This window comes from Streptomyces sp. NPDC059092 (assembly GCF_042756365.1).
Lineage (GTDB): Bacteria > Actinomycetota > Actinomycetes > Streptomycetales > Streptomycetaceae > Streptomyces.
Genome location: NZ_JBHZEJ010000003.1, coordinates 67,572 through 124,873, shown reverse-complemented (window position 1 = coordinate 124,873; position 57,302 = coordinate 67,572). Strand labels below are relative to the sequence as shown.

The window sequence follows — 57,302 nt, the reverse complement described above, 5'->3', positions numbered from 1 at the left end:
CCCGCGGCGGCCGTGGGCCTCTGCCAGTGGTGCCGGTCGATCACGTGGTGGAACAGCGAGGCGAGGCCGTCCCTGGCGCTCTCCTCACCGCCCGCGTCCGCCAGTTCGCGCAGGGCGCGGTCGAGGTGGTCGCGGGCGGCCCGCTCCGCCTCCTCGCGTCCTCCCGCCTGGTCGATCAGGTCGGCGAGCAGGGGCAGTTCGGCCTCCGTGTGCTCCTTCACGGTGTCCAGCCGCGCGGCCAGCCGCTGGCCGGCGGGGGTCCCCGACCGGAGGGCGGCTATCACCGGATACGTGCGCTTGTGCCGTCGCAGGTCGCCGTACGGCGGTTTGCCGCTGTCGGCGCTGTCGCCCCAGATGGACTCGATGTCGTCGGCGATCTGCCAGGCCACCCCCAGGTTCCAGGCCGCCGCCCGCAGCGCACGTACCCCCGCGACGGGTGCGCCGGCCAGCGAGGCACCCACTTCGACGCAACCGCAGAACAGCCCGGTGGTCTTGGCGCAGGCCGTCAGGTAGTCCTCCGTGCTGACCCGGTCCACGGGGAAGTGGTCGAGCGAGAGGTCGGCGGCCTGGCCGTGGATGATGGCGTCCACCGCCTTCGCCAGGGCTTCGGAGGCCCGGCGGGCCGAGGCGCCGCCGTCCGCCGCGGCGAGGACGCACATCGCCTGGCTCAGCAGCGCGTCGCCCGTCAGGACGGCGGGCCCGGAGCCGAAGGCCACCCAGGCCGTGGGGCGGCCTCGCCGGAGCTCGTCGGCGTCCATCAAGTCGTCGTGCAGCAGAGAGAAGTTGTGCACCAGCTCCACCGCGACCGCACCGCGTACGGCGGTCGCCGTACCGGCTCCGAAGGTCCGTGCGGTGAGCAGTGCCAGCGTGCCGCGCATCATCTTGCCCGCGTGGAGATCGGTGGGCGTGCCGTCGTGCTCGCGCCAGCCCAGGTGGTAGGCGCCGATACGGGCCAGTTGGGGGTGAAGTCCCTCCACCACCTCACGTAGCGCGGGCAGAGTGACGTCGCGGCACTCGGCCAGCGCCTCCTTGACGAAGTCCGCGGCCGTGCCGCCGGGAACTTTTCCCTCGTTCATGGGGACCTTTCCCTTGTTGGTGGGCGTTGTCTCCCACTGCGGTGCTTTTCAGGACCGGTCATGTGCCGCTCGGCTGTGCGCATTCCTCGCGGGCGAGGTCATGGGCAACGTGCCGAAAGGAGCGGCACCGCCGTCGGGGAGCCGACTTCGGCGTTTCTTCGTCGCTGTTTCGCCGACGCCGTTTCTTCAACGACTCCAGTGGAGCAGCCGGCGCCCGCCGGACCAAGTCCTGACGGGTGACATCAATGTCCGACGGGTCTCCCCCTTGTGCCTTTGTGAGTTGGCCGGTCACGTTTCCGGACTCTCCGGCGCCGCGGACGGAACGGAACCTTCCGATGGGTCGGAGAAAGTATGTTTCTCTTTACCGTCGCGGGTAGAAGATTTGACAGTGTGCGATCAAGTTGGTCCCGGCTCGCACCGCGGCCCCGTACCGCCCGGCGTCCCCGATCCGGTCCGCGTCACGGCTGCCCCGCCTTCTCCCGGCGCGGCCTCGTCGCCGACGCGACCGCTTTTCCCCACCGTCCGGCTTCCAGGAGATTCCATGGCACGCAATGAGCCCAATCACGATTTGAAACGACTGTTATCGGAGGCGGGGCTGTCCGGCGAAGCACTCGCCCGGTCCGTCAACTCGGCCGCAGCCGAGACCAGCAGAGTGCTCCGGTACACCCGCAAGTCGGTCGCGAGCTGGCTCGCGGGTTCGCGGCCACCGGCGCCGGTTCCGGCCCTGGTGGCCGAGATACTCACTCGGCGCACCGGCCGGCACGTCACGGTCCAGGAAACGGGGCTGGCGCTCGTCCCCGACCAGCCGATGGACGCGTTGCGGGCGACCGGAGGCAGCGCCCGGGCGGCTCTGGCGATGCTGACCGCGGCCGACACCGGGGCCACCACCCGCGGCGCGTTCCGTGCCCTCCCCTTCCGCCTGACGAACGTCCCTCCGGTCTGGACGGACGCCGAGCCGGAACCGGCGGCGGGCGACCGGCAGGTGGGCGCGGGCGAACTGGACGCCGTGGCGTACGCCATCGCGTACTACGCGGAGACCATCAACACCTTCGGGGGCGCGCACGGGCGTACCGCGCTGGCCGCCTATCTCGCCACCGACGGTGCCGCCTTCCTGGCCGCCCGGGCCGACCCGGGGACCCGGACGCGGATCCTCGGGCGCATGTCGCAGCTGACCCATCTGCTGGCGCGCATGTGCGCGGACTGCGGCCAGGCCGGCGCCGCCCAGCAGTACTTCAACGTCGCGGCCCAGCTGGCGGTCGAGGCACGGGACCGCACCTTGTACGCCGTCACCCTGCGGGCCATGAGCGCACAGCTCAGCCAGTTGGGCCACCAGGGAACGGATCTCGCCGCGCGGGCGCTGTCGGCCGCCCCGGAGGACTCGCCACCGTCCATCAGGGCCTTCCTGATGAGCCATCTCGCCGTGGTCCACGCGGCGGCCGGTCTGGTCCGTCCGTCACTGTCGGCGCTCTCCGACGCGATGGCGCTCCACGGCGGGCAGGGTCCGGACCCGTCCACCCCCTTCAGCGGCTATCCCGTGGCGGCCCTGCACTACCAGCGTGGCCATGTGCACCAGACCCTCGGCGACTACGGCAAGTCCGCCCTGGCGCTCGCCGCCTCGCTGCGGCACCGGCCCGCCCAGGCCCGCCGTGCCCAGGCGCTGACGCTCGCCCGGCTCAGCGAGGTCCTCCTCCTGGACGGCCTGGTGGACCAGGCCTGTGCGAGCACGGACCGTCTGCTCGATACCTGCGGGCGCATCCGGTGTCCCCGCACCGCCGACCAACTCCTCGAACTGCGCAGGCGACTGCTGCCGCACGCGAGGCGACCGCAGGTCCGTTCGGCGGTCAGCCGCCTGGACGGCTACGCGGCCCACCACGCCCCGTCGACGCACCTCGTCGTATAGGGACCGGCCGACGACCCCGACCGGCGCGAAGGCGGTCGGCATGTCCGCGCGACGGTGCACAAGCGCACATGCGTCGGTCACGCGCGACGCACGGCAGCCGAGGATCTCTGTCGGACACGGCCGCGCGGGAGTGCACTGGGAGGTGAGATCAGCCGGCCGGCCCCCACGCCCCGCGGCGCGGGCGGGCCCGGCGCGAACCGTTCAGTCGAGAGGGCGAGAGGGATGCGGATGAATCCGACCGAGGTGCCCACTGCCGGCGGACTGCCGATCCTTGGTTCCATGAGGGACCTGGGACGGGATCCCCTGGGGACCTACGAGCGTGCGCGGAAGGAGCACGGCGACGTCGTGCGGATCGTGTCGGGGCCACCCGGCCTGCGTACGGAGATCTACTTCGTCTTCTCCGCCGAGGGCGCCCAGCAGGTCCTCGCCTCGCAGGCCGCCAACTTCCGTAAGGACGACGCCTTCTCGATGGAGATGCGGGAAACCTTCGGCAACGGGCTGCTGAGCAGCCTGGACGAGGACCACCTGCGCCAGCGCCGGCTGCTCTCCCCGCTCTTCACCAAACGGAAGGTGGCGGAGTACGCCCGTGCCGTGTGCGACGAGGTCGACGCGCTGTGCGGGGAGTGGGAGGCGAGCGGCGGGACGCGGGCCGACCTCAACGAGGACATGAGCCGGCTCACCGTACGGATGATCACTCGCATCCTCTTCGGTTCTGACGCGGAGGAAGCGGCCTCGGTGGTGCGCCGCTGCATGCCCGTACTCGGTACGTACACGCTCAAACGTGGCCTCATGCCGGTCAATCTCCCCCGGTCGCTCCCCACCACCGCGAATCGGCGGGCGGCGGCGGCCCAGGCGGAGCTGTACGCCCTGTGCGACCGCTTCATCGAGCGGCGCCGGGGGAGCGGCGAGGCCCCCGGGCCGGACGGGGCGGACGACCTGCTGACGCTGCTGATCAACGCGCGGAGCGACGAGGACTCCCCGCTCACCGATCGCGAACTGCGCGACCAGGCACTGGTCTTCCTGCTGGCCGGTTCCGACACCACGGCCACGTCACTGACGTTCGCCATGCATCTGCTGGCACGGCACCAGGACGTTCAGGACAGCACGCGCGCGGAGGTGCTGGCCGCGCTGGGCGACCGGAGGCCCACCCCCGAGGACCTGGACGCGATACCCGCCCTGGAACGGGTGGTGAAGGAGGCCATGCGCCTCTACCCGGCGGCTCCCGTGCTGATCCGGCGTGCGGCGGAGGCCGCGGTCATCGGGGGGCACGCCATCCCGGCGGGCTCCTACGTCTATGTGTGTCCCTGGGTGACACACCGCCACCCCGCCTACTGGCCGGACCCCGAGCGGTACGATCCCGATCGCTTCCTGCCCGAGCGGGAGAGCGGCCGGTCCCGTTACGCGTGGTTCCCGCTCGGCGGTGGTCCGCGGTCCTGCATCGGCAACCACTTCGCGATGCTCCAGATGAAGCTGGCCGTGGCGATGCTGCTGCAGCGCTACCGCTTCACCGGAGCGGAGGAGGCGGTGCCGCTGGAGGTGGGCGTCACCATACGTGCGGCGCGGACCGTCGGCTGCCGGCTGACGCCGGTGACTCCCCTGCCCGCCGCGGACACGTATTCCACCGCCCACTGACGGGCCGGCCTTTCACCGGCCTCACCGACGTCTGTCATCCGGCTCGGCGATCTTCACCGCCCCGAGGCTGACTTCAGACCGTCGTCTTCTGCGGGGAGGGAGATTCCTGCTCCTCTTCCTCACTCTCCTCTTTCGGAGCGTTCGGAGTCCAGGGAAGCCAGGTGTAGGGGTCGTCCGTGGCGACCGGTGGCGTATTCCCCTGCGAGAGAACGGTATTCCTTGATTCAAGCGACGGTCCCGATCGAATTTCCGGCCGAGAACCGCATATGCGGAGAGCGGATGATCGGGAATCATGAGGACGGCGCATTATGTCTCTCCTCTTACGTAAGGGTGGGGTACGTAACGGGCGACACAGGAATCCGACGGCGGACCATTCGATGGGGTGACCCTTCTCAGCAGCGTACATCGCTCATCTCTCCCGTGGTCGGCCTCGCGAAAGCGGGCACGGAAAACACGCGAAACGGAGCGCGGGGAAGTATGCCGCCAATCGGAAGTTCGCCGCCACCCGGCGACGAACAGGCCTTCCCAGCAGGTATTCCGTGGTCCTGAACGGAAAAATCCTCGCAGGGAGGAACGCGGGAAGTGCCCTTTTCCCGGGCGGCAATCGGGCACGCGCGGGCGCCGGGCGGCCCCGCTGCTCCGGGCCGGCGACCGCCGGCGGGTAACCTGCGTCGCATGTACGAGGAGCGGGCGTCGCGGCTCGACGGCGCGATCGTCTGGACCCGGACGGTGACGGTGCCGCGGTCACGGCCGTCCATGGCGGACCTCGGGCCCGGTCCCGGGGCCGCCCCCTACCCCGTACTCCCCGACGGCTGCATGGACCTGCTGTGGATCGACGGCAGGCTGCTGGTCGCGGGGCCCGACACCCGCGCGTACGTCCCCGAGGGCATCGAAGGACCGCACTGCGCCGGGGTGCGCTTCGCGCCCGGGACCGCGCCCGCGCTCCTCGGCGTACCGGCGCGTGAACTGCGCGACCGGCGGGTCGAGTTGGCCGACCTCTGGTCACCGGCGAAGGCACGGGCCCTCACGGAACGTGTGGCCCGTGGCGTGTCCGCGACCGACCCGGCCACCGCGCTGGAGGCGGCGGCGCTCCGGTGCGCCGCCGGGACCGGTCCGCCCGACCCCCTGCTGCGGGCCGTCGTCGCCGGGCTGAACGCGGGGCGTACGGTCGCCGCGACCGCCGACGCCGTCGGCCTCGGCGCCCGGCAGCTGCACCGCCGCTCCGTGGACGCCTTCGGCTACGGCCCGAAGACGCTCGCCCGGGTGCTGCGGCTCCAGCGCGCGCTGGAGCTGGTACGGCGCGGTGTGCCGTACGCCGACGCCGCGCTCGCCGCGGGCTGCGCGGACCAGGCGCATCTCGCCAGGGAGACCCGCGCGCTCGCCGGGCTCAGCCTCCGCGCCTACGAACGCGCCTACGCGGCGTCGGACGTACGGCGAGCCGGGCGCGATCCCGCCGGCGGAGAGGGGACGGACGGAACGGACACGGCGGGCCGCGCATCCTCTGCGCGGCCCGCCGGTCACCGGTGGGGCGAGCACGGGTGTGGGGTCCCCGTGCGGGTCATGCGGTCGTGCGATCGTGCGTAAGGGCCTGCCGGAAGTCCTAGAAGACGCTGACGCCGTACGCGTTCAGGGCCTCCACGACCGGCTGGAAGAACGTGGTGCCGCCGGAGGTGCAGTTGCCGCTGCCGCCCGAGGTCAGGCCCAGCGCCGTGGTGCCGGAGAAGAGCGAGCCGCCGCTGTCGCCGGGCTCGGCGCAGACGTTGGTCTGGATCATGCCGTAGACGATGTCGCCACCGCCGTAGTTGACGGTCGCGTTGAGCGCGGTGACCGTACCGGAGCGCACCCCGGTGGTGGAGCCGCTGCGCCGCACGCTCTGGCCGACCGTGGGGTTCGCCGCGCTGGTGATGTCCTGGTACGAGCCGTTGTACAGGTAGACCCGGCCGTCGGCCGCCGCCGTGTTGGAGTGGCGGATGAGGCCGTAGTCGTTGGTCGGGAAGCTCGTCCCGGTCCGGGTGCCCAGCGAGGCGGTGCCGGCGGAGTTGGTGTACCAGGTGCTGCCGATGTTGGTGCAGTGTCCGGCGGTCAGCGCGTAGTACGTCGAGCCGCTGCGGACGTTGAAGCCGAGGGAGCAGCGGCCGCCGCCGGCGTAGATGGCCTCGCCGCCCGCGATCAGCTTGCTGAACTTGCCCTCGGTGTGCTTGATCGTGACCCCCGCGGCGTTGTCCGCCACGGAGTTCTTGATCTCGGCGATCTCCGCGTCGGAGACCCTGCTGTCGACGGTGACGACGACCTTGCCGGACGCCTTGTCCGTGTACCAGGACGTACCGGCGATGTCGGCCGCGCCGATGGCGGTGCTGGCGGCGGCGAGCTGCGCCGCGGAAGGAGCGGGGGCCGGCGCCGGGGCGGCGACGGCACTCGGGGCCGCAAGCGCGACCGCGGTCACCAGGCCGGAGGCGACGGCGAGGAGCCGGGCTCGTCTGGACACCGCGCTGAGGGGGGAAAGGCGCTTGATGGTCACAACATCCTCCATTGAGTGGGGGAGCTTCGCGGCGCGTCGGGTAAGCGGGCCGCTGGCGTACGACCGTTCACCGCCATTCGGTTTTGGCCGTGAACCTGTCAATCGCACGATGTGAATCCTTGGGTTCGTTTGCTCATCAGGCAAGACCGACTTCTGGACCGGCGGCGCGCGCCCGCCCGGGCGGTCCGGGACCCGGTCGCGGAGCCCCTCGCCGCAGGGCCGGAGCGGCCTGTCCCGCCGCCCCGCCGGGCTTCCGCGAATGAGCTCCTGCAAAGCCCGGGGCGCGGGGTGTCATGACTGGTGACTGACCGTCAGCACCCCTGCTGAGCGGGGCACTCTTCCGTCGACGTCATTTGGCCACGCTGTAGGCCGTCACAAACACACATGGTTCACCGTGGGTGTCGCAGAGGTGACGCAACGGTTCACGGTCGCCCCGGAGTTGCGGCCGAATGGCTGGAATCTCTGCGCGTAGAACGTCCGTTTGGCGGCAGCGTACGGCGAAATGCTCTCGTGATGATCATGGCCGGATCTTTTCGATCCGATGCGGGGGCGGGGACGGAAGCGAGCCGGGCCGCGCTCGGATTCGGCCGGAGGTACGCTCTTGTGCTCCTCGACGATCTGTGCAGCGGGCGGGGTGGAAGGAGTGGGGCTACAGGGTGCTGTACACGGCGTCCAGCAGCGCCGCCTTGCGTGGATCGTCCGCGATGTGCGGGCCCATCAGGTTCATGACGTACCCCACGCCGAGGGACGCCTCCGGGTCGGCGAGCCCGAAGGAACCGCCGAAGCCGTCATGGCCGAACGCCCGCGGATTGGGGCCGTACATGGCGTGCGGGCCGCTGAGCCAGAGCCCGAGGCCGGCCTCCGTGTCATGGCCGAAGCCCGGACCCAGCACCAGGTCCCGGCAGCTTCCCTGACCCTCACGGATCAGTTCGGCGGTCCCGGCGGAGAACACGCGCCGCCCGTCGAGCCGGCCGCCTCCGGCGAAGATCCCGTACAGCGCGGCGACCCCGCGCGCCGTCGCGTGCCCGTTCGCGGCGGGGATCTCGGCCGCCCGCCACGCCGGTGTGTTGGCGTCGGCGCCGCTCATCCCGGGGTTGCCCAGCGCCGCCAGCGCGACCGGCGTGAACTGGGCGTACTGCGCGGCCAGTTCAGGCGTGACCTCGACGGGCGGCTGGATCACCTCGGCGGCGCGGTGTGCCTCCGTCTCCGGCAGCCCGATGGAGAAGTCGAGACCGAGCGGGCCCGTCACCTCCTGGCGCAGGAACGCGCCGGGGCGCAGCCCCGTGATCCGCCTGACCACCTCGCCGACGAGGAATCCGTAGGTCATCGCGTGATAGCCGGACCGGGTGCCCGGCTCCCACCAGGGCTCCGTCGCGGCGAGCCGGGAGGTGGTCAACTCCCAGTCGTAGACCTGCCCCAGGGAGTGCGGCTCGCGCAGCCCGGCCAGCCCTGCCCGGTGGGTGAGCAGCTGCCGCACGGTCACGGACTCCTTGCCGGCCGCCGCGAACTCCGGCCAGTACGCGGCGACCGGCGCGTCCAGGTCGAGGAGCCCGCGGTCGAGCAGCAGATGCGCGCAGAGCGCCGTCGCGCCCTTGGTGGTCGACCACACGTTGACCAGAGTGTCCCGCTCCCACGCTCTGGTGCGCGCGCCGTCGGCCCAGCCGCCCCACAGGTCGACCACGGTCCGCCCCTCGACCCGTACGCTCACGGCGGCGCCCAGTTCGTGCCCGTCATGGAAGTTCCGCTCGAACGCGGCGCGTACGGCGGCGAACCGGTCGTCGCAGTGACCCTGGACGCGCGCTATGAGCTCCGTCATGATGCCCTCCGTCGCCCCGGGCGGGCCCGATGGCCCGCTGTGACCCGGTTGCCCGGAAACGTACCGGCGGGGCAGGGCCGCCGGGAAGACGCCCGCGGACGGGCTTCAGGCGCCGACGCGCTCCCGCACCGCCGCCACGAGGCGCGCACCGGAGGGGAGTTGCCCCCCCGCATCTTGTCGGGCGCGTCGGCGGGCGCGTTGTCCGTCGCGTGGGTGGTGCGGTCACGTGGCTGTCCGAAGGCGCCGGGCACCGGGGCGCGACCCCGGGGGCGCGGACGGTTCGTGGCTATCGGTTGTCTCCGGGGTCCGAGTCCGCGCCCCCGTCCCGCCGCCGGTGCCGGGCCACGGCGTCGTTGTTGGCGCACCGTACGGAGCAGTAGGCGCGCCTGCCGTTGCGAGACGTGTCGACGAAGACCAGGCCGCACCGCGTGCGGGCGCAGCGGCCCAGCCGGGTGTGGCCGGCGAAGCAGATCACATGCGCGAGGGCGGCGGCCGTGACGGCGCGGATGTGGGCGACCGGGCCCAGGGCGGGGTCGGCGTAGTGGAGGTGGGGGGCGTGGCCGTCGTGGACGGTGATGTACGGCTTGCTGGCGGCCTCGGCCAGCAAGCCGTTGACGGTCTCGCGGCGCGGCTCCGGATCCCCCGGCCCGAAACAGGCCGCCAGCCGGTGGCTCCACGCCTCGACCTCGGCCGCCTCCCCGGCGGTCAGGGAGCGCCGGGCGGTGCCGCGCGCGGCGAGCAGCGGCTCCAGGGTCCCGGGTGTGAACGGGGTGCCGGTGGTCGTGGCGTTGACCAGGTCCACGGCGAGCAGGGCGGCCTCGCCGCCGTAGTGGGTGAACTGCATCACCCCACCCTAGCGAATGTAATGGTTGAACGTATCTAGGTCATGACAGCAGCCTGGGTGCATGCGAATACGCTGCGGTGAGGGCGGATGCCCCGACGGGAACCGGTGCGCGGACCGGCACGCGGATCCGGGTGACGAGACGGGCGAGGACCGGTGCGCGGTGTGCGGCCGGTCGGGCGCGGCGGACGAAGCGCGCTGGTCCCTGCTCTCGCGCCATACGACCTCGCAGGGGTTGGTGGAGTACTGCGCCTGCCGCTGCGGCGGCGTGGTGGTCCTGGTCGACGGCGGGTTCGCGAAGGTCCTTCCGCCGCGCGCCCCTGGCCGTACGGGTGACCGCGACCGTTGACCCGGCGCCGGGCGGGTATCCGGACAGACGGGGAGACCCGTTCGCCCCGGAGACCTACCCGAAGGAGGAGAGCGCCGTGAGCGAACTCCAGATCCTCGTCACCGTGGCCGTCCTCCTGGTCGCCCTCACCCTGGGCGTCGCGATCGTCCTGGCGGTCCGGCTCGTCCGGGCCCGGGGCACGCTGCGGAGGGCGGGCCTGCCGCAGTCGAAGAAGTGGCTGTTCTGGGCGGCCCTCGGCTATCTGGTCCTGCCCGTCGACCTGCTGCCCGACCCCGTGTACATCGACGACATCGGGGTGCTCCTGATGGCGCTGCGCTCGCTGCACGCGGACCGCCCGGAGCGGGAGAAGCTCCCGTAGCACTGGGCCGGTGCCGGTGCCGGTGCCGGTGTCAGTGCCGGGCCGGTACCGGGCCGGTGCGGTCAACGGATGATCGCACCGCACCACTAGAGTTTCAGACCGGTTCGATCCCGGCACGAGAGGTACCAGTGACTCAGCACGCGACCCCGGACGGCAGCGCTGACAGCGGTGACAGTGGCGGCGGCCACGGCACGGACGACGGCGGCCTCGGCGCGGGCGGCACCGGCCCGCGCGACTGGTGGCGGGAGTCCGTCGTCTACCAGGTCTACGTTCCGAGCTTCGCCGACGCCGACGGTGACGGCATGGGCGACCTCCGCGGGATCACCGACCGCCTCGGCCATGTCGCGGAGCTGGGCGCGGACGCCGTCTGGCTCACGCCGTTCTACCCCTCCCCGCTGGCCGACGGCGGCTACGACGTCGCCGACCACCGGGACGTCGACCCGCGCCACGGCACTCTGGAGGACTTCCGCGCGCTGCTGGCGCGGGCCCGGGCGCTCCAGCTCCGTACGATCGTCGACATCGTGCCCAACCACTGCTCCGACCGGCACCCCTGGTTCGTCGAGGCCCTGGCCTCCCCGCCGGGATCCGCAGCCCGTGACCGGTTCGTCTTCCGGGACGGCGGGGGCCGGGACGGGGCGGAGCCGCCCGCGGACTGGCAGTCCAAGTTCGGCGGCGCGGCCTGGACCCGGGTCCCCGACGGCCAGTGGTACATGCATATCTTCGCCGCCGAACAGCCCGATCTGAACTGGGAGAACTCCGACGTCATCGCCGATTTCGAGCGCACCCTGCGCTTCTGGCTGGACCTCGGCGTCGACGGTTTCCGGATCGACGTCGCACACGGCCTGCGCAAGGACCTCACCCCACCGCTGCGCGACACCCGCGGCGGCGACACCGCGCCCCTGAACGCGCCGCCCAGCGGCGAGGACCACCCCTTCTGGGACCGCGACGAGGTCCATGACATCTACCGCACCTGGCGCAAGATCACCGACTCGTACGCACCGCCCCGGATCATGGTCGCGGAGGCGGGTGTCAGCGCGGCGAGGCTGCCCCTCTACACCCGGCCCGACGAACTCCACCAGGCGTTCAACTTCTTCCACCTCCGCTGTCCCTGGGGAGCCGACGCCTTCCGGGACGCCGTCGACACGTCCCTCGCCGGCGCGGAGACCGTCGGCTCCCTGCCGACCTGGGTGCTCTCCAACCACGACGTGGTCCGCCACCTCACCCGGTACGCCCTGCCCGAGGGGACCGACACGCGCGCCTGGCTGATGAGTGAGGGCCCCACGCCCCCGCCCGACGAGGTGCGCGGCCGGCGGCGGGCCCGCGCCGCCGCGCTGCTGACCCTCGCCCTGCCCGGTACGACCTACCTCTACCAGGGCGAGGAACTGGGCCTCCCCGAGGTCGCCGACCTGCCCGCCGACGCGCTGCGCGACCCGATGTGGGAGCGCACCGGCCGCACCGTGAAGGGCCGGGACGGCTGCCGGGTGCCGATGCCGTGGACGGCGTCCGGCTCCAGCCACGGCTTCGGCCCCGGCGGGAGCTGGCTGCCCCAGCCGGCCGACTGGGGCACGTACTCCGTCGAGGCGCAGACGGGCCGCCCCGGCTCGTTCCTGGAGCTGTACCGTACGGCGCTGACGGTGCGCCGGGGCTTCCTCGGCGACGAGCGCTTCACCTGGCTGCCGTCGGCCGGGGGCGAGCTGGCCTTCCGCAAGGGCGCGGGGCTGGAGTGCCGCGTCAACTTCTCCGAGGCGCCGCTCCCGCTGCCCGCCGGGGCGGTCCCGCTGCTGGGCAGTGAGGCGCCGGCGCGGGACGAGGCGTCGGGCGCGCTGCTGCTGGCGCCGGACACGGCGGTCTGGCTGGACTCACGGGGGTAGAGCCGGAGCGGCGGGACCCACGCGACGCCGCGCGCGGGTGAGCCGGAGCCAGGGGTGCGGGCGGTCAGATCACGCGGACGACGTGCTTGCCCCGTACCCCTCCGGCCTCCAGCGCGCGGTGGGCCGCCGCGATCTCCGCGAGCGGGTGGACGGTGTCCACGACCGGCCGCAGCACCCCGCTCTCCACATATCCGGTCAGGTCGGCGAAGTCCTGGTGCAGGGGGTTGCCGCTGAAGAACCGGACCCGCCGGGAGCCGTACGCGGCGGACGCGAGCGTGTACGCGAGCGAGGCGGCGGCCCGGTCGGTGTCGAAGGCGATGCCCATCATGCGCCCGCCGGGCGCGAGCAGCCGCCGGTAGGAGGCCGCCTCGCTGCCCACGCTGTCGAAGACGACGTCGAAGGCACCGAGGTCCCGCAGCTCGCCGGGACCGGTCTCGCGGTAGTCGTACGCCTCGTCGGCGCCGAGTTCCCGTACGAGTTCCAGGTTCTTGCCGCTCGCGAGCGCGGTGACATGCGCGCCGTACGCCCGTCCGAGCTGGACGGCGACGTTGCCGACCCCGCCGCTCGCGCCCCGGACGAGCAGCCGCTCACCGGGCCGGACACGGGCCTTGTCGCGCAGGGCGGTGACCGCCGTCGTACCGGCGGGCAGCGCGGCGGCCTCCACCAGATCGAGTCCGGCGGGGGCGAGGGCCACCTGCCGGGGCCGTACGGTCACATACTCGGCCGCGCTGCCCACCCTTCCGCGCGGAACCTCGCTCCTGGGCAGCAGGCCCCAGACCCGCGCGCCGACCGCCGGGCCGGTGAGCCCGGGCCCGAGGGCGGCGACCTCACCGGCGAAGTCGATACCGGTGCGCCGGGGGAAGGTCCGGCCGCCGAGCACGCGCAACTTGCCCGCGCGCATGGCGAGTTCGCCGCCGTTCACACTGGTGGCGTGCACCCGTACCAACAGCTCGCCGGGGCCTGCGACGGGTGTGGGCGCCGTGCCCTCGTAGAGCACGTCCGGGGGGCCGTAACGGTCGTACAGCGCAGCGCGCATCTCGCTCAATGCCTTGCCCATCAGGTGGAGGAAGAGAGGCTAAGTGGAAGAGGTCTTTCACTTAGTCGTCACGCTAACACGCGAACCGGACGACCTCTTCCGCTTGGGTTAAAGTGAGAGACGTGCCCGCCAAACCCTCTCGGATCCTGCGCGCCGACGCCCTCGGCAACCGACTGCGTATCGTCGAGGCCGCCCGCGAAACCTTCGCCGAACTCGGGCTCGACGTACCGATGTCCGAGATCGCCCGACGCTCCGGGGTCGGCGCGGCCACCCTCTACCGGCGTTTCCCCACAAAGGAGTCGCTGGTCACGGAGGTCTTCACGGACCAGCTCGCGGAGTGTGTCGCGGTCGTGGACGACGCCGCGACCGACCCCGACCCGTGGCGCGGGTTCTGCGCGGTCATCGAGAAGGTGTGCGCCCTGCACGCCGTCGACCGGGGGTTCACCGCCGCGTTCCTCACCGCGTTCCCCGGCGCGCTCGCCTTCGAGCGGGAGCGCGAACGCGCCGAGGGGGTCTTCGCCGGGCTGATCCGGCGGGCGCAGGAGGCGGGACGGCTGCGCGCCGACTTCGTCCTGGAGGACCTCACCCTCGTCCTCCTGGCCAACGGCGGTGTCGCCGCGGGGGCCGGTGGCGCCGGGCCGGTCGCCTCCCGCCGGCTCGTGGGCTATCTGCTCCAGTCGTTCCGGGCCGAGGGCGCCACCCCGCTGCCGCCCCCGGCGCCGGTCGGACTGGATCGCTTGTACTGTCCGCAGAGCTGACGGGTCGTCAGGCGCCGCGCTGCCACTGCTGGTTGGCCGACCCCGTACAGGTGTACGTGATGACCTTGGCGGAGTTCTCCGCCGACGCCGAGGTGACATCGAGACATTCGCCGCTCGCCCGCGAGGTCAGCGTCGTGTACCCGCTCGCGTTCACCGCCACCCGCCACTGCTGCTCGGGCGCGGAGCCGCACGCGCGCTGCCGCACGTCGGTGGCGGTCCCGGTCAGACAGAGCGAGCTGTGCCGGGCCATCAACTGCACATAGCCGTCACCGGTGTTCCTGAACCAGAACCGCTGATTGCCGCCGCCGTTGCAGGTGTACTGGGTGAGGGCGACATCGTCCACGATCGACTGGTTCGGTATGTCTGCGCACTTGCCGCTGTGCCGGGCGGCCAGCGTCTCGTACGGCCCGCCCGAACCGGTCACGGTGCCCGCCGCCGTGTCGACGGTCAGCTCGGGGTACCAGTCCATGGTCATCGAGGTACTGGTCGGGAAGGCGAGCGGCAGCCACACGTACCGCGAGTCGTTGACCTTCTGCCCGAACGAGTTGCCCCACCGGTCGCCCATGTAGAGGTACGCCGTCCCCGAGGTGCCCTGGACGGGCAGGACGTACGCGGTCTGGGAGTTGTACGCCGTCGGGTCGCCGACGTTCCGCATCGCGCTCCACGGCCCGGCGAGCGAGGTCGCGGTGGCGTACTGCTGCTGGTTGGGGCTCCAGCCGGTGGCGCCGGACGTCAGCATGAAGTACACACCGCCGCGCTTGAAGAGCGCCGGTGCCTCGCGGTGGCCGCCCGGCCAGGGGTTGGCGACCAGGCTCGCGACACCGGTGTAGTCGGCGGTGAGCCGGTAGATCTGGAGGTCGTAGTTCTCGCGGGCCGCCGACACCATGTAGCCGGCGCCGTCGGTGTCCGTGAAGAGGGTGATGTCCCGCGACATGTGGGTGTCGAGCGGCCGGAAGCTGCCCTTCCAGGTGTAGTCGCCGTCGATCGTGGCGGACGTGGCCACGGCGGCCCGCGCCTGGCTGTAGTCCGTGGCGCTCTCCTTGTGCATCCACATCACGAACCGGCCGGTCGCCGCGTTGTAGACGACCTTCGGCCGCTCGATGTTGGCGGTGGCCAGCTCCGGGTCACTGGCCTGGGTCAGCACATGCCGGCGGAACTCCCAGGTCTTCAGGTCCGCGGAGCGGTACGCCGAGACGTACCGGAAGGTGTTGTCCGTGTTCCGGTTCTCGCCGAACCAGTAGTACCAGGAGCCCACCTTGATGACCCCGCCGCCGTGGGCGTGCACCAACTGCCCGCTGGTGTCGGTGAACTGGCCGCCGTTGGTGACGGAGACCGGACCGGCATCGGCGCCCTGCGCGGCGGTCGCGGGCAGGAAGAGCCCCGCCACCGCGACACAGAGCGCGAGCAGGAACGTACGCACGCGACTCATCTCAGACACGCTCCCTCAGTACGGTGAAGTGCCGTGCGAAGCCCGAGAGTCCGGGCAGTTGGCGGATCGGCGTCCAGGTGCGCAGCCCGTCCAGGCTGTCGCTGTAGTAGTACTTCTGCTCCGCGTAGCCGTCGAAGTAGATCCGCCAGCCGCCGTTGTCCAGCTGGACGAGCGCCGGCCCCTCGCGCCAACTGCCCCAGCCCGCCCAGTCCCCGGTACCGGTGAACGTGTACGGCCCTTCGAGCCGGTCGGCGACGGCGTGTTCCAGGTACTTCGTCGTCTCCTGCTTGGTGATCGCGTGGTACTTGCCGTCGTGCCGCACGACGAACGTGTCGATGTAGTTGGACCGGTCGAGACCGGCCAGCGGCTTCGGAGCCGTCCAGGTACGCAGCGACGCGTCCGTCGCGGTGAGCAGATGCGGCCGGAAGGTGTAGGTGTTCGTCGTGTCGAGCGAGACGACGATGTGCGTACGGCCGTCCGCGTCCACGAACCACTCGGGCGCCCAGGTACGCGCCAGCCCGGCCACCGGCAGGGTGTGGCGGGCGTGGAACTGCCAGTTCGTACGGTCCCTGCTGCGGGCGAACCCGATCGTGTTCCCGGTCCAGTCGGTGGTGTGCGCGATGTAGTAGTAGCCGTCGGTGTGCCGGATCAGGCTCGGGTCGCGGATCAGCCCCGAGGGCGGGGTGTACGCGGGCCCCTTCAGCAGGGTGTACCCCAGCGCGTCCGCCGACTCGTACACGTACATGTTGGACTCGCTGGAGTTGGTGAACGCCGTCATCGTGTACCGCGTCACCGCCGCCGAGGTGTCCGGGACCGGCGCGTCGGCCACCGGCACCCCGAAGTCCGGTGTGCCGTCCGCCTTCCAGCCGAGCGTCTGGATCCGGGTGTGGCGGTTCGGGTCGTCGAGCGGATCGCCGGTGATCTCCTTGTACTGCCGCGCGTGGTAGACGAGGACGTCCGTCCGCCCGTCCTCGGCGACCGTGAACGAGTTGTGGCCGGGGCCGTACTGCCCGTTCGCCGCACTGCTGACGAAGACCGGCGTCGGCGACTTCGACCAGGACGCGGGGTTGAGCAGATCGCTGTCCGTGTCGGCGGTGAGCAGCCCCACGCAGTAGTGGTGGTCGGTTGCGCTCGCCGAGTACGAGACGAAGACCCGGCCGTTCCGCTGGATGACCGCAGGCCCCTCGTTGACCTTGTACCCGACGGTCTCCCAGGCGAACTCCGGTGTGGTGAGCCTGATCTGCGGGCCCTTGAGGGTCCACGGGTTCGCCATCGCGGAGAGGAAGAGACCGCTGTTGTTGTCGAGTCCTGGCTCCTGCTGCGCCCAGGCGAGATAGCGGGTGCCGCGGTGGGTGAAGGTGGTCGCGTCGAGGGAGAAGGTGTCCCAGGCGGTGGTGATCCGCCCCTTCTCCGTCCACGTGCCCCGGAACGGGTCCGGATGCTCGTTCTCCAGCACCCAGATCCGGATCTTCCACACGTCGTCGGCGCGTCCCGCCGCGAAGTAGATGTACCACTTCCCGTCGATGTGATGGATCTCCGGCGCCCAGATGTGCGCGCCCATGTCACCGCTCGTGTGTCTGCGCCAGATCACCGACTCCTCGGCGGTCGACAGCCCGCCCAGGGTGCGGGAACGGCGCAGGACGACGCGGTCGTACTCGGGCGCCGTCGCCGTGAAGTAGTAACGGCCGTCGGTGTGCCGGTGGATGTACGGGTCGGCCCGCCGCTCCACCAGCGGGTTGCGGTACGCGGGCCCCGCCGCGGCCGTACGGCCCTCACCGGGGCCCGCGGCGTGGGGGGCGCCGGGTGCCGGTGTGCGCGGGGCGCCCGGCGCCGCGGCGTGGGCGAGGCCGGGTACGGCGGCGAGGGCGCCCGCGCCGAGCGCCCCTTTCAACAGCAGGCGGCGGCCGGGGACATCACTGCGGCTCATGCAGTCTCCCTTTCCGGGACAGAGGGTCGCGTTCGCAGGGTCGAACACCATCTGTGATTCCGAACGCCGAAACCGTAGAGGCGTGTTACGGGGAGGTCAACGGGGCGGACGGGACCAACTCACCCGTCCCGCCCGCCCCTGGGACATCACCGGCCCCGGGTTCCTCCGGGCCCGCCGGACGTGTCAGAGCCCGTAACGGCTCTTCAGATGACGCCAGAAGTCCCGGTACATCCACTGGTCGAACTCGGTGATCCGGGTGGCGCTGCCCGCCTTCATGATGAAGCCGCCGACACCGGTCGGGGTCCAGTCGTAGAAGTCGTCGAGACCGTAGGTGTGCCCGATCTCGTGCTCCAGGATGTGGATGTCCTCCTGGGCCCGCGCGCCGACCATGTACTCGCTGCCGATCCGCTGCCCCCAGTCACCGCCCGCGCCGCCCTGGAACCCCTTGGTCAGCCAGAGCGACTGGTCGTAGTGGCGGGCCGCCCCGCCGGGGCACTTGGAGTAGTCGCCGTTCTGGTGGAAGAAGCGCCCGCAGTCGGGCGCGCACTGCGGCGCGCCCCCGCCGTCGAGCACATTGGTGTAGATGTCCACGGAGTTGTCCGTCCACTGGAGCGTGGAACGGTTCTTGACGGCCCAGCCGACGATGTCGACCGGGACGTTCTGGTACGGGAAGCCCTCGAAGCCCGCGACGGTGTCCGTCCACTTCTTCGACTGGCGCTTCAGCGCGGTGTGGATCTCGTCGCGCAACTGCGCGCTGACCGGCTGGTCCGACTCCCAGCGGACGCAGTAGGAGATCCGGCCCTTGTTGGCCATCACCTGGTCCCAGCCGTAGTTGCGGAAGCCGTACAGGTCGGGGTACGTGGTCTCGACGTGCCGCCAGACCTCGTTCAGCGGCTGGACGAGCTGGGCGGGCGGGTTCCAGGCGGCCGGCGCCGCCGAGGCGGGCGCGGTCCCGGCGCTGACGACGGGCGCGGCGCCGGCGGGGGTGACGAGACCGAGAACGGTGAGGGCGCCGACTGCGAGGGTGATCACAGCGGTACGGAGCGGGTGCAAGGACATCACGACTCTTCCCGAGTGGGGGGTGTGGGCGCGGACGCGCACACCCCCAGGTCTCCGCCGGGCGCCGAAAGGTTGCCGTCGCGCGGACGGTCGGGCCGCTCCCCGGGAACGCGCGGGCGGGGGAACGGTCGCTACGCGGCCCCGGCCGCCGGTCCCGGCGGGTCGAGGCGGGGCAGGAACAGCACGGCGTCGAAGTCGTCGGGCGCGCCCGGGTCGAGCGGGAAGTAGCTGGGGTACTCGCTCCCGCGTGGGACCAACTCGCCTGCGTCCGCGACCAGTCCGGCCAGTTCGGCGGCGGTCACCAGGCGAGGGGCCGACGTGGTCGCGGCCAGCAGGCCCTCCAGGGTGTCCGCCGGTGGCGCGCCGATGCCCAGGTGCGGTGCGGAGCCGATCGCCGTCGCGAGGACCACGTACTCAGGGCCGTGGGTACGGGCGAGATGGGCGCCGGCCGGGCTCCACTCCACGTCCATGGCGCCGAACCGGGTGCGCGCCGGGCGGCGCCGCAGATGGAGATTGTGGGCGAAGGCCAGGACCGGACCCCTGTCCTGTTCGCGGGCGGCGAGCGCGTCCAGGTTGGCCGCCATCATCGCGTCGCGGATCCCCGTGCACCGTGCCAGCCGCTCCCGGGGATCGGTCCGGGCCAGGGCCGCGTGATAGGCGAGCAGCCCGGCGGCGGTGCGGGCGCCGAGTTCGGCGTCGTGCAGCGCCTCCGTCGGGCCGTCCATGGTGAGGTGCGGTGCGCCGGAGGTGAGCAGCCAGCCGAGATCGTCGGTGATCACCCGCAGCTCGTGGGCCTCCGCCGTGTCACCGACGGAGTGCGAGGGGTCCATGGTGGCGCGGGGATCGGACCATCGGGCGTCGTCGCCGAGCAGCGCCTCGATCCGGCTCCACGGGTGCGGCACCGTCGCGCCCCGGTCGGTGAGGAAGGTGTGCAGCACGCGCAGGGCCGCGCGGGGGCTGTGCGCCCCGCTCTTCTCGCTGTTCTCCATCGGCGCGTCGAATCCCGCGAAACGCGCCTGATCGGCCGGAGGCCGTGCGCGGTTGTGCTCACCGACCCACTCCACCAGCGCGCGGTTGGCGGGGGAGGCCCCGAACCCGTGACTGAAGCCCTCGGTCATCACCTGGTCGAGGTGCCCGTCGCCGCCCCGGGCGTAGTCGTCGACCACGCGCCCCGCGAGGCAGTCCGATTCCAGCGCCACCCAGCGGCACCGCTCGTGCGCGACGAGCCCCCGCAGCAGGCCGTTGCGCAGGCGCGGCAAGGTCTCCTCGCCGTGCAGCGCCTCGCCCAGGGCCAGCAGGCGGGGCCGCCGCGTCCGCGCGCTCAGGAACCGCTCGACGGCCGTGTACATCGATTCGTCTGTCGTCATGGCTTCGACGCTATCGTTGACGTTTCGGTTGAAGGTTGAGCCGAAAAACGCTGGAGACAACAGCACCAACCTTCAAACGGTGCGACACCTGGAGGGGAATTCATGAGGCCCGTGGACCTGGCGCGACCGTACGGACTGTCCGGTCAGGCGGTCCGCAACTACGAGGCGGCCGGCATCCTGCCCGCCGCCGAGCGCACCCCCTCGGGCTACCGGCGCTACACCGGCGAGCACGCCGCCGCGCTGCGCGCTTTCCTCGCCCTGATCCCCGCCCACGGCCACGCCGCCGCCCGCTCGATCATGACGCTGCTCAACGCGGACCGGACCGTCGAGGCGCTCACCGTCATCGACCGGGGCCACGCCGAACTGCTCACCGACCGACAGACCTTGGACGCGATCGAGCGTGCGCTCACGGAGCTGACGCACGTCCCCGACGAACGGCCGGCCCACCGCCCCACCACCGTCAGCGCCTTGGCCCACCGGCTCCGCCTCCGCCCGGCCACCCTGCGCCGGTGGGAGCGGGCCGGCCTGCTGCACCCGGGCCGGGATCCCGCCACCGGCTACCGCGCCTACACCCCGGACGACATCCGGGACGCCCACATCGTCCACCAGCTACGGCGCGGCGGATATCTCCTCACGCAGATCGCGCCGCTCCTCGTCGAACTGCGCGACACCACCTCACCCGCCTCGGCCGCGTCCGCGATCGCCGAACGCCGCGACCGCCTCCACACCCGCGCCCTCGCCATGCTCCACGCGTCCGCCGAGACCGGCCGCTACCTCCACGAGCGGGACCGGCACACCGAACGGAACCGCACCGAACGGAACTGACCGGGCGCCGTCAGCCGGCCACGAGCACGGCGGCGCCGTTCACCCGGTCGGCCGCGAGATCGGCCAGTGCCCGGTCCGCGTGGTCGAAGGGGTACGGGGAGACCGTGACACGGATGCCGATACGGTCGGCCACCGCCAGGAAGTCGCGGCCGTCCCGCCGGGTGTTGGAGGTGACGCTGCGCAACTCGCGCTCCTGGAAGAGATGGCGCTGATAGTTCAGCACGGGAATGTCGGAGAGATGGATCCCCGCGACGGCGAGCGTGCCCGCCCGGTCCAGCGCCGCCAGTGCCACCGGCACCAGATCGCCCACCGGGGCGAAGAGGACCGCCGAGTCCAGCGGCTCCGGCGGCGGATCGTAGGCTCCGCCGGCGGAGGCGGCGCCGAGATCCAGGGCGAGCGCCCGCGCCCGCGACGACCGGGTCAGCACATGGACGGTGGCGCCCTCGGCCAGCGCCACCTGGGCGGCCAGATGCGCGGAGGCGCCGAATCCGTAGATGCCCAGCCGCCCGCCAGGAGGGAGCGCGCTGCGCCGCAGCGACCGGTAGCCGATGATCCCCGCGCAGAGCAGCGGCGCCAGCGAGGCGGCGTCACGGTCCTCCGGCAGCCGGTAGGCGAACGCCTCGGGGACGATGGCGAGGTCGGCGAAGCCACCGTCCGCGTCCCACCCCGTGTACGCGGACCGGGGGCAGAGGTTCTCCCGCCCGGACCGGCACCACCGGCACTCCCCGCAGGTCGACCGCAGCCACGCCCCGCCGGCCCGGTCACCGGTACGGAACACGGCCACCCCGTCGCCCACGGCCACCACCCGGCCGACGATCTCGTGCCCCGGCACGGTGGCCGGGCGGTGCGGGGCGAGATCGCCCTCGGCGAGGTGCAGATCCGTACGGCACACACCGCACGCCTCGACGCGCAGCAGCAGTTCACCCGGGCCCGGCACCGGGGCGGGGCGGCGCACCCGTACCAGCGGGCCCGTACGGACCGGGCCGGGGGCACCGACGGCCCAGCCACTGAGCAGCGTGCCCTCGCCGCGCTCGTCCCGCGCGGGAACGGAAGGAGCCATGACTCCAGCGTGCGTCCGGCGCGCCCCACCGGCAAACGCCGCCACCGAGGGTGTGCGCCCGATGGCCGGAAGCGATCGCATGACCGGCTCCTTGGGAACCTCTTTACCTTGTGCGGCCGTTCAGCCTCCGGCCGTACCCGCGGCCACCCGCCGCAGCGGCGGGGGCACCACGTACTCCAGGAGGCAGCAGTGGCCCAGATCGACCTCGACAAGGTGTTGGACAAGGCGTGGGCGGACAAGGACCTGCCCGCCGTGCTCGACGCGCCGGTCTCCGCACTGAAGGGGGTCTCGGACCGCCAGGGCAAGCTTCTTGACGAGGCGTTCGGCGTCAAGACAGTGGCAGATCTGGCCAACCTGAAGTACGCCCGCTGGGCGCAGGCACTGGCGACGCTCGCCCCTGACGCCAAGTAGCACCACCGGCCGAAGAGACCCGGGACACGGCGCGGAAAATACCTCGCGCCGTGTTCCGGGGGCCGGTTACAGTGACCGCGTCAGCCGTTGAGCGCGCCAGGCGCGCGCACGGAGAGCGACCAGGAGGTGAGGACATTGATGACTGTCACGGTGCTGGGCGCTGCCCAGGTTCAGAAGATCATCTTCCTCATCCCTGTGGTCTCCGGCTGACTCTCCTTCTCTTTCCACGCCCGCGCGGGCGTGCCGGGGCCACCCCTCGAAGGGTTTCCCTTGTCTTTCCTCACCTCTTCCGTCTCTTCGCTCACGGCAGGCTCTTCCGGGAGTCCGTCCGTCACACACCCGCTCACCCCGTACGGCTGGGACGCGGGCTGGGCCGCGGAGTTCGCCCCGTACGCCGAGCGGGGTCTGCTGCCCGGCCGGGTCGTACGGGTCGACCGCGGCCGGTGCGACGTGGCCACCACCGAGGGGGTCGTCCGGGCCGATACGGCCTTCGTCACCCCGCACGACCCGCTGCGGGTCGTCTGCACCGGTGACTGGGCGGTCGTCGACCCGGACGGTGACCCCCGGTTCGTCCGGGAGTACCTGCCGCGCCGTACCGCCTTCGTACGGTCCACCTCCTCCAAGCGGTCCGAGGGGCAGATCCTCGCCGCCAACGTCGATCACGCGATCATCGCGATCTCCCTGGCGGTCGAACTCGACCTGGGCCGGGTCGAACGGTTCCTCGCCCTCGGCTGGGAGAGCGGCGCCCTCCCGCTCATCGTGCTCACCAAGGCCGACCTCGTCGACGACCCCGCCGTACGGGCCCATCTCGTCGAGGACGTCCAGACCGCCGCCCCCGGGGTGCAGGTGCTCGCCGTCAGCTCGGAGACGGGGGAGGGGATCGAGGTCCTGTCCGCCGTGCTGTCGGGCGGTACGAGCGTGCTGCTCGGTGTGTCCGGGGCCGGGAAGTCGACGCTCGCCAACGCCCTGCTCGGGGAAGCGGTGATGGAGGTGCGGGCCGCGCGTGACGTGGACGGCAAGGGCCGGCACACCACCACGACCCGCAACCTCCTCGTCCTGCCCGGGGGCGGCGCCCTCATCGACACCCCCGGGCTGCGCGGCGTCGGGCTGTGGGACGCCGTGACCGGGGTCAACCAGGTGTTCTCGGACATCGAGGGCCTGGCACGAGGGTGCCGCTTCCAGGACTGCGCCCACACGGCCGAGCCCGGATGCGCCGTGCTCGCCGCGGTCGAGGACGGCGCGCTGCCCGTGCGGCGGCTGGACAGCTACCGCAAGCTGCTGCGGGAGAACCAGCGCATCGTCGCCAAGACCGACGCCCGGCTGCGCGGTGAGATCCGGCGCGACTGGAAGCGCAAGGGCGCGGAGGGGCGCGCGGCCATGGAGGCCAAGCGCGGCCGGATCCGCTGAGCCGCACGCGAGGGTGACCGGGGCGGGCGGCGGACGGACGGATGTGGTGTCCGAAAACCGCGAGTACGCTCGTCCCGGCTGCCGCACACTGGACTCGTGACGGACGAAGAGGCCAGGGAGAAGACCAGGTACGAGACCACGGAAAAGACCAGGTACGAGGCCGGAGAAGGGACCAGGTACGAGGCGGTCGCCAGCCGCGACGCCCGGTTCGACGGCGCGTTCTTCTTCGCCGTCGAGACCACCGGCATCTACTGCCGGCCGAGCTGCCCCGCCGTCACCCCCAAGCGCGAGAACGTCCGCTTCTACCCGACCGCCGCCGCCGCCCAGGGCCACGGCTTCCGGGCCTGCCGCCGGTGCAGGCCGGACGCCGTGCCCGGGTCGGCGGAGTGGAACGTGCGCGCCGATGTCGTCGGCCGCGCGATGCGCATGATCGGGGACGGGATCGTGGACCGGGAAGGCGTACCGGGGCTCGCCGGACGGCTCGGCTACAGCACCCGGCAGATCCAGCGCCAGCTCACCGCCGAACTGGGCGCCGGACCCGTCGCCCTCGCCCGCGCCCAGCGCGCGCACACCGCCCGGGTCCTGCTCCAGACGACCGGCCTGCCCGTCACGGAGATCGCGTTCGCGGCCGGGTTCGCCAGCGTGCGCCAGTTCAACGACACGATCCGGCAGATCTACGCCCGTACACCCAGCGCGCTCCGTACCGAATCCGGTACGGGAACGGGCGCCCGGAGGAACGCCCGCGCGGCGCCCGGGAACGCCGGGGGACCCGCCCCCGCCGGGATCCCCCTCCGGCTCGCCCACCGCGGCCCGTACGCCGCCGCCGACCTCTTCGACCTGCTCGCCCTGGAGGCCCTGCCGACCGTGGAAGAGGTCACGGGAGCGCCCGGCGCCCGCACCTACCGCCGTACGCTGCGGCTGCCCCACGGCCCCGGCGTCGTCGCCGTCGACGAGGCCCGTCCCGCCGGTGGCGACGCGGGCAGGCGGCCCGCCAACGGCTGGCTGGAGGCGCGTATCCACCTCACCGAACTGCGCGACCTCACCACCGCCGTACAGCGGCTGCGCCGGCTCTTCGACCTTGACGCCGACCCGTACGCCGTGGACGAACGGCTCGGTGCCGACCCCTGCCTCGCCCCGCTCGTCGCGGCGCGCCCCGGGCTGCGCTCGCCCGGCGCGGCGGATCCGGTGGAGTACGCGCTGCGCGCGCTCCTCGGGGACGCCGGCGCCGCGCGGGCCGTGGAGACGTACGGGGAGGTGCTGGAGCAGCCGTGCGGCGGGCTCACCCGGCTCTTTCCCGGGCCCGGCGCGCTGCGCGACGACCCGGTGGCGGGCCCCCTCGCGACCGCGCTCGCCGACGGCGCCGTACGGCTCGACGCGGGGGCCGACCGGGACGCGGCCGAACAGGCGCTCCTGGCCGTCCCCGGGCTCACCCCCGCGACCGCCGCGCTGATCCGGACGCGGGCCCTCGGCGACCCCGACGTGGCGCCCGAGGGGGAGCGCGACGAGGAGGCGTGGCGGCCGTGGCGGTCCTACGCGGCGGCCCACCTGCGCGTGGCCCGCCGGCGGCGGGAGACCGCGGCGCCGGTCAGCCGAGACCCCAACTGTGGATCTTGCGCGGATGGATACGGATCAGCTCCTCGCTGAAGTGCGGGCCGAGGTCATGAGGGCCCGTCAGCAGCTCCGCCTCGCCCCGGATGTCGACCCCGCGCACCGTCCACGGCGTCGTGCTCACGATGTCGTCGACGACCAGGGCGACCCGGGGATTGGCCTGGAGATTGCGCCACTTCTTCGTCGTACCGAGGGAGAAACCACCGATCAGGATCGTCCCGTCGTCCTGCGGGAAGAAGCCGACCGGATTGGCCTGTGGCTGCCCCTGAGGATCGACGGTCGCCATCCGGCCCAGCCGCTGGGTCCGCAGATACGCGCGTTCGGCCTCGCTGAATTCGGTCATGCCCCACCCTCACACGGGGTACGGGGCCGCCGCACCGGTCCTGGTCCGGTGGCGGTCGTACGACCAGGCTTTCAGCCCCGGTCGGCAGCTTTCAGCCCCGGGTCAGCACCACGCCCAGCCACGCCCCCACCACCAGCAGACACGAGAACAGCTCCACCAGCAGGGACGCCCCCGCCGTCCGCATGACCGTACGGGTCGACGCCCAGCCGTCCCGGTGGCTGCCCAGCCGTACCCGTTCCGCGCCGTAGATCCCCCCGACGAACCCCACGATCCCGCCCACCACCGGCACCACGAAGAACCCCACGATGCCCGCGACGCCGCCGGTCAGCACCGTGCCCCGCGGCACCCCCGCGCCGCGGGGCCGGCGGGCCGGCAGGAGCGGCCGGAGCGCCTGGTTGAGCAGCAGGAGTGCCGTCGCGCCGATCAGCAGGGCCCAGGCGGGGCGGGTGGTGTCGGTCAGCGCCCACCAGAGCACGGCGGCCCACACGATCGCCTGTCCCGGCACACCGGGGACGAGTACGCCGAGCAGACCGAGCAGCATGACCAGGGCGACCAGCACGAGCTGCCACACTTCCATCCGCCAACTGTGCAGGACGCCGCCCGTTCCCGCAGGTCGCCTCCGCGCCGGTGCGGCGGGTTCAGGCCGCGGGGCCGCGGGCCACCCAGCCCCGCTCGTACGCGTGCCAGCCGAGCTGGAGCCGGGTCGTCACCCCGCTCAGCTCCATCAGCCCCTTCACCCGGCGCTGTACGGTCCGCAGTCCCAGGTCGAGCTGTTTGGCGACGCTCGCGTCCGTCAGCCCGGCGAGCAGCAGCGACAGGATCTCCAGGTCGGTGGGGTCCGGTCCTGGCGGGCCGTCCTCCCGTACCGCACCGCCCGTCCCCAGCCGCAGCGGCAGCCCCTCGCGCCACACCGCCTCGAAGAGCCCCATCAGAGACTCCAGCAGCCCGCTGGCGTGCACCACCAGCGCTGCGGGGCCGACGCCGCGGCCCGTCAGCGGCACCATCGCCAGCGCGCGGTCCGCGACCACCAGCTTCGTCGGCACCCGCTCGGTGACCCGGACCCGCTCCTGCCGGCCGAGCGCGGCGGCCAGTTCGGTGAGCCCGGTGGGCTGGGTGAGCACCTCGCGCTCGATCACCACCCGGTAGGCGACGCCCCGGCTCGCCGCGCGGTCCTCGGCCTCGTTCTCCCGGCCCGTCACGGCGACGGGCTGCCCCGTGACCAGGGCGCAGACCTCCTCCGTGGCGCCGAGCTGGAGCTGGAGGAAACGATGGGCCACGGCGCTGGCGCCCGTCACCACCTCGATCAGATCGTGCACGGCGGGCTCGGCCGCCTCCGCGCGGTACTCCTCGGCGAGCAGCACCGCCGCCAGCTCCGCCTGTTCGAGCTGATGACGGTGCTGGGTCAGCAGCGCGCCCAGCGCGACGGCCGGCGGCGCGGCGACCCACCGGCCCGCCCGGGAGGAGGACTGGGCGGCCAGGCCCTGCCGCTCCAGCCTGCGCAGCGCCCGTTCGGTGTCCGGTTCGGGGAGGGCGAGCCGGTGCGCCAGATCCGCGACCTCGGCGGCTCCGATCGCCACCAGCGCCCGATAAGCGGCCTCGTGTCTCTCGTCAAGTCCTATGGCTCCCAGCACCCTGCCCGGCCCTCCCCGTTCACCTCGCGCGACGTCCTCGGACGCGTCCGTACCCCGGCCCGCCGTGGCGGATACCGGCCACGGCGTAAACCCGCCGTGCCCATCATCCCCTGCCGGCCCCGGCACTCTGTCATGGTGGCGCCATCACAGCAGCAACAGTCCCGGTCATATGCCTCTGTGCCTCTTCGGCCGGGTTGTGCTCGGGAGAGCGATGCGCGCGGCCCGGCGCCCGCGTATCCGCCCGCGCTGGATCTGTGACCGTTCGCCGGGCGTCCTTCCCGTGGGGGGTGGGGTCGCCCGGCGGACTCATTTTTTCGCCATGCCCGTTTTCGCTCCCCGGGAGCGGTCGACAATAAGGGACATGAGCGAGCAGGGGGAGCGGCCGAGCGCGGACGACTGGTGGACCCGCCTGTACGACGCGTCCGCGTTGGACACGGGCCCGGCCGTGAAGTCCGGGGACACGCTCGACGACCGCTTCGACTCGGCGGCGGGCACGGTGAACGCGGACGGGGCCGCCGACCGCCCCGTCGATCCGCGCGACGGGGGCCCGGGGGCGCGGCCACCCGCCTGGCGGGAGCAGGCGCCCCCGGCGGCCCCGTACACGGCGCCCCCGGCGGCCCCGTACACGCCCGGCGACGCCGGGCCACTGCCGAGGACGGACGCGCGGGACGCGGCACCGCCGCCTCCGGCCCCGAAGCCTTCACCGCCTCCGGCCCCCTCCACGCCGTCTGCCCCGGCCGCCCCGTTCGTGCCGTCTGCCCCGGCCGTCCCTTCGGCCTCACCCGTACCCGTACCGGCACCCGCGTCCGCGTCCGGTCCGCGCGCCGTCCCCGATCCACGGTCAGTGCCGGGCAGCGCCCCCGCCCCGGACCGCGCGCGGGTCACCCATCTCGGCGACCGGCCGCCCACCTACGATCCCGAGCCCGCCACCCTGCCCGCCGCCCACCCCGACCGGCTGGACGAACTCGTCGCCGACACCGTCCTCGACGGTGCCTCCTACGGGACGTACACGCTGCGGGCCGTGTCCGTACGGGGCGACTCCGCGCGGCACCGGGGCGAACCCCGGCACGACGCGCTGCTCACCGCCCGGTTCGGGGCAGGACCCGGTGCGCTCGTCCTCGTCGCCGTCGCCGGCGGCGCCCGCGCGGCCGAGGGCGCGCACCGGGCCGCCGGCGACGTGTGTCACTGGATCGGCGGCGCCGTCGGGCGCAGTCACGGCAAGCTCTCCGAGGACATCAGGGCCGACCGCAGGGACGCGCTCAAATCCGGTCTGCACCGGCTCACCGACCGGGGGTTCGGCAAGCTCCGGGCGCGCGCCGCCGAACTGGGCCTGGCGCCGGAGGAGTACACCGCGAGCCTGCGCTGTCTGCTGCTCCCCGCCGACCCCGACTGCCGGACCCGGGTGTTCTTCGGGGTCGGCGCCGGCGGCCTCTTCCGGCTCAGGGGCGGCGGCTGGCAGGACCTGGAGCCCCCGGTCACCGCCGACGCTCCCGCCCATGCCGCCGCCGAGACCCCCGAGGACGACCGGACCACCATGGACCTGGAGATCACGAAGGCCCACGTCCCGTACATCGAGGGTCCGCTCCCGCCACCACCCGAGCCGTTCCGCTTCCGGGCGTCCGTCGGCCGGCCGGGCGACACGTTCCTGCTGTGCAGCGCGGGGCTGGCCGAGCCGCTGCGCGGGGAGCCCGCGCTCGCCGGGGAACTGGCCGGACGCTGGGCGGCGCCGGAACCACCGGGGCTGGCCGACTTCCTCGCGGACACCGCGCTCAGGGTGAAGGGCTACGCCGACGACCGTACGGCGGTCGGCGTCTGGGAGGCATGACGCGGGACGTACGACGCGGGACGTATCACGCGGGACGTATGACAGAAGAGGCATGACAGCGGAGGCATGACACGCGCCGCCCCCGCCCGTCCGGCGGACGTGGCTGGGCATGCGCGACCGGCCCCGCCGTGGGTTGATGGAGACCGCAGGACGGGCCGGCCGTCCTGCCCGTCACCGGAGAGGGCGCGGACCCATGGCCAAGCAGAACGTGGCGGAACAGTTCGTCGACATCCTCGTCAGAGCGGGCGTCCAGCGGCTGTACGGAGTCGTCGGCGACAGCCTCAACCCCGTCGTCGACGCCATCCGCCGCACCCCCGCCATCGACTGGATCCAGGTCCGGCACGAGGAGACCGCCGCCTTCGCGGCCGGCGCCGAGGCCCAGATCACCGGCCGGCTGGCCGCCTGCGCGGGCTCCTGCGGCCCCGGCAACCTGCACCTCATCAACGGCCTGTACGACGCGCACCGCTCCATGGCCCCCGTCCTCGCCCTCGCCTCCCACATCCCCTCCGCCGAGATCGGCCTCGGCTACTTCCAGGAGACCCACCCCGAGCGGCTGTTCAACGAGTGCAGCCACTACAACGAGATGATCTCCAGCCCCCAGCAGATGCCCCGGCTGCTCCAGACGGCGATCCAGCACGCCATCGGCCGCAGCGGCGTCAGCGTCGTCACCCTGCCCGGCGACATCGCCTCCTCGCCCGCCCCGGAGAAGGCGGTGGAGCACGCCCTCGTCACCTCACGGCCCTCCGTACGCCCCGGTGACGCGGAGATCGAGAAGCTCGTCCGCATGATCGACGAGGCGGACCGGGTCACGCTCTTCTGCGGCAGCGGCACGGCCGGGGCGCACGCCCAGGTGATGGAGTTCGCCGAGCGGATCAAGTCCCCGGTCGGTCACGCGCTGCGCGGCAAGGAATGGATCCAGTACGACAACCCGTACGACGTCGGCATGAGCGGGCTGCTCGGCTACGGCGCCGCCTACGAGGCCACCCACGGGTGCGATCTGCTGCTGCTCCTCGGTACGGACTTCCCGTACAACGCCTTCCTCCCCGACGATGTCAAGATCGCGCAGGTCGACATCAGGCCCGAGCGGCTGGGCCGCCGCTCCAAGCTGGACCTCGCCGTGTGGGGCGACGTCCGCGAGACGCTGACCTGCCTGACCCCGCGGGTGCGCGCCAAGACCGACCGGCGCTTCCTCGACAAGATGCTGAAGAAGCACGCCGACGCGCTGGAGGGCGTGATCAAGGCGTACACCCGCAAGGTCGAGAAACACACCCCGATCCACCCCGAGTACGTCGCCTCCGTCCTGGACGAACTCGCCGACGAGGACGCCGTTTTCACCGTCGACACCGGGATGTGCAACGTATGGGCGGCCCGCTATCTGACACCCAACGGGCGCCGCCGTGTCATCGGCTCCTTCAGCCACGGCTCGATGGCCAACGCCCTGCCGCAGGCCATCGGCGCGCAGTTCACCGACCGGAACCGGCAGGTCGTCTCGATGTCCGGCGACGGCGGATTCACCATGCTGATGGGCGACTTCCTCACACTCGTCCAGCACGATCTGCCGGTGAAGGTCGTCCTCTTCAACAACTCGGCCCTCGGCATGGTGGAGTTGGAGATGCTGGTGGCCGGGCTGCCCTCGTACGGCACGACCAACCACAACCCCGACTTCGCCGGGATCGCCCGCGCCGCCGGTGCCTACGGTGTACGGGTCGAGAAGCCCCGGCAGCTCGCGGGCGCCCTGAAGGACGCCTTCAAGCACCGGGGCCCCGCGCTGGTGGACGTGGTCACCGACCCGAACGCGCTCTCCATCCCGCCGAGGATCAGCGCCGACATGGTGACGGGCTTCGCCCTCTCCGCGAGCAAGATCGTGCTGGACGGCGGGGTGGGCCGGATGGTGCAGATGGCCCGCTCCAACCTGCGGAACGTGCCCCGGCCCTGACCCCGCCGTCCGCCGTCAGGCCGGCCGCCCGTCAGCCCGGCAGCCGGCCCGGCGGGCTCACGCCGGGGTGAGCCGCAGCGTCAGGATCTGGAACGGCCGCAGCCGCAGCCGCACCCCCTCCTCGCCCGGCTCCGCGTCGTGCAGCGGCCGTTCCAGCAGGTCGGTCACCCGCGCGCCGCGCACCGGGAAGCCGACGCGCAGGGTGGCGTCCGCCCGGCCGCCCGCCGACTCGTAGAGCCGTACGATCACATCACCGCTCCGGTCCTCGGCGAGCTTGACCGCCTCCACGGTCACCGCCGCGTTGTCGATGTCGACCAGCGGCGCCAGCTCGGGGGCCGCCGCCACCCGCAGCGGCAGATTGAGCGCCAGCCCCTCCTGCACGCTCTCCTCCACCGTGGCGCCGGGCAGCAGCGCGTAACGGAAGCGGTGCGTGCCCTGATCCGTCTCCGGGTCGGGGCTGTGCGGGGCGCGCAGCAGCGTCAGCCGTACGGTCGTACCGAGGCCTTCCGCGTGGGGTGTCCGCGTCACGTCGTGCCCGTACGTCGAGTCGTTGAGCACCGCGACCCCGTAGCCGGGCTCGGCGACCCGCAGCCAGCGGTGGGCGCAGATCTCGAACCGGGCGGCGTCCCAGCCGGTGTTGTCGTGCGTGGCCCGGTGCACATGGCCGAACTGGATCTCGGCGGTGGACCGTTCGGCGTGCACATCGAGCGGGAACGCCGCCTTGAGGACCTTCTCCGACTCGCGCCAGTCGATGTCGGTGACGACGTCGATCCGGTTGCTGCCCGCCGTGAGCCGGATCTCCTGCGTGATCCGGGACGCTCCGAACGCCCGTACCACCCGCACCGATGCCCGCAGCGGGCCCCTCTCCGTCACCTCGACGGACTCGGCGTCGACGAGATCGGTGTGCCGGTGCCGGTAGTGCCGGTCGATGTCCCAGGCGTCCCACTGATTGGGGTGGTCGGGGTGGAGCTGGAGCAGATTGCCCCGGCCGCCGGGCACCAGCACCTCGCGGCGCGCCACGAGGTCGCGTACGGAGGAGAGCAGCCCGTCCGCGTCGACCACCACCTCCACCAACTGGTTCCTCAGGGTGATCGACCCACCCGAGGCCCCACGCCCACGCCCGGTCCCGGCCCCGTTCTCCGTCCCTTTCTCCCCGGCCACCGACACGGTGACCCCCGACCGGTCCAGGGCGCCGGTGAACGACCCCGACGCCAGCGACCGGGTGAACGCGGCGGCCAGCACCCGGCCGCCCGTCAGCGACTGCGCCCGCACGGACGCCGGTACGTCGGCCGCGTCGAACTCGACCGGCTCACGGCGCGCGAACGGCGCCGCGTTCAGCACCGCGGGCCGGCCCCCGCCCAGCGCCGCCACCGCGTCCGCGACGATCCCCTCCAGCTCCTCCCGTACCGCCTGGTACGTCGTCCGCGCCTCCCGGTGCACCCAGGCGATCGACGAACCCGGCAGGATGTCGTGGAACTGGTGCAGCAAGACCGTCTTCCAGATCCGGTCCAGCGCCTCGTACGGATACGCGTACGGCCGCGCCCCCGGGCCCGGGTGGTCGCGCAGCGCCGCCGTCGTCGCCCACAACTCGGCCTCCCGCAGCAGGTGTTCACTGCGCCGGTTGCCCTGCTTGGTCTTGGCCTGGGTGGTGTACGTCGCCCGGTGTAGCTCCAGGTACAGCTCGCCCGACCAGACCGGCGCCCGCTCCCCGTACTCCTCCCGCGCCGCCGCGAAGAACGCCGCCGGGTGCTCGATCTCCACGCGGGGCGAGCCCTCCAGGGACTTCAGCCGCCGCGCCTTCTCCAGCATCTCCCGGGTGGGGCCGCCCCCGCCGTCCCCCCAGCCGAACGGCACCAGGGAGCGGGAGGCGCGGCCCTTCTCCCTGAAGTTCTTCTCCGCGTGCGCCAGTTCGGAACCGTGGAACTCCGAGTTGTACGTGTCCACCGGCGGGAAGTGGGTGAAGACCCGCGTGCCGTCGATGCCCTCCCACCAGAAGGTGTGGTGCGGCATCCGGTTCGACTGGTTCCAGGACAGCTTCTGGGTGAGGAACCACTTCACCCCGGCCAACTGCGCCAACTGAGGGAAGGCCGCCGTGTATCCGAAGGAGTCCGGCAGCCAGATCTCCTCCGTCTCCACCCCCAGCTCCTCCTGGAAGAAGCGCTTGCCGTGCACGATCTGCCGGGCCAGCGCCTCGCCCCCGGGCATGTTCGCGTCGGACTCCACCCACATCGAGCCGACCGGCGCCCACGTCCCGTCCTCGACCGCCTGCTTGATGCGCCGCCAGATGTGCGGCTGATTGTCCCGTACCCACGCGTACTGCTGCGCCTGCGAACAGGCGAACACCAGCTCCGGGTAGTCGCCGGCGAGCGCTGTGACATTGGCGAACGTCCGCGACGCCTTCCGTACCGTCTCGCGCAGCGGCCACAGCCACGCCGAGTCGATATGGGCGTGGCCCGCCGCCGAGATCCGGTGCGCGCTCGGCGACGCGGGCCGCGACAGCGCGCCCGCCAGCTCCCGGCGCGCCCCGGCCGCCGTGCCCGCCACGTCGTGCAGGTCCAGTGCGTCCAGGGCGGACTCCAGGGCGCGCAGGATCTCATGGCGCCTCGACCGGTCGGCCGGCAGCTCGGCCATCAGCTCGCTGAGCACCTCGATGTCCAGGACGAGATGCCACACCTCCTCGTCCAGGACGGCGAGTTCGGCCGACGCGAACCGGTAGAGGGGGCGGTCGCCCGCCGTCAGTACGTCGCCGAGGAGCGTCGGCTCGAAGGAACGCAGCACGGCCGGGTTGGCCGCCGCCTCCAGCAGCAGATCCACCGGCTCTCCTCCGGCCGCCGGGGCGGCCACCGGGATGTGCCGGTTACGCGGATGGATGCCCTTGAGCGGCACCCCCGACGCGTCGTACACCAGCCCCTCGGCCTGGAACCCGGGCCCCTCACCGGTGAATCCGGGGTCGATCACCGCCTCCACCCGGCTCCCGGCCCAGCCCTCCGGGACGGTGCCGGTCAGCCGGAACCAGCTCGTCGACCACGGCGAACCCCACTCCGTACCCGTCGCGAAGGGTGCGTAGACCCCGCGCAGCGCCCGCTCCACCGGCACCGGTTCGCCCGGCGTGTGCCAGACGGCGAGCGTCAGCGGCTGCCGCGCCGCGTACTGCGCGGGGCGGATGAACTGGCGCAGCGCGCGCTCCAGCCGCCCTTCCACCTGAGTGCGGTCGTCGTGCATCGGGTCTCCTCGCTCCTCGGGATCGCTCCCCCCAGAACTTCCCCGTGGCCGCCGTGCGCACCCACCCGGCCGTGGTGTACCGCGGACGGGAAGGCAACGGGTGACGAACGCCATGAGTGGCCCATTCCGGCAAGGGGAATACACCTCTTGTACGCATGCGCCACGAGAGCCATTTCCGGCGGGGGTCAGAAGTGGGGGCCAGAAGTGACGAGCGGGGGGACCGAGTGATGAGAGGGCTACGGCGCAGAGTGGGGGGCGCCGATCTGGCCGCCGTCCCCGAGGTGCGGCATGCCTTACGGGAGATGCTGGGCCACTGGCGGGAGGGGGACTCCGCCGCGGTGGCCGAGCTGCTGATGAGTGAACTGGTGACGAACGCGCTGGTCCACACGGAGACGGGCGCGGTGGTCACGGCGACCGTCGCGGACTCGCGACTGCGTGTGGAGGTACGGGACTTCGTCGCGGCGCTGCCCGCGCCGCCCGAGCCGCACCGGCCGGTCCCCGACGACGCCACGCACGGCAGGGGGCTGGCGCTGGTCCGGAGTCTCGCGGACGACTGGGGAATACGGGCGAGGCCGGTGGGCAAGGTGGTCTGGTTCGAGCTGGACGGCGAGGCCGCGTAGCGGATGGATCCCGAACGGAGGCCGTCACAGCGGGTGGTGAGGGCGGAACGGCAGCGGACCGGCGTGACGGTTGTCCGTCACGCCGGTCCGAAGGGTGGTGGCGCCGCGCAGCCTTGTGCGCGTCGTGCTCGTGTTACGGGTACTTCCGGTACTGCTGATACTGACGGTTGTGCTGGTGGCGCCGTTCCACGTGCTGATGTGTCCGGCGCCGGTGATGACGCGCCGAGCCGTCCGGACTCAGCCGAACTGCCGCTCCATCTCCTTGAGCTTGCGCTCCAGGGAGTCGAGCCTCGGCAGCGCCTGGGTGTCGTCCTCGGCGGTGAGGTCCACCGTACGGGCCTCAGTACCCTTCACGGCCTGAAGGGAGAGCCGGGAATGCTGGGTGAGTTGCGGTTGTTCTCCTATAGCAGGCTCCGCTGCGGCCTCGACGGCCGCCGGCGAACCCGAGTTCGCGGCGGGCAGGGCGACCTGACGGCCGCCGCGTGGACGGCCCCAGGCGCGGTGCTGCCGGTTGAGCGCCTTGATCTGCGCCCGGTCCAACTTGCCCTGCTCACGCCTGCGGTGACGGCTCTGTTCCTTCTGGCGCCGGTCCTCGCGTACCTCGTCGACGGCCTCGTCCAGCGTGCGCACGTTTTCGAGAAGCATCAGCGACCAGGCGCCGAAGGTCTCGCGCGGTGCCCGGAGCCACCGTACGATCCGGATCTGCGGCAGCGGGCGGGGGACGAGCCCCTGCTCGCGCAGCGCCGCCCGGCGGGTCTGCTTCAGCGCGCGGTCGAAGAGCACCGCGGCCGAGAGGGACATACCGGCGAAGAAGTGCGGGGCGCCCTCGTGACCGATGCCCGTGGGCGCGTGCACCCAGTTGAACCAGGCGGCGGCACCGGCGAACGTCCACACGAGCAGACGCGAACCGAGGGCCGCGTCGCCGTGGCTGGCCTCACGCACCGCGAGGACCGAGCAGAACATCGCCGCGCCGTCGAGACCGAACGGGACGAGGTACTCCCAGCCGCCCGAGAGGTTCAGGTTCTCCTGGCCGAAGCCGACCAGGCCGTGGAACGAGAGAGCCGCGGCCACGGCGGCACAGCAGAAGAGCAGCGCGTAGGACGCGATGCCGTAGATGGCCTCCTTGCGCCTGCGGCGCTCCTCGCTCCGCTCCCAGGAGTCCTCGACGGCCGGCTTCTCCCTGGCGCGCTTGCCACCGGCGAGCACCGCCACCGCCACCAGGGCTCCGACGATCAGTACGACGCCGGGAATCAGCCAGTTCAGCGATATGTCTGTCAGTCGCATGCGGTGTTCCTTGCATCGCAGTAGGGCGTTTGAGACGCCATTTTGGCGGAAGTGCAGTGCCCCTCAGAGCGTTTCGGGACAAGAGAACACCAACGAGGTGGTGTGGCACACAAATATGCACGATCGGCTAGAGCTGCCGTTCGGCAGGTGGCTGTCATGTTCGATTAATATCACTACTGAGGGTGGCGTGGAATCCACGGGTGACGGAGGGTCAGGCGTTGGCGCTGAGCTTCCTGACCCGGTCGTCGTCGCAGGTACGGGGACAGGTGACGCAGGTGTCCTCGGGGCGCAACGTGTAGAAAAGGCAGCAACTCGCTCGGTCACGGGTCGGCAAAGATTCGCCGCCGGACCCCGTCAGCTCACGGAAGCCCGCCGCACCGACGTACGGCTTGGTCGCCCCCGGTAGCAGCAGCTCCAGCTCCGCCATCGCGCGCCGCTCCTCGCCGAGCAGATGCGCGACGTACCAGAGCCCTTCGACGATCTCGTCGGTCGCCATGCCCCACAGGGCCCGCCTGCCCCGCCGCATCCGTGGGGCGAATCCTTCCAGGACCGGTCCCAGATGCTCGGCGACGGCCGTCCGCACCTCGTCGCGCAGCGCCTTCTCGTCCGGTACGACACGGGCGCCGAGCAGGTGCGCCGCGGGGTCGTCCGGCAGGCAGGCGAACTCGTGGACACGGACGGTCATCCGGCCCAGGGCCCGCTGGAACGAGACGGACCCGACCGGGATCCGGGGCACCCGGCGGTGCAGGAACCACGGCACGGTCATCAGCAGACAGGCCGGCCAGGCGTACCGGTGCAGCGCGAAGCTGGCGATCACATCGGACCGGGCCCGCTGTCCGTAGTCGCGCAGCACCTGTGTCTCGTCCCAGGCGAGGAACGTGTCCAGGGCCGGGCCCCCGGCCGCCAGCTCGGCCGCGCCCACCCAGCCGCCACCGACGGGCGGCCGCTCACTGTCGGTGAGCTGATGGATGCTCAGCGCGGGGAACACCTCGGTCAGACGGGCGTACGCGCCGGTCACGGGAGAGGCGGGAAGGCCGGGCAGCACAGTGGGCACGGTCATGCGGGGCCACCGAATCGGGAATCGTTTGCAGGTAAGCCTTACCTTACCCGAAGTGATCGAGGTTTGAACTGCGCCCAGGTCGGCCTATCGTGCACAGGGAGGATCCGGCCCTCCCGCGAGCCGGGCTGACGGGACGGCCGAGGAGGACCCGAGTGGAGCAGGGCGGAGCGCGTGAGGCCACCGCGCCGGTGGCGCCCGCGCCCCGGGCCGCCGCGCCCGGGACATCAGGCGCCTCGGAGGCCTCCGAAAGGGCGCCGGGGGCGGCGTCCGGAGGCGTTCGGGTACCGGGGCAGGCGCGTACGGACGCGTGCGAGCCGGTGCGCGGGGAGCACACGCACAGTGAGCGCCCCGAGCCGCCGCGCGGGCTGACCCGCACGGCGGACGGCTCCGGCAGTGTGGGCCGGACGGGTGGTTCCGGTCACTCCGTACGGCGCCACTCGGTACGCGGCCAGATCCTCGCCGCGCTGCGGGACGCGCTCGTCGGCGGCGAGCTGGTGCCCGGCGAGGTCTACTCGGCGCCCGTGCTCGCCGAACGCTTCGGGGTCTCCGCCACCCCCGTACGCGAGGCCATGCAGCAACTCGCCCTGGAGGGTGCGGTGGAGACCGTCCCGAACAGGGGGTTCCGGGTGACGCTGCGCACGCCCGGTGAGATCGCCGAACTGGCCGAGGTGCGCGCCCTGCTCGAAGTACCGGTGATGCTGCGGCTCGCCCGAACCGTCCCCGCCGAACGCTGGGCGGAGATCCGCCCGTTGGCGGAGGCGACGCACGCGTCCGCGGCCCTCGGTGACCGCGCGGCCTACGCCGAGTGCGACCGCGCCTTCCACCGCGCGGTGCTCTCCCTCGCCGGCAACCAGCACCTGGTCGCCATCGCCGACGACGTGCACCGGCGCTCGCAGTGGCCCCCGGCGGGAGCCCCCGCCGTACGCCGCGCCGACCTGATCGCGCACGCGGCGGAACACCTGGCGCTGCTTGAGGCGCTGAGCGCGGGCGATCTGCCGTTGGTGCAGTCGCTGGTACGCGCGCATTTCACGGGGGAGTGGAACACCGCCTGAGCGGAATTACCGCTAATTCCGCGATGGGCTGTCGGGTGCCGTGAAGAAGGTATTCCCTATATCCGTGATTTCCCGTCGGGGGCGAATGTCCTTTCCGTCTTTCCGGGGCGATCGCGTTCGGTCGGCCGGACCGGGCGTCACCGCGACAGGGCGCCCCGGGCGGGCAAATGTCCTATGACTTCCCAGGCCGGATGGGGTGTAATCTCGGATTTCCGCCGATTCGGATGTTTACGCCGTGGAGTCGAGTGAGAGCCGAGGGTAATGGAGCTCGGGTTTTTTCTCAAGCCCACCGGTCGGTGATCTTCCGCTCAAAAATAGATCACGCCAGCTCTGGAACAGGACGCGTTGGCCGGTATTCAATTGTTCCAACCCCCTGTCCATTGGTGTAAGGCGTTCATGCGGAGTAATTCATGACCATGCTGCCATTTCGTGACAAGGATCACTCCGGAGCCGCTCCGGAGCGGGGCTACCTGCCGAAACAGCGGCGGCGCACGGTCCGCGCCCCCGAGCTGAGCGACGAGCTGGCGAACCTCCTCTTCGAAGGTGAGGACCAGGACCGGGTTCACGGGGCCTGGCGTGAACTGATCGCCACGAACGATTTCCGCCACCGTCCCCTGCTGTCGCCCGCGGAGCGGGTCGAACTCTCGTACTCCCGGCTGCGTCTGGTCAACGACGCCGCCGGCGACGCCACGGAACTGGCTCTCGACCCGCGCCGGCTCGCGGCGCTGCACGAGTGGATCGGGATCGTGGACGGCGGACTCTGCACCGTCGCGAGCATCCACTACAACCTGTTCCTGGGGAGCCTGCTCGACCAGCACGCCGGCGCCGGTGGACGTGAGGTGTCCGAGTTCACCTCGATGCGGCGCGTCGGGACGTTCCTCTGTACCGAGCTGGATCACGGCAATGACGCCTCCGCGCTCCGTACCACCGCCGAACTCGACCTGGAGACGGGGGAGTTCATCCTGCACACCCCCACGCCCGGCGCCCAGAAGTTCATGCCGAACACCAGCCTGGCGGGCGGCCCCAAGAGCGCGGTGGTGGCGGCGCGGCTGCTGATCGACGGGGTGGACGAGGGCTGCTTCCTCTTCCTCACCCCGCTGAGCGACGGCGGGACCCATCTGCCCGGGGTCCATGTCAGGCGGCTTCCCGACCGTACCGGCACCCCGGTCGACCACTGCCTGACCTCCTTCGACCGGGTACGGCTGCCGCGTGAGGCGCTGCTCCAAGCGGAGCACGGCCGGCTGGACCAGGACGGCACCCTCCACAGTGACCTGGGAAGCGCGAGGAAGCGTTTCCTGCACGCGATCGCCAGGGTCACCACCGGCAAGCTCTGCATGAGCGCGAGCACCCTGGGGATGTCCCGGGCCGCGCTGGCCATCGCCGTACGGCACTCCCACTCGCGGCACATCAGCGGTCCCAAGCTCGGCGAACGGGTCCCGCTGGTCGCGCACCGCAGCCATTCCAGCAGGCTGCTGGACGCGACGGCGACCGCGTACGCCATGACCTTCCTCCACCGGGAAGTGGTCGCCCAGTGGGTCGGGCACACACCGGAGAACCGTGCCGAGGCCGAGCGCCTGGTCGCCGTCGCGAAGGGGTGGATCACCTGGCAGGCGCGGGCGATAGCCATCGAGGCCCGGGAGCGCTGCGGGGCGCAGGGCCTGTTCCCGGTCAACGGGATATCGGACCTGCCGTTGAACATAGAGGGCGGCATCACCGCGGAGGGCGACAACCTTGTCATCTGGGTGAAGGCCGCCTCCGAGATGGTCTTCGGCCATCAGCCGGAGAGACGCCGCCCGTCCGGCGTACCGCTCGCCGAGCGGCCGTTGACCGATCTGTCGTTCCTGCGCGACCTCCTCGTGGAGGTGGAGTCCGCCGCACAGGCCAGGGCGCGGATCGCGCTGCGCCAAGGGCCCGCGGGCGATCCGCTCGGCCGCTGGAACGTGGCGTCCACGCCCGCGCTGGAAATGGTCTCGGCGTATGCCTGCCGCCGGGCCGCCGACGCGTTCATCGACGCTGCGGCCCGGACGGCCGATCCGATGGCGCTGACGCTCATCGAGGATCTGTGCAGACTGTTCATGCTCCGGCAACTCGCCGCGCACACCGGAGAGTTGCTCGCCGAAGGTCTCATGACCGCCGACCATGTCCGCGCGTTCCCCGATGTCATCGGTGACATCGTCGCCGGTCTCGCGCCTCATCTGCTGACTCTGGTGGAGGGCTTCGACCTGCCCGACGAGTTCATCGCCGCCGTTCCGATCGCCAGCGGCGGCCGGATCGGTGACGAGGAGGACGCGTGGTCGACCTGGAACCTGCGTACGTCGAGCAGCCCGGAGCCCGCGGTGCGTTGACGGCCCGCCGCGGCAACGGCCCGCGGCGCGGTAACGCCCCGATCATCCCTTCCACCAGCTCAGGAAGCCACTCCAGAACTTCCCCTTCTGCGCGGCGGGCGACTCCTCCGCCCGGTGGCCCCCGACGGTGCGGGCCGTCGACACGTAGGAGGCGGTGGCCCGCTCCTGGGCGCGGGCCGGGGTGAACCGGGCGGGCAGCGCGCTGAGCGCCCGGTGGAAGGGGCCGGGCCGGTAGACCAGGTCGTCCGGGAGCACCGATATCTCGATGTCCGGCAGCTCGTTGAGCAGCCTCTCGATGGCCCGTACGGCGATGACCATCGCGGGGTCCTTGGCAGGGCAGGCGTGCGGGCCCGCGCCCCAGGCGAGATGGGCGCGCTTGCTGAGCGTCTGCCGGCCGGTGGAGAGGTTCGGGTCGGTGTTGGCCGCGGCGAAGCTGATGAGCACCGGGTCTCCGGCGTCCAGCTTGCTTCCCGACAGATCGACGTCCTGCACGGGGAAGTGCGTGGCGTAGTTGGCGATCGGCGGGCTGTTCCACAGGACGTCGTTGATGGCGTCCTCGACCAGGAGTCCCCCGGAGTGCGGGCCCTCGCTCTGGCCGCCCTGGGTGAGCAGGACCCGCAGAGAGTTCCCGATCAGGTTGGACATCGGCTCGAAAGCGGCCCCGATGAGCTGGATGATCTGGGGGATCATCTCCTCGTCCGACAGGTTCGCCGAGTGCTGCATCAGATAGGTGATGATGTCGTCGCCGGGCTGGGTCCGCTTCAGCGTGACCAGCTCGATCAGCGCCTCCATCAGGACCTCGTTCGCCTTCTGCGCGTCGACCCCGTCGAAGATGCCGGAGATGCCGAAGGCGACGCGGTCGCCCAGTTCACCCGGGCAGCCGAAGAGATCGTTGAAGACGAGCAGCGGAATGAGCTGGGAGTAGTCGGCGATCAGGTCGACCTTCCCCCGCCCGCTGAACTGGCTGATCAGATAGGTGGCGGTGCGTTCCACCATCCGCGTCAGCCGGTGGGTGTCGACCTTCGCCAGACTGTCCGTCACGGCCTGACGGAGCCGCAGATGCCGGGCCCCGTCCTCGAACAGCGGGCCCGGACGGTACGCCATCATGGGCAGCACCGGGCTGTCCCGCGGAATCCGGCCCTCGTTGAGCGCGCGCCAGCGTCGCGAGTCACGGACGAACGTGTCGGGGTTCTGCAGCACGTGGAGGGCGGCGGCGTAGTCCGTGATGAGTGACGCGTTCACCCCCGGGGCCAGCTCGACGGGCGCGGCGGGACCGAAGTGCCGCATGTAGTCGTAGAAGGCGTTCGGGTTTCTGGCGAACTCCTGCGTGTACAGAGGGATCCCCTGCCCGCTGTTGTGCGCCGGGCAGCCCGGTGGCGGGGAGGGGAAATCCGAAGGAGATTGCATCTGCCGAACTCCTAGTTGAGGCGTGACTGAAGGTAACGGACGAGGGAGATGAGAGCGTTCGCCGAGGAACGCTGGTCCCGCGCGTCACAGTTGACGAGTGGCGTCTCCGGGAGCAGGTCGAGCGCTTCCCGTATCTCCTGGTCCTCGTGGTTCGGCCGGTCGTCGAATCGGTTCACGGCGATCGCGTAGGGGATGCCGTAGTGCTCGACGAGGTCCATCACGGGGAAGGACTCCTCCAGACGCTCCGGGTCGACCAGGACCAGGGCTCCGAGCGCACCCCGGGTCATGTCCTCCCACACCTGGACGAAGCGCTGCTGCCCCGGTGTGCCGAACAGGTAGAGGACCAGTCGGTCGCTGAGGGTGAGGCGACCGAAGTCCATCGCCACCGTCGTGGTGGTCTTGCCGGGGGTGCCCTTGAGGTCGTCGATCCCCTCGCCCGCCCGCGTCATCACCTCTTCGGTGCGCAGCGGAGGGATCTCGGACATGGTCCCGATGAATGTCGTCTTGCCGACGGCGAAATGCCCGACCACAAGAATCTTCGCCGCGGTCTGCACCGACTCACGTAGATAGACACCGTCATCCAAAACGGGCTTGAAGGCCATTCAGCACCTCCTCAAGTATGTGCCGCTCGACCAGCTTCGCGGGAGGTATGGGGGCACGCGTGACGAGGTGCCCCTCCTGCGTGAGATCGGACAGCAGGATTTTCACGACCCCGACGGGAAGCTGGGTGTGTCCGACTATCTCGGCGACCGAGAGGTGGCCGCCCGAGCACAACTCCAGAAGACGGCGCTTCTCAGGGTCGAGATGTCCCGCTCTGGGAGCGTCCTGAGCCGTCGTGACCAGCGTGATCAGTGAGAACTCGTGGTCATCGAGCAGGCTGCGGCCGTTGGTGATGACGTACGGACGTACTAATTGCGGGGCTACTGGTTCCTGATCCGGCTCTTCTGGTGTGGTCATGCTTTCGTGTCAGCAATCTCGCGAGGGGGACTGGTCAGGGCTTTGCCGAGCTGGCCGACGAGCTGTTGCATACGGAAGGTGATCTCGGCCATGTCCACCTCCGGTGTCGCCGAGACGCCGAGGTAGGCGCCCTCGCCGGCCGAGATGAGAAATACCCAGCCGTGATCGAATTCGACCAGCGTCTGGCGCCACTGGGCCCGGTTGTTCGGCGTGGCACCGCAGAAGTCGGCCAAGGTGCGGCTCAACGACTGCATGCCGCTCATCGCGGCGGCGACGGTGTCGGCGTGGTCCTTGCCGACTTCCTTGGACCGGGCCATGAGGAGACCGTCGGCGGAGACGAGAATCGCGTGACGCGCTTCGGGCACTTCCAGAGCACTGTCAAGCATCCATGACAGATCGTAATTCACTGATTCTCATGCCCTTCACTGCTTGCGTTGTTGAAACGACGGCCTGATTGCGTTCCGCGCTGGAACGCGCCCATCACGGAAGCGGCCTGCTCATGGTCACGAGCCGGTGCCTCCGCGCTGTCGGCGGTCGGAACGATCGAGATCGCGCCCCGGCGACGGCGTTTGGGGAGACCGCCGAAGGTGGTCGCGGGGGCCGCCGGAGTCTCCTCTTCGGGCGGCATCGAAGAGGACGCGGCCACAGTGGGGAACTCCTTGGGCTCGACGCGCGGGGGCGCGGGCGGGGGCGTGGGCCTGGCCTCGGGCTCCGGCATGGCGGTGAGCAGCTCCTCGGGCAGGAGTACGACCGCGCGCACCCCACCGTAGGGAGAAGCGGAATCCACGGACACGGTGAAGCCGTACCGCGCGGCCAGCACGCCGATCACGGTGAAACCGAACTGCGGCGGATTACCGAGACCCGAGACACCGGGCGAACGCTCGCTCGACAGGAGCTTCGCCGCCCTGCTCTTCTCCTCCTCGTTCATGCCGACACCGGCGTCGTCGACGATGATGCAGACGCCCTTGGGCACGGGCCGGATATTGATCTCGATGATCGTTTCCGGCGCGGAGTAACTGGTGGCGTTGTCGAGCAGTTCCGCGAGCGTGAGCGCGACGGGCTCCACGGCCCGGCTGACAATGGCGAAGTTACTCTGGGCCCGGATCTCCACACGGGTGAAATGCCGAATGCGGCCCTTGGCGCTGCGCACCACGTCGTACAGTGACGCGGCGGCACGCTGCCGGCCCAGCCATCCGTCGCAGAGAACGGCGATGGACTGCGCACGCCGTGCGAACTGCGAGTTCATGTGGTCGATGTCGAGGAGGTCCTGGAGAATCTGGAGTTCTCCGTACTTCTCCTGGAGCTTCGTGATCGCGAGCTGCTGTTCGCTCGCCAGACCCTGAAGCGTTCGCATCGCCGACTTCAGCGCGGTCTTGGTGTCTTCTTCCGCCCTGTCCTTGGCCTCTTCGACGGCCTCGGCGTAGTGCTCCTCAAGATTGGCGTAGTGCGCCTTGAGTTCCTGTTTCTCCTTTCTCAGCTCGGCGATCGACCTTCTGCCGCGAATGATCGCGGTCGCTGCGACAGGTGTACCGGCGATCAAACCCCAAATCGCGGGATCCTGGAAGTATTGCGTCATAAGGCTCTCTTCGGGCGAGTGGGCCACCGGGTGCTGAATGTCTGGAGTATGCGTCGAAATGGGCTCGCGGTCACAGACAAACGGAATAGGCCGCGCACGCTCGCCTGCCGGACTGCCTTGAAAGGCCCGGCTAATGGCATAGTTCTCCCCGGGATGGCGGATTTCTGGGCCGATGCGCTGACTTTCCTGTATGCCATAGCGGGTTTAGTACCACTTGGCAAGCTCGGCGATCTTATCACCACGGCATGTGCCTCCGGCCAGGTCGATCTGCTCTGTTTCTGGCGTCTGACGGTAATTCAGCGGCGTTTCCGTTTTGGGGTTGTTGGGGGGTGTTACGCGCCCGTCGTGGACCCTTCCGGCTCGGGGATGTTGCCTGCCCTTGGGGGTAAATATCCCCTTTGCTCCGAAGGCGGTCACGTGCCAGAGGCACATTCGTAACGGGCCGGTGTCGAGGACGTGCGGAGGTCGTGCGGATGCGTGCGGGCGTGTGTGACGGAGGTGTCGTTAGGGTCGGGGGATGAGTGACACCTACATGGATCCCGGCACGCCGGACCGGCGCGGCGCCGCGCGCTACTTGTGGTGGCTGGTGACCAGTCAGCGGGGCCGGGTGGCGGCCGGCGCGCTGTGGGGCAGCGTGTGGATGGTCGGACTGACCCTGTCGCCGTACCTGCTGTCACGGGCGATCGACGACGGCCTCGAACCGGGCGACCGGCGCGCGCTGTGGGGCTGGGCCGGGGCGCTGCTCGCGGTCGGTGTGGCCAACGCGCTGGTGGGCATGGCCCGCCACCGCACCATGACCCGGGTCCGGATGGACGCCACCTTCCGTACCGTACGTGTCGTGGTCCGCCACGCGACCACGCTCGGCGCGACGCTGCCGCGCCGGGTCACGGCCGGAGAGGTCGTCACGATCGGCATCTCCGACGTCATCGGGATGAGCCTGTCCCTGACCGTGACGGGACCCGGGGTCGGCGCGGTCCTGGCCTATGCCGTGGTCGCCGGACTCCTGATGTCCGTCTCACCCGTCCTCGCCGCCGTGGTGCTGCTCGGCGTACCGCTGCTCGCGGTCGTGGTCGGCCCGCTGCTGGGGCGGTTGCAGGGCAGGGAAACGGCCTACCGCGAGCGGCAGGGAGCACTGGCCGCGCGCTTCACCGACATCGTCGGCGGGCTGCGCGTGCTCGGCGGACTCGGCGGCAAGGACGTGTACGCGGCACGCTACCGGCGCGACTCCGCCCGGCTCAGGGACGAGGGCTACCGGGTCGGGGCGGTGACGAGCTGGATCTCCGCGTTCGGCCTCGGCCTGCCGGTGCTCTTCCTGGCCGCCGTGACCTGGCTGGCGGCGCGGCTGGCCGCGCGGGGCGAGATCTCGCTGGGCGAACTGGTCGCGGTGTACGGCTACACGGCCGTCCTCGTCGTCCCCGTGGGCTTCTTCGTCGAGGCCGGTTACGACGTGAGCCGCGGTCTGGTCTGCGCGCGCCGGGTCGTACGGTTCCTCGCGCTGGAACCCGAACACACCGATACGTTGGTGACGGACGGTGACGCCGTCGCCCCGCGGCGGGCACCCGCGTCACCCGCGCCCCTGCGCGACCCCGCGTCCGGCGTCGAGGTGGCACCCGGGAAGCTCACGGTGCTCGTCGCCGCCCGGCCCTCGGACACCGCCGAAGTGGCCGACCGCCTGGGCCGGTTCACCGCCTCGGACGCGACCTGGGGAGACGTACGGCTCGACCGGATCCCCCTGGGCCACGTACGCGACCGCGTCCTCGTCGCCGACAACGAGGCCGACCTCTTCGCGGGCACCCTGCGCGACGCCGTCGAGGGCCGCTGGAGCCGCGAGGACGAGGCCGTCGAGGCGGCCATCGCCGCGGCGGCGTCCCAGGACATCGTCCTCGGCCTGCCGGACGGACTCGACTCGGACCTCCTCGGCCAGGGCCGCAACCTCTCCGGCGGCCAGCGTCAACGCATCAGACTGGCAAGGGCGTTGCTCGCCGACCCCGAGGTCCTGATAGCCGTGGAACCCACCTCGGCCGTCGACGCCCACACGGAAGCCGCACTCGCCGCCGGTGTGCGCGCCGCCCGCTCGGGCCGCACCACGCTGGTCACCAGCACCTCGCCGCTGATGCTGGAGCACGCGGACACCGTCCACTACCTGGTCGACGGCCGGACGGCGGCGGCCGGTACCCACCGCGAACTGCTCGCGGGACGGGCGGACTACCGCGCCCTCGTGTCACGCGGCACGGAGGACGACGAGCCGGACCGGTACGAGGAGGCCGTGCGATGACCGTACGCGGGACGAGTACGACGAGCGGGCTGCCGGTCGCCGGTCCTCCGCGGGTACGCCGCGCCGCGCTCGGGCTGCTGCGCCAGGACCGGCGCGCCTTCGCCGCGGCGATCGGCCTCAACGCCCTGGCGGCGGTGGCCGGACTCGCCGGCCCCTGGCTGCTCGGCCGCATCATCAACGCCGTCAGGGCCGGGAGCGGCGTGAACGCCGTAGACCGGTACGCGCTGATCCTCCTGGCGTGCGCGCTCGCACAGCTCCTGCTGGCGCGCTACGCCCGCTTCGTCGGACACCGCTTCGGTGAGCGGACCTCGGCCCGCATCCGCGAACAGTTCGTCGACCGGGCGCTCGGACTGCCCGCCTCGGTGGTGGAGCGCGCGGGCACCGGCGATCTGACGGCGCGCGGCACGACCGACGTCACCACCGTCGGCACCACACTGCGCGACGCGGGCCCGGACATCTTCATCGCCGGGATCCAGGTGCTGTTCATCCTGGGCGCGGTCGTCGTGCTGGCTCCACCGCTCGGCGCCTGCGCCCTGCTCGGTCTGCTCGGCATATGGTGCGCCACCCGCTGGTACCTGCGGCGCGCGCACACCGCGTATCTGGCGGAGGGCGAGGCCCACTCGGCCCTGGCGGAGATCCTTTCCGCGACGGCGACGGGCGCGCGTACGGTCGAGGCGTTCGGGCTCCAGCAGCGCCGCCTCGACGCCTGCGAGGAGGCCGTCGGCCGGTGCGAGCACACCCGCACCAGGACGCTGTTCCTGCGCAGCGTCCTCTTCCCCGCGGTCGACGCCTCGTACGTCGTCCCGGTCGTGGCCGTCCTGCTGGCCGGTGGCGCGCTGCACGACCGGGGCGCGGTGAGCCTCGGAGCCGTCGTCGCCTGCGCGCTGTACATGCGACAGCTCGACCAGCCGCTCGACCAGATCCTGCGGTGGGTGGAGCAGATGCAGAGCAGCGGGGCGTCGTTCGCCCGGGTGGAGGGGCTGGCGAAGGCGCCGGGGGAGAAGGCGGGGGGAGAACCGGGGAACCCGGAGAAGGGGGAGCGGGTGGACAGCCCCTCGGGGGGCCACCGCCCCGGCGGCCGTGCCCCTCGGCCTCGCCTCCCGGCCGACGACCGGATCGAAATATCCGGTGTGCGGTACGCGTACGACGGCGGGCGCGACGTGCTGCGCGGGGTCGATCTGACCGTACGCCCCGGCGAACGGCTGGCCGTCGTCGGCCCGTCGGGCGCCGGAAAGTCCACCCTCGGAAGGCTGCTCGCGGGCATTGACCGGCCGCGCGAGGGGGCGGTGACCGTGGGGCGGGTACCGATCGCCGCGCTCGGCCCCGAGGAACTGCGCCGGCAGGTCGTCCTGGTCACGCAGGAACACCATGTCTTCCTCGACAGCGTCCGGGACAATCTGCTGATCGCCGCGCCCGCGGCCACGGACGCCGAGGTACGCGCGGCACTCGCCGCCGTCGGCGCCGACTGGGTCGACGACCTGCCGGACGGCCTGGACACCGAACTGGGTGCGGGCGAGACCTCCCTGGACGGTGCGCGCGCACAGCAACTCGCCCTGGCCCGGGTGGTGTTGGCAGATCCACATACGGTGATCCTGGACGAGGCCACCGCGCTCCTCGACCCGGCGACCGCACGCCACGCGGAACGGGCGCTGGCGGCGGTCCTCGACGGCCGTACGGTCATCGCCATCGCCCACCGGCTCCAGACGGCCCGCGACGCGGACCGGGTGGCCGTGATGGACGACGGCCGCCTCACCGAGCTGGGCACACACGACGACCTGGTGGCCCGTGGCGGCGCGTACGCGGCGCTGTGGCGCTCGTGGCACGGGGATCCGCCGCACGAGCGGTAGGGCACGCCGCCCGCGCCCGGCCCGCCGGGGTGACGATCACATGGCGTTCGCCCTCCTGAAGCAGGTGCCCCTCAGGCCACCGGTGCCGGCGGTGACGGCGTGAGCTGGTCGGCCAGCCAGGTGGGGACGCCGCCCAGGAGGCGGAACAGGCGGCCGGCCTCGGCGCGGAGCCGGGTGGCCTCCGGTTCCGGTTCCGCGTCGGCCAGTGCCGCCAGCGCCGGGGCCGTGCCGACCAGGTAGCCCAACTCCTCGCGAATACGGAGCGATTCGGCGAAGCCGTGCCGCGCCTCGGCCAACTCGCCTTCCCGTAGGGCCAGTCCGGCGAGGTGACGCCAGGTGAAGGAGAGCAGCAGTGTCTGGCCGTGCGCCGTCGCCGCGGCGTGGGCGCGACGGTACGCGGCACGCGCCGACTGGGGGGAGTCCGCGAGGTGTTCGGCCACCAGCCCGCGCCGGAAGTCGAGCAGGGCGCGGCCCGGCGCCGTCGGGTCCAGCAGCGCCGCCGCCCGTCCCAGGGCCGAGCGCGCCTCGTCCGCGCGGTCGCGGACACCGAGGACGGTCGACGCGTAGGCGAGATGGCCGCGCTCGCACGCCGCGGCGCCCCGCTCGCGGTCCTCGCGGGCCGTGGCCTCCGCCGCGCGCAGCGCGTCCTCGGCCTCCGGCCAGCCGTCACCGGTGAACAGGCAGCGCTCCACGAGCAGCGCGGCCCGCTGGAGCGCCGGTCCCGGGGAGTCGGCGTGGGGAGTCAGCAGGGCTGCCGCGTCGTTCCAGCAGCCACGCGAGCGCAGCCGCCATACCGCGGTCTGGAGTGGGTCGTCACCAGCGGTGGTCGCGGAACCAGACATGGCGGTATGCGCCACATTGCCCTCCCCTAGCGCGCCATTGTGCTGTGAGTGTGGACGCATCTCAGCATGGATCAGTACGCCGGGCCAATAGGTCAGGTGAAAGAATTCACAAACACTCGGGCGCCGACGCCGGCAGGAGGGGCGCGCGACCCGGGCGCCGGCACCGGGTTCCGATCCGGGCGTACGGTCCCGGCCCACCGGCCGTCACGGCTGCCACCTGGGACGATCGCCGCGTTCCGCGCCGAACCCCGCGGCTGCCGTCCGCCGCCGCCCGCCGCCGCTCCCGCCGGGCCCGATGGCGGAACTCTCCATGGCCGTTTCGGGTGACGGCGGTCAACAGCATGCGACAGCGGGCCCGGTCCGCGTGGCGGAGGGGGCACGGCCACGGCTCGACGGCTCCTCAGGTCATGCGCAGCGCGAGGAAGAAGTCCAGCTTGTCCTCAAGACGCGACAGGTCACGGCCCGTCAGCTGTTCGATCCTGCCCACCCGGTACCGCAGGGTGTTCACATGCAGGTGCAGGCGCGCCGCGCAGCGCGTCCAGGAGCCGTCGCAGTCGAGGAACGCCTCCAGCGTGGCGATCAGTTCGGCGCGGTGGCGGCGGTCGTAGTCGCGCAGCGGGTCCAGCAGCCGCGCGGTGAAGGCCCGGCGTACGTCGTCCGGGACGAACGGCAGCAGCAGGACGTGCGAGGCCAGTTCGTGGTGGCCCGCCGCGCTGACGCGCCCCTGCCGGGCCGCCGCCACGCGCCGGGCGTGCCTGGCCTCCTCCAGGGCGCCCCTGAGTCCCTCGGCCGAGTCCACCGCGGCGCTCACGCCGAGCGTCAGCCGGCCGTCGTCGCCGAGCCCGGCGGCGAGCGGGGCCCGTACGGCGGCCAGCAGCGTGTCCGCGTGCAGCCGGGGATCCGCCGGCCCCGGACCGGCCTCCGAAGCAGCCGTTCCTGGAGCCGGAGCCGTTCCTTGAGCCGCCGCCGGAGCCGTTCCCGGAGCCGTGCCAGGAGCCGTGGCGGGAGCCGCCCCCGAAGCGGGAGCCGATCCCGGAGCCGCCGCCGGAGTCGCGGGACTCGCCCCCCGCTCCGGTGACGAGGGACGCGCGCCCTCCTCCGCCACCGCCAGCGGTATCAGCGCGATCGCCTCGTCACCCATGTGGCCCACAGCGATACGGTCCGCCGAGTCGGCCCCCACCGGTCCGGCCACGCCCGTGGGACCCGCCCCACCGGCCGCCCCCACCAGGATCTCCTCCAGCAGCGACTGCACCACCGGAGCGCCGGACGCGTCACCCCCGGCGCTCCCGCCGTCCCCGTCCCTGGTCCTGTCCTCGGTGCCGTCCTCCGCCCACGCGATCCGCGCCACCACGACCTGCCACTGCGGCGCGGCCCCGCTCAGCCCCGGCAACAGCACCGGCGCCGCCACCCGCAGCCGGGCGGCGATCTCCGCCGGGGCCGCGCCCGCCTGGACCAGCTCCAGTACCTCCTGGGCGAGCCGGCGCCGTACCGTACGGGCCGTGTCCCGCCGGTCGCGCTCGACCGCGATGAGCTGGGTGACGCCCTGGAGCAGGTCGAGCCGGGCCTCCGGCCAGTCGCCCGCGTCCGCCTCGACCGCGAGCAGCCAGTCGGCCAGCGCCGCCCCGCGCGCGCCGGCCTCGTCCCGTCCCTGGGTACGGACCGGGAAGAGGGAGTACGCCGTACCGTCGACGGCCGTACGGTACGGGCTCCTGAGGCCCGCACGCGTGGCGGAGAGGTGGTCGCCGGCGAGCGCGGCGGCCCGCGCCGCGGACAGCGGCGCGCCCGCCCCCGCGATCTGCCGGCCGGTGGGGGAGAGCACCCAGGCGCGCAGATCGAGGTCCGAGCCGAGCAGGTCGAGGACCACATCGGGGCCGCCGCCCGCCGGGCCGGAGGTCATCAGCCTGCGGTGCCGGTCGACGACCGCGGCCAGATCACCGGCGCGCTCCCCGGACACCTGGCGGACCACGTGCTCGGTGATCGTGGCGAACGCGACCTTCTCGTGCACCGCGAAGAGCGGCAGCCGGTGGCGGGCACACGCCGCGACCAGGTCGGCGGGGATGTCGCCCAGCTCCGCCTCGCCCGCCGCCAGCCCGGCGACCCCGGCGCCCGCGAGGATACGGACGAAGGGCTCCGAGTCCTCGGCCGCCCGGTGCCAGGCGAGGCCGCTGAGGACCAGCTCGCCGCCCGAGAGGTAACGGCTCGGGTCGCGCAGGTCGGTGGTCATCACCCCGCGTACGGCCCGGTTCAGCTCGTCCTCGCCGCCGAGCAGCCGCAGCCCCAGCGCGTCGGTCTCCAGCAGTGCGCGCAGCCGCATCGTGTCGCCGCCGATCTCTTTCCTCGTCCGTCCGTCGTACCCGGGGTCGCTCTCGGAGCTGCCACCCCGACGGAAGTGCCTTACGTTTCGATGGGAAGACCTCTCGGTTACCGCTACCCCATCATTCGTTCGAATCTACAAGACTCGGTGGTGGACCAGCCAACTCCTTCATGGTTTCGGTGACTGCACCGGGTGCGACGGTGGCCTGTGTACTGGTGGAAAGCGCTTCGGAGCTTCAGCCACCTCATGTGCCACCCGCGCGCCACCCGATCGGGAAGAGAGCCGTTCATGGACTTCCTTCGCCCCGGAAGCTGGGAGGAGGCGCTCGCCGCCAAGGCCGAGCACCCCGGCGCCGTCCCCATAGCGGGCGGCACGGACATCATGGTCGAGATCAACTTCGACCACCGGCGACCGGACCAGCTCCTGGACCTGAACCGGATCGACGAACTGAGCGCCTGGGAGGTCGGCGCGGACGAGGTCGCGCTCGGCGCCTCCGTCCCGTACACCCGGATCATGGAGCACCTGCGCGCCGAGCTGCCCGGCCTCGCGCTCGCCTCGCACACCGTCGCCTCCCCGCAGATCCGCAACCGCGGCGGCGTGGGCGGCAACCTCGGCACCGCCTCCCCGGCGGGCGACGCGCACCCGGCGCTGCTGGCGGCGGGCGCCGAGGTGGAGGCCGAGTCCGTACGCGGCTCCCGGCGCATCCCGATCGACGCGTTCTACACCGGGGTGAAGCGCAACGCGCTCGCGCCCGACGAACTCATCAGGGCCGTCCACATCAAGAAGGCGGACGGGCCGCAGCAGTACTCCAAGGTCGGCACGCGCAACGCGATGGTCATCGCCGTCTGCGCCTTCGGGCTCGCGCTGCACCCGCGCACCCGTACGGTCAGGACGGGCATCGGATCCGCCGCCCCCACCCCGGTCCGGGCGCGCGACGCGGAGCTGTTCCTGAACGCGGCACTCGACGAGGGCGGCTTCTGGGACAGCGGAAAGATCATCACACCATCCATCGCGAAGCAGTTCGCGGACCTCGCCTCGGCCGCCTGCAACCCCATCGACGACGTCCGCGGCACCGCCTCGTACCGGCGGCGCGCGGTCGGCGTCCTGGCCCGCCGCCAGCTCGGCTGGGCCTGGGAGCGGTACCGGGCCTCCGGCCGCGGCCCCGGCGGACTCGAAGGAGCTGCGTGACCATGCGTGTCCATTTCACGGTCAACGGGCGTGAGCAGGAAGCCGACGACGTCTGGGAAGGCGAGAGCCTGCTCTACGTGCTGCGCGAGCGCATGGGCCTGCCCGGCTCCAAGAACGCCTGTGAGCAGGGCGAATGCGGTTCTTGTACGGTACGGCTCGACGGCGTCCCGGTCTGCGCCTGCCTGGTCGCGGCCGGGCAGGCCGAGGGGCGGGACATCCTCACCGTCGAGGGCCTCGCGGACCACGCCGGAATGCGTGCCGGCGCCACCGGAGCCGGTCCGCGGGCCGGGGCCACCGGGTCCGGCGCCACCGGGGCCGGTGAACTCTCCCCCGTCCAGCAGGCGTTCGTCGACGCGGGCGCCGTCCAGTGCGGCTTCTGCACCCCCGGTCTGCTGGTCGCCGCCGACGAGATGCTGGAGCGCAACCCCTCCCCGAGCGACGGGGACATCCGCGAGGCCCTGTCCGGCAACCTCTGCCGCTGCACGGGGTACGAGAAGATCCTGGACGCGGTCCGCCTCGCGGCCGCCCGGCAGGCCACCCGCCACGAAGAGGCGGTGTGACCGCCATGGCCACCACCGGCATCCCCACCAGCCTCACGCAGGGCTCCAGGACCCGCGGCGGCATCGGCGAGTCGACCCTCCGCCCCGACGGCACCCTCAAGGTCACCGGCGAGTTCGCGTACGCCTCCGACCTCTGGCACGAGGACATGCTCTGGGGCCACACCCTGCGCTCCACCGTGGCCCACGCCGAGATCCGCTCCATCGACACCTCCGAGGCCCTGGCCACCCCCGGCGTCCACGCGGTGCTGACGTACGAGGACCTCCCCGCCGCCGTCAAGCACTACGGCCTGGAGATCAAGGACACCCCCGTCCTCGCCCACGGCAAGGTCCGCCACCACGGCGAGCCGGTCGCCCTCGTCGCCGCCGACCATCCGGAGACCGCCCGCCGAGCCGCCGCCAGGATCAGGGTCGACTACGCCGGCCTGCCCGTCGTCACCGACGAGGCGTCCGCGACCGCCCCCGGCGCCCCGCTGGTCCACGAGAACCGCGCCGACCACTACGCGGGCCATGTCCCGCACCCCAACGTCCTGCACCGCCAGCCGGTCGTCCGCGGCGACGCCGCCCTGGCCGCCGGGCGCGCCGATGTGATCATCACCGGCGACTACGTCTTCGGCATGCAGGACCAGGCGTTCCTGGGACCGGAGTCCGGCCTCGCCGTACCCGCCGAGGACGGCGGCGTCGACCTCTACGTCGCCACCCAGTGGCTGCACGCCGACCTCGCCCAGATGGCGCCCGTACTCGGCCTGCCCGAGGACAAGGTGCGGATGACGCTCTCCGGCGTCGGCGGTGCCTTCGGCGGCCGTGAGGACATCTCGATGCAGATCCACGCCTGCCTGCTGGCGCTGCGCACCGGACGGCCGGTGAAAATCGTCTACAACCGCTTCGAGTCCTTCTTCGGCCATGTCCACCGCCACCCCGCCAGGCTCCACTACGAGCACGGCGCGACACGCGACGGCAAGCTCACCCACATGAAGTGCCGGATCGTCCTCGACGGCGGCGCGTACGCCTCGTCCTCCCCGGCCGTCGTCGGCAACGCGGCCTCCCTCTCCGCCGGACCGTACGCCGTGGACGACGTCGACATCGAGGCCCTCGCCCTCTACACCAACAACCCGCCCTGCGGCGCGATGCGCGGCTTCGGCGCCGTCCAGGCGTGCTTCGCGTACGAGGCGCAGATGGACAAGGTGGCCGCCGCGCTCGCCATGGACCCGGTGGAGTTCCGCCGGATCAACGCCATGGAGCAGGGCACCCTGCTGCCAACCGGCCAGCGCGTCGACTCCCCGGCGCCCGTCGCCGAACTGCTGCGCCGCGTCAAGGCCCGTCCGCTGCCGCCCGAACGGCAGTGGCTCGTGGCGGGCGAGGAGGCGGACGTACGGGCGCTGCCCGGCGGCCTCTCGAACACCACGCACGGCGAAGGCGTGGTCCGCGGTGTCGGCTACGCGGTCGGCATCAAGAACGTCGGCTTCTCCGAGGGCTTCGACGACTACTCCACCGCCCGCGTACGGCTCGAAGTGATCAACGGGGTGGCGGTCGCCGCCGTGCACACCGCGATGGCCGAGGTCGGGCAGGGCGGGGTCACCGTCCACGCGCAGATCGCCCGTACGGAACTGGGGGTCGCCCAGGTGACCATCGCCCCGGCGGACACCCGGGTCGGCTCGGCGGGCTCCACCTCCGCCTCCCGGCAGACCTATGTCACCGGCGGCGCCGTCAAGAACTCCTGCGAGCACGTCAGGGAGCGGGTCCTGGAGATCGGCCGGCGCAGGTTCGGCACGTACCACCCGGCCTGGGCCACGGCGGAGCTGCTGCTCGAAGGCGGCAAGGTCGTCACCGACGGCGGCGAGGTGCTGGCCGATCTGGTCGACGTCCTGGCGGACGAGGCGGTCGAGGTGGAGCTGGAGTGGCGCCACCGCCCGACCGAGGCGTTCGACCTCCGTACGGGACAGGGCAACGGCCATGTCCAGTACTCGTTCGCCGCGCACCGCGCCGTGGTGGAGGTCGACACGGAACTCGGGCTGGTCAAGGTGGTCGAACTGGCCGTCGCGCAGGACGTCGGCAAGGCGCTCAACCCGCTCTCCGTGCTCGGCCAGATCCAGGGCGGCTCGACGCAGGGCCTGGGCGTCGCGGTGATGGAGGAGATCATCGTCGACCCCGTCACGGCGAAGGTGCGCAACCCGTCCTTCACCGACTACCTGATCCCCACCATCCTCGACACGCCGACCATGCCCGTCGACATCCTGGAACTGGCCGACGACCACGCGCCGTACGGGCTGCGCGGTGTCGGGGAGGCGCCGACCCTCTCGTCCACGCCGGCGGTCCTCGCCGCGATCAGGGCGGCGACGGGTCTGGAGCTGAACCGGACACCCGTACGACCGGAACACCTCACCGGCACGTGACGGCCACCGGAGCCGCACCGTTCCCGGCCCCGTTCGGAGGAGACCGACATGCTGGACATCGCGGAGGAGCTGCACCGGTGGGTCGGGCAGGGCCGTGACATCGCCGTCGCCACGGTGGTGGCCGTCGGCGGCAGCGCGCCCCGCCGGCCGGGAGCCGCGCTCGCCGTCGACGGTGACGGCGCGGCGATCGGCTCGGTCTCCGGCGGCTGCGTGGAGGGCGCCGTGTACGAGCTGTGCCGGCAGGCGCTCCGCGACGGCCTCACCGTCCTGGAGCGGTTCGGCTACAGCGACGACGACGCCTTCGCCGTCGGGCTCACCTGCGGCGGTGTCATCGACATCCTGGTGACCCCGCTCCGGTCCCGCACCCCGCTCGGCGCGGTGCTCGCCGGGGCCCTCGCCGCCGCCGCGCACGGGGAGCCCGCGGCGCTCGCGCGGATCACCGAAGGCCCGGCCGAACTGCTCGGCCGGGCCCTGCTCGTACGCCCCGACGGCTCGTACGAGGGCGGCTTCGGCGGCCATCGGGACCTGGACCGTACGGCGGCGGACGAGGCGCGCGCCCTGCTGGACACCGGCGCCACGGGCCAGGTCCTGATCGGCGAGCGGGGATCGCGGTGCGGACGGCCGCTGACGCTGCTGGTCGAGACGTGCGCCGAGCCCCCGCGCATGATCGTCTTCGGGGCCGTCGACTTCGCCGCCGCGCTGGCCGCCACGGGGAAGTTCCTCGGCTACCACGTGACGGTCTGCGACGCGCGGCCCGTCTTCGCCACGCACGCCCGCTTCCCGGCCGCCGACGAGGTCGTGGTGGACTGGCCGCACCGCTATCTCGCCCGGACCGCGGTCGACGGCCGCACGGTGCTCTGCGTGCTCACCCACGACGCCAAGTTCGATGTGCCGCTGCTGGAGCTGGCGTTGAGACTGCCCGTCGCCTTCGTCGGCGCGATGGGGTCGCGGCGGACCCACGAGGACCGCGAGCGGCGTCTGCGCGAAGCCGGTCTCACCGGCGCCGAACTGGCCCGGCTGCACTCGCCGATCGGCCTGGACCTCGGCGCCCGTACGCCCGAGGAGACCGCGCTGTCGATCGCGGCGGAGATCGTCGCCGCCCGGCGCGGCGGCAGCGGCGCCTCCCTGACGGGCGCGCGCACGCCCATCCACCACGACGGGGCACGGAAGCCGCGACGGTGGATCGGGTCCGCGGCCTGAGCGCGCGGGGGATCCGGGCGAGGTGGCGCCGGGTGAGGCCGTGACGGCCGTCCGTGACCCGGCCGCCGCGAGCGGTCCGTCGGGCGCCGTGGACGGCCCCGGCCCCCCCAGGTGCCGGAGCGGACAGGGCCACAGCCCCCCCCTTTTGGAGGTGTGCGCCCCCCCCCCCCGGTTAGGCAA

45 protein-coding genes (1 of these 45 only partly in view) are annotated in these 57,302 nt (G+C 72.1%); 22 read left to right on the top strand and 23 right to left on the bottom strand.

What is annotated here, in order from left to right; translation table 11 throughout:
* Positions 1 to 1,076, bottom strand: partial view of a polyprenyl synthetase family protein gene (locus ACFXPL_RS03115; protein WP_384911526.1) — the 5' portion only. It extends 28 nt beyond the left edge of the window; the window shows 1,076 of its 1,104 coding nt (coding positions 1-1,076); its start codon is at positions 1,074 to 1,076; its stop codon lies beyond the left edge, outside the window.
* A gap of 568 nt (positions 1,077 to 1,644) precedes the next feature.
* Between ACFXPL_RS03115 and ACFXPL_RS03110 the strand changes: the two genes are divergently transcribed.
* The 3 genes from ACFXPL_RS03110 (at position 1,645) to ACFXPL_RS03100 (ending at position 6,192) form a co-directional block, all read left to right on the top strand.
* Positions 1,645 to 2,976: a hypothetical protein gene (locus tag ACFXPL_RS03110; RefSeq protein ID WP_384911524.1), complete on the top strand. Its 1,332-nt coding sequence runs from the start codon at positions 1,645 to 1,647 to the stop codon at positions 2,974 to 2,976.
* Between the two features lie 222 nt (positions 2,977 to 3,198).
* On the top strand, positions 3,199 to 4,608 hold the full coding sequence (locus ACFXPL_RS03105) for a cytochrome P450 (RefSeq protein WP_384911521.1): 1,410 nt from the start codon (positions 3,199 to 3,201) through the stop codon (positions 4,606 to 4,608).
* Between the two features lie 675 nt (positions 4,609 to 5,283).
* The gene (locus ACFXPL_RS03100; protein ID WP_384911518.1) at positions 5,284 to 6,192 is read left to right on the top strand and encodes a helix-turn-helix domain-containing protein; all 909 of its coding nucleotides are present in this window, start codon (positions 5,284 to 5,286) and stop codon (positions 6,190 to 6,192) included.
* 16 nt (positions 6,193 to 6,208) lie between these two features.
* Here the strand turns inward: ACFXPL_RS03100 and ACFXPL_RS03095 are convergent, their stop codons facing one another.
* The 3 genes from ACFXPL_RS03095 to ACFXPL_RS03085 all read right to left on the bottom strand — a co-directional run bounded on the left by ACFXPL_RS03095 (position 6,209) and on the right by ACFXPL_RS03085 (position 9,786).
* Positions 6,209 to 7,126 carry a S1 family peptidase gene (locus ACFXPL_RS03095; RefSeq protein ID WP_384911515.1) on the bottom strand — a complete coding sequence of 306 codons (918 nt, stop codon included), beginning with the start codon at positions 7,124 to 7,126 and terminating at the stop codon, positions 6,209 to 6,211.
* 649 nt (positions 7,127 to 7,775) lie between these two features.
* The gene (locus tag ACFXPL_RS03090) at positions 7,776 to 8,942 is read right to left on the bottom strand and encodes a serine hydrolase domain-containing protein (protein ID WP_384911512.1); all 1,167 of its coding nucleotides are present in this window, start codon (positions 8,940 to 8,942) and stop codon (positions 7,776 to 7,778) included.
* 286 nt (positions 8,943 to 9,228) lie between these two features.
* On the bottom strand, positions 9,229 to 9,786 hold the full coding sequence (locus tag ACFXPL_RS03085) for a CGNR zinc finger domain-containing protein (protein WP_384911510.1): 558 nt from the start codon (positions 9,784 to 9,786) through the stop codon (positions 9,229 to 9,231).
* Positions 9,787 to 9,847: 61 nt separating this feature from the next.
* On the opposite strand from ACFXPL_RS03085, the gene ACFXPL_RS03080 reads away from it, so the two are divergent.
* The 3 genes from ACFXPL_RS03080 (at position 9,848) to ACFXPL_RS03070 (ending at position 12,361) form a co-directional block, all read left to right on the top strand.
* Positions 9,848 to 10,132, top strand: a complete 285-nt coding sequence (locus ACFXPL_RS03080) for a hypothetical protein (protein WP_384911507.1) — start codon at positions 9,848 to 9,850, stop codon at positions 10,130 to 10,132.
* Positions 10,133 to 10,208: 76 nt separating this feature from the next.
* Positions 10,209 to 10,490 carry a YkvA family protein gene (locus tag ACFXPL_RS03075; RefSeq protein ID WP_384911505.1) on the top strand — a complete coding sequence of 94 codons (282 nt, stop codon included), beginning with the start codon at positions 10,209 to 10,211 and terminating at the stop codon, positions 10,488 to 10,490.
* Positions 10,491 to 10,618: 128 nt separating this feature from the next.
* A complete protein-coding gene (locus tag ACFXPL_RS03070) occupies positions 10,619 to 12,361 on the top strand; it encodes an alpha-amylase family glycosyl hydrolase (RefSeq protein WP_384911502.1) in 1,743 nt (580 codons plus the stop codon).
* Between the two features lie 64 nt (positions 12,362 to 12,425).
* On the opposite strand, the gene ACFXPL_RS03065 is transcribed toward ACFXPL_RS03070, so the two are convergent.
* A complete protein-coding gene (locus ACFXPL_RS03065) occupies positions 12,426 to 13,406 on the bottom strand; it encodes an NAD(P)-dependent alcohol dehydrogenase (RefSeq protein WP_384911824.1) in 981 nt (326 codons plus the stop codon).
* Positions 13,407 to 13,519: 113 nt separating this feature from the next.
* Between ACFXPL_RS03065 and ACFXPL_RS03060 the strand changes: the two genes are divergently transcribed.
* Positions 13,520 to 14,155, top strand: coding sequence for a TetR/AcrR family transcriptional regulator (locus tag ACFXPL_RS03060; RefSeq protein ID WP_384911499.1), 636 nt, complete (start codon positions 13,520 to 13,522; stop codon positions 14,153 to 14,155).
* Between the two features lie 7 nt (positions 14,156 to 14,162).
* Here the strand turns inward: ACFXPL_RS03060 and ACFXPL_RS03055 are convergent, their stop codons facing one another.
* From ACFXPL_RS03055 to ACFXPL_RS03040, 4 genes are all read right to left on the bottom strand, one after another.
* Complete coding sequence (locus tag ACFXPL_RS03055) at positions 14,163 to 15,584, bottom strand: RICIN domain-containing protein (protein WP_384911496.1); 1,422 nt, start codon at positions 15,582 to 15,584, stop codon at positions 14,163 to 14,165.
* Position 15,585: 1 nt separating this feature from the next.
* Positions 15,586 to 17,511, bottom strand: coding sequence for a family 43 glycosylhydrolase (locus ACFXPL_RS03050; protein ID WP_384911493.1), 1,926 nt, complete (start codon positions 17,509 to 17,511; stop codon positions 15,586 to 15,588).
* 183 nt (positions 17,512 to 17,694) lie between these two features.
* Complete coding sequence (locus ACFXPL_RS03045; RefSeq protein WP_384911491.1) at positions 17,695 to 18,570, bottom strand: hypothetical protein; 876 nt, start codon at positions 18,568 to 18,570, stop codon at positions 17,695 to 17,697.
* A gap of 131 nt (positions 18,571 to 18,701) precedes the next feature.
* On the bottom strand, positions 18,702 to 19,937 hold the full coding sequence (locus ACFXPL_RS03040; RefSeq protein ID WP_384911488.1) for an erythromycin esterase family protein: 1,236 nt from the start codon (positions 19,935 to 19,937) through the stop codon (positions 18,702 to 18,704).
* 102 nt (positions 19,938 to 20,039) lie between these two features.
* Here ACFXPL_RS03040 and ACFXPL_RS03035 point away from each other — a divergent pair, with 102 nt between their 5' ends.
* Positions 20,040 to 20,762, top strand: coding sequence for a MerR family transcriptional regulator (locus ACFXPL_RS03035; RefSeq protein WP_384911485.1), 723 nt, complete (start codon positions 20,040 to 20,042; stop codon positions 20,760 to 20,762).
* Between the two features lie 10 nt (positions 20,763 to 20,772).
* On the opposite strand, the gene ACFXPL_RS03030 is transcribed toward ACFXPL_RS03035, so the two are convergent.
* Positions 20,773 to 21,822 carry a zinc-binding alcohol dehydrogenase family protein gene (locus ACFXPL_RS03030; protein ID WP_384911483.1) on the bottom strand — a complete coding sequence of 350 codons (1,050 nt, stop codon included), beginning with the start codon at positions 21,820 to 21,822 and terminating at the stop codon, positions 20,773 to 20,775.
* Between the two features lie 189 nt (positions 21,823 to 22,011).
* Here ACFXPL_RS03030 and ACFXPL_RS03025 point away from each other — a divergent pair, with 189 nt between their 5' ends.
* The 3 genes from ACFXPL_RS03025 (at position 22,012) to ACFXPL_RS03015 (ending at position 25,284) form a co-directional block, all read left to right on the top strand.
* On the top strand, positions 22,012 to 22,233 hold the full coding sequence (locus ACFXPL_RS03025; protein WP_384911821.1) for a hypothetical protein: 222 nt from the start codon (positions 22,012 to 22,014) through the stop codon (positions 22,231 to 22,233).
* A 270-nt stretch (positions 22,234 to 22,503) separates the two neighbouring features.
* The gene (rsgA, locus tag ACFXPL_RS03020; protein WP_384911480.1) at positions 22,504 to 23,640 is read left to right on the top strand and encodes a ribosome small subunit-dependent GTPase A; all 1,137 of its coding nucleotides are present in this window, start codon (positions 22,504 to 22,506) and stop codon (positions 23,638 to 23,640) included.
* A 96-nt stretch (positions 23,641 to 23,736) separates the two neighbouring features.
* Positions 23,737 to 25,284, top strand: a complete 1,548-nt coding sequence (locus ACFXPL_RS03015; RefSeq protein WP_384911477.1) for a bifunctional transcriptional activator/DNA repair enzyme AdaA — start codon at positions 23,737 to 23,739, stop codon at positions 25,282 to 25,284.
* Here ACFXPL_RS03015 and ACFXPL_RS03010 read toward each other — a convergent pair.
* The 3 genes from ACFXPL_RS03010 to ACFXPL_RS03000 all read right to left on the bottom strand — a co-directional run bounded on the left by ACFXPL_RS03010 (position 25,226) and on the right by ACFXPL_RS03000 (position 27,222).
* Complete coding sequence (locus tag ACFXPL_RS03010; RefSeq protein WP_384911474.1) at positions 25,226 to 25,591, bottom strand: PPOX class F420-dependent oxidoreductase; 366 nt, start codon at positions 25,589 to 25,591, stop codon at positions 25,226 to 25,228. The genes ACFXPL_RS03015 and ACFXPL_RS03010 overlap by 59 nt on opposite strands.
* Positions 25,592 to 25,682: 91 nt before the next feature.
* Complete coding sequence (locus ACFXPL_RS03005; RefSeq protein WP_384911472.1) at positions 25,683 to 26,168, bottom strand: DUF456 domain-containing protein; 486 nt, start codon at positions 26,166 to 26,168, stop codon at positions 25,683 to 25,685.
* A 61-nt stretch (positions 26,169 to 26,229) separates the two neighbouring features.
* A complete protein-coding gene (locus ACFXPL_RS03000; RefSeq protein ID WP_384911469.1) occupies positions 26,230 to 27,222 on the bottom strand; it encodes a helix-turn-helix domain-containing protein in 993 nt (330 codons plus the stop codon).
* Between the two features lie 361 nt (positions 27,223 to 27,583).
* On the opposite strand from ACFXPL_RS03000, the gene ACFXPL_RS02995 reads away from it, so the two are divergent.
* On the top strand, positions 27,584 to 29,047 hold the full coding sequence (locus tag ACFXPL_RS02995) for a protein phosphatase 2C domain-containing protein (RefSeq protein WP_384911466.1): 1,464 nt from the start codon (positions 27,584 to 27,586) through the stop codon (positions 29,045 to 29,047).
* Between the two features lie 193 nt (positions 29,048 to 29,240).
* A complete protein-coding gene (locus ACFXPL_RS02990; RefSeq protein WP_384911463.1) occupies positions 29,241 to 30,983 on the top strand; it encodes a pyruvate dehydrogenase in 1,743 nt (580 codons plus the stop codon).
* A 57-nt stretch (positions 30,984 to 31,040) separates the two neighbouring features.
* On the opposite strand, the gene ACFXPL_RS02985 is transcribed toward ACFXPL_RS02990, so the two are convergent.
* Positions 31,041 to 34,205 (bottom strand): alpha-mannosidase, encoded by a 3,165-nt coding sequence (locus ACFXPL_RS02985; protein ID WP_384911460.1) that lies wholly within the window; start codon positions 34,203 to 34,205, stop codon positions 31,041 to 31,043.
* A 227-nt stretch (positions 34,206 to 34,432) separates the two neighbouring features.
* Between ACFXPL_RS02985 and ACFXPL_RS02980 the strand changes: the two genes are divergently transcribed.
* Complete coding sequence (locus tag ACFXPL_RS02980) at positions 34,433 to 34,825, top strand: ATP-binding protein (RefSeq protein ID WP_384911457.1); 393 nt, start codon at positions 34,433 to 34,435, stop codon at positions 34,823 to 34,825.
* Between the two features lie 237 nt (positions 34,826 to 35,062).
* Here the strand turns inward: ACFXPL_RS02980 and ACFXPL_RS02975 are convergent, their stop codons facing one another.
* On the bottom strand, positions 35,063 to 36,109 hold the full coding sequence (locus ACFXPL_RS02975; protein WP_384911454.1) for a DUF2637 domain-containing protein: 1,047 nt from the start codon (positions 36,107 to 36,109) through the stop codon (positions 35,063 to 35,065).
* Between the two features lie 211 nt (positions 36,110 to 36,320).
* Positions 36,321 to 37,169: a (2Fe-2S)-binding protein gene (locus ACFXPL_RS02970; RefSeq protein WP_384911451.1), complete on the bottom strand. Its 849-nt coding sequence runs from the start codon at positions 37,167 to 37,169 to the stop codon at positions 36,321 to 36,323.
* Between the two features lie 152 nt (positions 37,170 to 37,321).
* On the opposite strand from ACFXPL_RS02970, the gene ACFXPL_RS02965 reads away from it, so the two are divergent.
* Both ACFXPL_RS02965 and ACFXPL_RS02960 read left to right on the top strand, forming a co-directional pair.
* The gene (locus ACFXPL_RS02965) at positions 37,322 to 38,221 is read left to right on the top strand and encodes a GntR family transcriptional regulator (protein WP_384911448.1); all 900 of its coding nucleotides are present in this window, start codon (positions 37,322 to 37,324) and stop codon (positions 38,219 to 38,221) included.
* A gap of 416 nt (positions 38,222 to 38,637) precedes the next feature.
* A complete protein-coding gene (locus ACFXPL_RS02960; protein WP_384911445.1) occupies positions 38,638 to 40,566 on the top strand; it encodes an acyl-CoA dehydrogenase in 1,929 nt (642 codons plus the stop codon).
* A gap of 42 nt (positions 40,567 to 40,608) precedes the next feature.
* Here ACFXPL_RS02960 and ACFXPL_RS02955 read toward each other — a convergent pair whose 3' ends face one another.
* The 5 genes from ACFXPL_RS02955 to ACFXPL_RS02935 are packed head-to-tail and all read right to left on the bottom strand — an operon-like array spanning position 40,609 to position 44,506.
* A complete protein-coding gene (locus tag ACFXPL_RS02955) occupies positions 40,609 to 41,973 on the bottom strand; it encodes a cytochrome P450 (protein WP_384911442.1) in 1,365 nt (454 codons plus the stop codon).
* 11 nt (positions 41,974 to 41,984) lie between these two features.
* Positions 41,985 to 42,575, bottom strand: a complete 591-nt coding sequence (locus ACFXPL_RS02950) for an ATP/GTP-binding protein (protein WP_384911439.1) — start codon at positions 42,573 to 42,575, stop codon at positions 41,985 to 41,987.
* Positions 42,550 to 42,930 carry a DUF742 domain-containing protein gene (locus tag ACFXPL_RS02945; RefSeq protein WP_384911436.1) on the bottom strand — a complete coding sequence of 127 codons (381 nt, stop codon included), beginning with the start codon at positions 42,928 to 42,930 and terminating at the stop codon, positions 42,550 to 42,552. The genes ACFXPL_RS02950 and ACFXPL_RS02945 overlap by 26 nt, the downstream gene beginning before the upstream one ends.
* The gene (locus ACFXPL_RS02940; protein WP_384911433.1) at positions 42,927 to 43,337 is read right to left on the bottom strand and encodes a roadblock/LC7 domain-containing protein; all 411 of its coding nucleotides are present in this window, start codon (positions 43,335 to 43,337) and stop codon (positions 42,927 to 42,929) included. Before ACFXPL_RS02940 ends, ACFXPL_RS02945 begins: the two co-directional genes overlap by 4 nt.
* Positions 43,334 to 44,506 (bottom strand): ATP-binding protein, encoded by a 1,173-nt coding sequence (locus ACFXPL_RS02935; protein WP_384911818.1) that lies wholly within the window; start codon positions 44,504 to 44,506, stop codon positions 43,334 to 43,336. Before ACFXPL_RS02935 ends, ACFXPL_RS02940 begins: the two co-directional genes overlap by 4 nt.
* 517 nt (positions 44,507 to 45,023) lie before the next feature.
* On the opposite strand from ACFXPL_RS02935, the gene ACFXPL_RS02930 reads away from it, so the two are divergent.
* The gene (locus ACFXPL_RS02930) at positions 45,024 to 46,781 is read left to right on the top strand and encodes an ABC transporter transmembrane domain-containing protein (RefSeq protein ID WP_384911430.1); all 1,758 of its coding nucleotides are present in this window, start codon (positions 45,024 to 45,026) and stop codon (positions 46,779 to 46,781) included.
* A complete protein-coding gene (locus ACFXPL_RS02925; protein ID WP_384911426.1) occupies positions 46,778 to 48,628 on the top strand; it encodes an ABC transporter ATP-binding protein in 1,851 nt (616 codons plus the stop codon). Before ACFXPL_RS02930 ends, ACFXPL_RS02925 begins: the two co-directional genes overlap by 4 nt.
* Before the next feature lie 71 nt (positions 48,629 to 48,699).
* Here ACFXPL_RS02925 and ACFXPL_RS02920 read toward each other — a convergent pair whose 3' ends face one another.
* A complete protein-coding gene (locus ACFXPL_RS02920) occupies positions 48,700 to 49,485 on the bottom strand; it encodes a hypothetical protein (protein WP_384911422.1) in 786 nt (261 codons plus the stop codon).
* 385 nt (positions 49,486 to 49,870) lie between these two features.
* Positions 49,871 to 51,784 (bottom strand): PucR family transcriptional regulator, encoded by a 1,914-nt coding sequence (locus tag ACFXPL_RS02915; protein WP_384911419.1) that lies wholly within the window; start codon positions 51,782 to 51,784, stop codon positions 49,871 to 49,873.
* Positions 51,785 to 52,072: 288 nt separating this feature from the next.
* Between ACFXPL_RS02915 and ACFXPL_RS02910 the strand changes: the two genes are divergently transcribed.
* From ACFXPL_RS02910 to ACFXPL_RS02895, 4 genes are read left to right on the top strand one after another with little or no spacing between them, the layout of a single operon-like run.
* A complete protein-coding gene (locus ACFXPL_RS02910) occupies positions 52,073 to 52,972 on the top strand; it encodes an FAD binding domain-containing protein (RefSeq protein ID WP_384911416.1) in 900 nt (299 codons plus the stop codon).
* Between the two features lie 2 nt (positions 52,973 to 52,974).
* Entirely contained in the window at positions 52,975 to 53,532 is a 558-nt protein-coding gene (locus ACFXPL_RS02905) for a (2Fe-2S)-binding protein (RefSeq protein ID WP_384911413.1), read from the top strand.
* A gap of 5 nt (positions 53,533 to 53,537) precedes the next feature.
* Positions 53,538 to 55,922 (top strand): xanthine dehydrogenase family protein molybdopterin-binding subunit, encoded by a 2,385-nt coding sequence (locus tag ACFXPL_RS02900; RefSeq protein WP_384911815.1) that lies wholly within the window; start codon positions 53,538 to 53,540, stop codon positions 55,920 to 55,922.
* Positions 55,923 to 55,970: 48 nt separating this feature from the next.
* The gene (locus ACFXPL_RS02895; protein ID WP_384911410.1) at positions 55,971 to 57,122 is read left to right on the top strand and encodes an XdhC family protein; all 1,152 of its coding nucleotides are present in this window, start codon (positions 55,971 to 55,973) and stop codon (positions 57,120 to 57,122) included.
* Positions 57,123 to 57,302 lie beyond the last annotated feature (180 nt).

What these genes read in the sequence shown, in the direction of transcription:
- ACFXPL_RS03085 (WP_384911510.1), bottom strand. Translation starts at nt 9,786, where the DNA reads ATGCAGTTCACCCACTACGGCGGCGAGGCCGCCCTGCTCGCCGTGGAC.
- ACFXPL_RS03055 (WP_384911496.1), bottom strand. Translation starts at nt 15,584, where the DNA reads ATGAGTCGCGTGCGTACGTTCCTGCTCGCGCTCTGTGTCGCGGTGGCG.
- ACFXPL_RS02990 (WP_384911463.1), top strand. Translation starts at nt 29,241, where the DNA reads ATGGCCAAGCAGAACGTGGCGGAACAGTTCGTCGACATCCTCGTCAGA.
- ACFXPL_RS02900 (WP_384911815.1), top strand. Translation starts at nt 53,538, where the DNA reads ATGGCCACCACCGGCATCCCCACCAGCCTCACGCAGGGCTCCAGGACC.
- ACFXPL_RS03100 (WP_384911518.1), top strand. Translation starts at nt 5,284, where the DNA reads ATGTACGAGGAGCGGGCGTCGCGGCTCGACGGCGCGATCGTCTGGACC.
- ACFXPL_RS02935 (WP_384911818.1), bottom strand. Translation starts at nt 44,506, where the DNA reads ATGACGCAATACTTCCAGGATCCCGCGATTTGGGGTTTGATCGCCGGT.
- ACFXPL_RS02915 (WP_384911419.1), bottom strand. Translation starts at nt 51,784, where the DNA reads ATGCGGCTGCGCGCACTGCTGGAGACCGACGCGCTGGGGCTGCGGCTG.
- ACFXPL_RS03035 (WP_384911485.1), top strand. Translation starts at nt 20,040, where the DNA reads ATGAGGCCCGTGGACCTGGCGCGACCGTACGGACTGTCCGGTCAGGCG.
- ACFXPL_RS02985 (WP_384911460.1), bottom strand. Translation starts at nt 34,205, where the DNA reads ATGCACGACGACCGCACTCAGGTGGAAGGGCGGCTGGAGCGCGCGCTG.
- ACFXPL_RS02980 (WP_384911457.1), top strand. Translation starts at nt 34,433, where the DNA reads ATGAGAGGGCTACGGCGCAGAGTGGGGGGCGCCGATCTGGCCGCCGTC.
- ACFXPL_RS03010 (WP_384911474.1), bottom strand. Translation starts at nt 25,591, where the DNA reads ATGACCGAATTCAGCGAGGCCGAACGCGCGTATCTGCGGACCCAGCGG.
- ACFXPL_RS03090 (WP_384911512.1), bottom strand. Translation starts at nt 8,942, where the DNA reads ATGACGGAGCTCATAGCGCGCGTCCAGGGTCACTGCGACGACCGGTTC.
- ACFXPL_RS02970 (WP_384911451.1), bottom strand. Translation starts at nt 37,169, where the DNA reads ATGACCGTGCCCACTGTGCTGCCCGGCCTTCCCGCCTCTCCCGTGACC.
- ACFXPL_RS03105 (WP_384911521.1), top strand. Translation starts at nt 3,199, where the DNA reads ATGCGGATGAATCCGACCGAGGTGCCCACTGCCGGCGGACTGCCGATC.
- ACFXPL_RS02910 (WP_384911416.1), top strand. Translation starts at nt 52,073, where the DNA reads ATGGACTTCCTTCGCCCCGGAAGCTGGGAGGAGGCGCTCGCCGCCAAG.
- ACFXPL_RS03005 (WP_384911472.1), bottom strand. Translation starts at nt 26,168, where the DNA reads ATGGAAGTGTGGCAGCTCGTGCTGGTCGCCCTGGTCATGCTGCTCGGT.
- ACFXPL_RS03045 (WP_384911491.1), bottom strand. Translation starts at nt 18,570, where the DNA reads ATGTCCTTGCACCCGCTCCGTACCGCTGTGATCACCCTCGCAGTCGGC.
- ACFXPL_RS02945 (WP_384911436.1), bottom strand. Translation starts at nt 42,930, where the DNA reads ATGACCACACCAGAAGAGCCGGATCAGGAACCAGTAGCCCCGCAATTA.
- ACFXPL_RS02925 (WP_384911426.1), top strand. Translation starts at nt 46,778, where the DNA reads ATGACCGTACGCGGGACGAGTACGACGAGCGGGCTGCCGGTCGCCGGT.
- ACFXPL_RS02895 (WP_384911410.1), top strand. Translation starts at nt 55,971, where the DNA reads ATGCTGGACATCGCGGAGGAGCTGCACCGGTGGGTCGGGCAGGGCCGT.
- ACFXPL_RS02960 (WP_384911445.1), top strand. Translation starts at nt 38,638, where the DNA reads ATGCTGCCATTTCGTGACAAGGATCACTCCGGAGCCGCTCCGGAGCGG.
- ACFXPL_RS02905 (WP_384911413.1), top strand. Translation starts at nt 52,975, where the DNA reads ATGCGTGTCCATTTCACGGTCAACGGGCGTGAGCAGGAAGCCGACGAC.
- ACFXPL_RS02950 (WP_384911439.1), bottom strand. Translation starts at nt 42,575, where the DNA reads ATGGCCTTCAAGCCCGTTTTGGATGACGGTGTCTATCTACGTGAGTCG.
- ACFXPL_RS02955 (WP_384911442.1), bottom strand. Translation starts at nt 41,973, where the DNA reads ATGCAATCTCCTTCGGATTTCCCCTCCCCGCCACCGGGCTGCCCGGCG.
- ACFXPL_RS03030 (WP_384911483.1), bottom strand. Translation starts at nt 21,822, where the DNA reads ATGGCTCCTTCCGTTCCCGCGCGGGACGAGCGCGGCGAGGGCACGCTG.
- ACFXPL_RS02930 (WP_384911430.1), top strand. Translation starts at nt 45,024, where the DNA reads ATGAGTGACACCTACATGGATCCCGGCACGCCGGACCGGCGCGGCGCC.
- ACFXPL_RS03080 (WP_384911507.1), top strand. Translation starts at nt 9,848, where the DNA reads ATGCGAATACGCTGCGGTGAGGGCGGATGCCCCGACGGGAACCGGTGC.
- ACFXPL_RS03040 (WP_384911488.1), bottom strand. Translation starts at nt 19,937, where the DNA reads ATGACGACAGACGAATCGATGTACACGGCCGTCGAGCGGTTCCTGAGC.
- ACFXPL_RS03050 (WP_384911493.1), bottom strand. Translation starts at nt 17,511, where the DNA reads ATGAGCCGCAGTGATGTCCCCGGCCGCCGCCTGCTGTTGAAAGGGGCG.
- ACFXPL_RS02995 (WP_384911466.1), top strand. Translation starts at nt 27,584, where the DNA reads ATGAGCGAGCAGGGGGAGCGGCCGAGCGCGGACGACTGGTGGACCCGC.
- ACFXPL_RS02975 (WP_384911454.1), bottom strand. Translation starts at nt 36,109, where the DNA reads ATGCGACTGACAGACATATCGCTGAACTGGCTGATTCCCGGCGTCGTA.